Origin of the sequence: Paraburkholderia sp. USG1 (assembly GCF_031570135.1) — a bacterium.
GTDB classification, from domain to species: Bacteria; Pseudomonadota; Gammaproteobacteria; order Burkholderiales; family Burkholderiaceae; genus Paraburkholderia; species Paraburkholderia dioscoreae.
This window is the reverse complement of the sequence record NZ_JAMWXW010000045.1, coordinates 1-57671: the sequence shown is the minus strand read 5'-3', so window position 1 is coordinate 57671 and position 57671 is coordinate 1. Positions and strand designations below refer to the sequence as shown.

The window sequence follows — 57671 nt, the reverse complement described above, 5'->3', positions numbered from 1 at the left end:
AACGACGGCAAACTGGTGGCGTGGCAGGCCACGTCGGCAAGTCAGGCGATCGTGCCGGAATCCCTCGCGCGCTATTACGGCGTGCCGCGCATTCCAATCGACAAGACCACCTGCGAAGGCGCCTTCGATCAGCCGTACGAATGGCCCGCCGCGCGCGTGGCGCACAAGATTGTCGAGTTGCCGGTGCCGGTGGGCTTCTGGCGCTCGGTGGGTCATTCGCATCAGGCGTTTTTCACCGAGGGTTTCACCGATGAACTCGCGGTGGCCGCCGGCCAGGATCCGATTGCGTTTCGCGCCGCGCTGCTCGCGCAGCATCCGCGACATCTGGCGGTGTTAAGGCGCGTGGCGGCTTTGTCGGACTGGGGGCATTCGTTGACGCATGCCGCCGACGGCGCGCTGCGCGCGCGTGGCGTTGCGTTGCACGAGGCGTTCGGCAGTGTGGTCGCGCAGGTGGCGGAGGTGTCGATCGGGCCGGATAAGGGGATTCGCGTGCATCGGGTGGTCTGCGTGATCGATTGCGGCATGCCGGTCAATCCGAATCTGATCCGTCAGCAGATGGAAAGCGCGATCGTGTTCGGTCTCTCCACCGCGTTGCAGGACGAAATCACCCTCGTCAACGGTCAGGTGCAGCAAAAGAACTTTGTGGATTTCCCGGTCGTGCGGATCAACGATTGCCCGGTGATCGACACGGACATCATGCCGAGCCAGATGCATCCGCAGGGCGTGGGCGAGCCGGGCGTGCCGCCGGTTGCGCCGGCGGTGGCGAATGCCGTGTTCGCGTTGACGGGCCAGCGCTTGCGCTCACTGCCGTTGAAGCTTGCGTGAAGCGCAGCGAATCCGAAAACGCAGGAATGAAGAAACTAAAGGAGACGGGCGATGGGATCACTGAACATCAACGGCCGGGCGGTGGCGGTGCAGGCCGACCCCGACATGCCGCTTCTGTGGGTGCTGCGTTGCGAGCTTGGCATGACGGGCACCAAGTTCGGCTGCGGTTTGGGGATTTGTGGCGCGTGCCTGATTCATGTGGATGGCGAAGCGAACTTCGCGTGCCAGACGCTCATGTCGAGCCTGCACACGCAGAAGATCACGACCATTGAAGGCTTGCAGGGCCCTGAAGCACAGGCACTGAAGGCAGCGTGGATCGATCTCGACGTGGTGCAGTGCGGCTATTGCCAGAGCGCGCAACTCATGGCGGCTTGCGCGCTGCTCAAGCACAATCCCAGACCCACCGACGCGGACATCGACGCGGCAATGTGCCATATCGTGTGCCGTTGCGGCACGTATCCACGGGTCCGGGCGGCGATTCACCAGGCGGCGGCAAAGCGTCGGCCAGCATAGCGCTGCCGACCTTTCCGCGTTAACAGGAGGCCGCCGCGCGAGGGTTCAACCTGCCAGCATTTCCACCACGGCAACGACCGCTGTGAAAATGCCAATGCATCCGCCCAGCGCAGCCGCGCCTTTCATGAATTGCGACATACGTATCCCCGTAATGAATGGTCGATGGCACGAATTTAACTCGAATGAAAGGCAAAAGAAAGATAATAAAAATAATTCGTAAGCTTTTGGGCGAAACATTAGATCGTACGGATAGGGCACGAGCGCGTGCCCTTGCGGTGGCGGCCCCGCAAGTGGCCTGGTAAGCGAGCCTCGACCAGAAGCTCGCTTCAGACGCTCAAAATCAGAGGCCGCGTCAAGGCACTTTTGCGGAAGCCGCTGCGGGCGCCGGCGCCGCTTTGACCGGCACTGCGGCTGCGGGCGCCGCACTGCCGGACGCATTCTGCGGATCCATCTCCCACCCGCCGCCCAGCGCCAGGAACAGGTTGACCTGATCGATCGCCACCTGGCCTTCGGCGGCGGCCGCCTGAGATTTCGTCGAGGTGAGCGTGCGCGTCGCATCCAGATCCGAGATAAACGACTCACGCCCTGCGAGATACAGCCGATGCGTTTCATCCGCCGACGCGGCCGCCGACTTCACGGCGGCGCGCAAAGCGTCGGCGCGGGCGTAGTCCGACGCATAAGTTGCCAGACTGGTTTCGGTCTCGCGCAACGCGGTCAGCACCACGCCATCGAACTTCGCCAAGGCTACCTGGCTCGACGCCTGCGCCTCGCGCACCCGGCCGCGCGCGCCGTTCGCCGGGAAGGTCCAGCTGATCAGCGGACCGAAGCCCCAACGCGCCGTGGGCGAGGTGCCCAGGTCTTCGAGGATCCCGGTCAAGCCTGCCGAGGCGCCGATGCTCACCGTCGGATACAGCGCGCCGGTGGCCACGCCAATGCGCGCCGTGGACGCCGCCAGTTGACGCTCGGCTTCGCGCACATCCGGGCGGCGCTTGAGCAGCGCGGCGCCGTCGCCGATCGGAATCGGCTGGCGGATTTGCGGCAGCGTGTCGCACGCGAGCACGGCCGGCGGCAAGTCGGATGGCGCGCGGGCGAGCAGCGCGGCGAGCCGGTACTGGGCGATCTTGCGGCGTGCCGTATAGCGCGGAATATCCGCCGACAGCGTATCGACCTGGGTCTGCCCGCGCGTCACGTCGGGCTGATTGCCGCGCCCCGCGTCACGCAGGCGGCGCGAGACGTCCACGCGCTGCTTCTGCAGAGCGAGCGACTGTTGCGCGATTCTGAGCTCATCGGCTGCCGAACATTGCTCGACGTATGAGCGCACCACGTCCGCCACCACGGTGATCCGCGCGAGATCGGCCGCGGCCTGCACGGACTCGCTGTCTGCCTGCGCCGCTTCCACGCCGCGCCGCAGCTTGCCGAACAGATCGATTTCATACGAGACGCTGATGCCGATGTCACCTTCGTTGACGACCGGCAGTTTCTCGGTGAGCAGGTATTGCTCGGCGGATTCCTGCGCGCGTTCGATCAGCGCCGAAGTCTTGCCGGAGAAACCACCTTGCGCTTGCGCGACGCCGAGCGCTTCGCGCGAGCGCGCGAGGTTCGCCGCCGCGACGCGCAAGTCGGTGTTCGATTGCAGCGCCTCGTCGACGAGTCCGTTCAGCACCGGATCGTCGTACAGCTTCCACCATACGGGCGGCACGTTGCGGCCGGTCGTCAGGGCCGCGTCGGCGCCTTCGATCGGCGTATTGGCCAGCGGCGCGTTGACGAGCGCCTGTTGCGGCAGCGCATAGTTGGGACCGACGTTCATGCAGCCGTCGAGCGCGACAGCCAACGGCAATAGCGGCAGCAGCGGCAATAAGGGCAGGGCGCGCGACAGCTTCATTGCGAAGCGCCCGAGATGACCGTGGCCGAGGCCGGCTGCGCAGCAGAGGCGGCCGGAACCGTGGACGTAGCCAAGGTTGAAGCCGAAGCCGAAGCCGAAGCCCCCGACGCACCCACCGCGCCCGAGGCACCCGCATCCGGACGCTTCTTACCCGCCAGCGCAAGATCGCGCACCGACACCGTCGCGGTGCGTCCCGCGATCATGCGGAAATCGGCGGGCACTTCGTCGAGCGCCACACGCACGGGAATCCGTTGCGCGAGCCGCACCCAACTGAATGCCGGATTCACGTTCGGCAGCAGGTTCGTGCCCTGCGAGCGGTCGCGATCCTCGATACCGGCGACAATGCTCTGCACGTGTCCGCGCAACACGTCCGGCTCGCCCATCACCTTGATATCCACCGGTTGGCCGATGCCGATGCCGCGCAGCTTGGTCTCCTCGAAATAACCGTCCACGCGGAACGAATGCATGTCCACCACCGAGACCACCGCCCGCCCCGCCGCGACGAATTCGCCGGCGCGCGGCGCGCGGTCGTTCAGATAACCGTCCACCGGACTCACGATCGTGGCGCGTTGCAGATTCAGCTTCGCGGTATCGATCGCAACGTTTGCATCAGCAAGCGCGGCTTCGCCCTGTTCGACGCGCGAGCGGCTTTCTTCGGACACCTCTGCAGCGACCAGGTTGCCGAGCTTGCGGTTGCGCGCGTCTTCGCGACGTGCCTGATCGAGCGTGGCGCGGCGTTGTTGCGCGGTGGCCTGAGCCTGGCGCAGCGCGAGCGTATAGCGAGCCTGATCGATCACGAACAGCACCTGGCCCCGCCTGACCTGCTGGTTGTCCACCACTTCGACCGACGAGATCAGCCCCGAGATGTCTGGCGCGACCTGGATCACGTCGGCGCGCACGTGTCCGTCGCGAGTCCACGGGGCGAACATGTAGTAGTCGACCAGCTTCCACAGCACGAGAGCCGCGGCCACGACGACGATCAGGGTGAGCAGAATCTGCCCGACGGAGAACCAGGTTTTTTTCACGTTATTAGTCTGTGCGAAACGACAACGACAAGGCCCAGCACCAGCACATAGATGCCGAGATCGAAGATGGAGCGATGCCAGACGAAGCGGTAAAAGCCGACGCGCGCAAGCACCGTGCGGATCGCCAGGTTGATCAGATACGCGATCAACATCAGCACGAGCACGGCCGGCACGAACACGCCGAAGATATCGATTTCACCGATCATCGCGGAGAGTGGAAAGAGGTGGAGACGGCCGGAAACCGGCGGCGAACGGCGGGCATCAGGCGGCAGCCTCCGGCTCGGGCGGCGTCGGTATTATCAACGTGGCCGGAAACAGCGAAAGACGCAAGCCGACCAGCGCGTGCAGCGCGTCACGCAACTGGCGCGCCGACGTTTGCGAGGTCGCGCTCGGCGCGCCGGCGTTGGCGAGCCCCTGTGCCGTTACGCGCGCCACGGCGGCGTCGATCGACGACATCAGGCTGTCCGGCACCGGCTCGCGCTTGCGGCGCGCAACACAGTTTTCGTAGTATTGACGCACGTCGTCGAGCACGTGTTCGATCGCGGCCGGCGCTTCGCCACCCAGCTTGCGGGTCAGGCGGCGCAGATCGAGCGCGTTGAAGGCAATGCGCAGATCGCGAAAGCTCTCGATCGACGGATGGCGATGGTCGTCGGTAGCGGCGAGGCGCGGGATCAACTGCATCAGCCGGTCGACCATGCGCGCGGCGAGATTGCGCGGATCTTCGATCGGCCGTGTCGACGCCGTGAGCGCCACGTCGGCCCAGCTCGAACGCAACAGTCGGGCCGCCGCGAGTTCGGCGCCGAACGGCCGCGTCACGCGAGTCCACACGTACGCGTAGAGCAGCCCGGCGAGGCCCGCGAGATTGCTGTTCAGAAACACGAAAAAGTTGGCGTCGTAAGCGTCCTGGATGCTGATGAAGGTGGCCGTGTTCACGGCGACCAGCACGGTGGCCAGGTTGAACTGCGGGCGCGGAATCAGCGTGCCGACGAAGATGAACGGCGCGGCGAACATGACGACCAGCATGGGAAAGTCATGCACGTGCGGCAGCACGACGAACAGGTAGACGCCCGCCGCCACCACGCTGATCGCGGTCGCCACGAAGAAGCGGAACACGAACGGCGCGGGCTCGTCGAGCGCCGCGAAGAAACAGCATGCCACGGCCGCGAGCGTCACCGCGCTGGCACCGTCGTTCCAGCCCGAGCCGATCCACAGACTGCACGCGAGAACCACGGCGGCCGCGGCCGAACCGGTCGAGAACAGCATGATGCCGTGATCGTAGAAGCGCTCGGTGCCGCCCAGCCGCCAATGGCGAAAGCGCGGGCGCCACGAACCTTCTTCGCGCGTGATGATGATGCGCAGCGCGCGGCAGTCCTGCCAGACGTCGATCACCTGCTTCATCCGCCACAACGCGTTCGAAAGCAGCGCGCCGTCCCAACTGGCTAGCGCGGACGGCGGCGGCTGCAGCGCCGCGATGCGCTCGCGCAACGCGTCGGCCGTCGGGTCGGGATGATAGCCTTCGCTCACGGCGGGCATCGGCTCATTGAACCACTTGATGAGATCGGCGAGCAGGCTTTCCAGACCTTCAGGCCATGTCTGGCGGCTGCTGTTGTAGAGCGCGATCAGCGGATCGGCCAGCGCCGACATGATCGGCAGCAGCAACTGCATGCGCCCGCGCAACTCATGCGCGCGCGCCAGCACGTCGGGCCGCGTGTGATCGTAGGCAAGCTGGCTCAGCAGCAGTTCCAGACCGTTAATGGTGGCCGCGAGTCGCTGCCGGGCACCCGATACCGCCGAGCCGGCAATGCGGCCGGACAGCGTTTCCGTCGCATAGAACGCGGCGTCGCGAAACCATGCGTCGGTCCGCTCGATGATGGTGGGCGCAAGCCGGCTCGGAAACAGCACGCTGCCGACAATGCTCGCGCACACGATGCCAAGCGTGATCTCCTCGGTACGGCTGACCGCAAGATCGAACACGCCGGTTGGGTTGGTCACCGAAGGCAGCGCGATGATCGGCATCGTATAGCCGGCCAGCAGGAACACGTAGCTGCGCGCGGTGCGGTCGGACACCGCCAGATACAGCAGCGTACCGGTCCAGAGCGCCACGATCACGCTGAACAGATACGGCGATTCGACGAAGGGCGGCACCAGCAGCACCGCGGCCGAGGCGCCGAGCATGGTGCCGAGCGCACGATACAGCGCCTTGGAGCGGGTCGCGCCGACGAACGGATTCGACACGATGTAGACGGTCGCCATCGCCCAATACGGGCGCGGCAGTTCGAGCGCGAGACCGATGTAGAGCGCGATCATCGCCGCGGCAAAAGTCTTGACCGAGAACAGCCAGTCGCGAAGGGAAGGGTAGACCATAAACCGTTACGCCGGATCGCCGGTCTCGTGCGGCGCGGCGGGGTCCGCTTTGCCTTTGTTCGACTTGTTCTCTTTGGCTGCCTGGCGGAGTGGGCCGCCGCCCTGCGCCGGTTCGCCTGCGGCGCGTTGATTGGGTCGGCTACGTTCTTCGCCGTCTGGCTCGCTGTTCTGAGCGGCCGGTTCGGTGGCCTCCCCCGTGAAAGCGGCCAGCACGCGCAAGGTCGCTTCCAGATCGCTGCGCGAGACGTCTTTCAATGCCTGCGCGCGCAGCGTGACCAGTTCCTCTTCCATTTTTGCGGTGACGGCCCGGCCTTCTTCGGTGAGCACCACGGTTTTCGCACGCCGGTCTTCGGGATCCTCGTCGCGGCGCATCAGGCCCGCCGCGCACAATTGATCGAGCAGCCGCACGAGCGACGGCCCTTCGATTCCAATGTGATCGGCTAACGTGACCTGGCGCACGGCCGAGCCGAGCCGGCTGGCGGTCAGCAGCGGCGTGGCGCATGCCTCGGAGACATTGAAGGCGGCGAGCACGCCGTGGCTCGTGCGCCGCCATTTTCGGGCAGCGACGACCAGCGTGCTGCTGACGGTGCGGCGCAAGGTATCGAGATTCGGCATGGCCGCTATTGTATTTCCAAAAACTTCGTTAGCAACCTATTGAATTGAAGTTTTTGTGACGCCGGGGTTATCCGTCAAGCCGCGCTTACGCGGCGAGCCCAAGCCGTACCGTGCGCGCGAGGTCATCGAGCTGGAAAGGTTTGCGCAGAATCGTGCAGCGCTTCACCGCCAGCCCGGAAATATCCACGTCCGCATAACCCGTCGCGAGGATCACCGGTAGATCCTCGCGCAGTTTGCGCGCCTCGGCGATCACGTCGATTCCGTTCATGCCGGGCATGGCGAAGTCCACCATCAGCAGGTCCGGCTTGTCGTCCTGCAAGCGGTTCAGTCCGGCGCGTCCGTCGGCGGCCTCGGTCACGGTGTAGCCGAGCATTCTTAGCGACTCGACGAGCATGGCGCGCACCTCGCCGTCGTCTTCAACCACCAGCACCCGCTTTTCGCCGACCGCGTTCGCTTCCGCATTCGACGTCGCTTCGGCTTGCGGCGCCACGCGTTCGCGCAACGGTAGCCAGATCTCGACGGTGGTGCCCGCGCCTTCCTCGCTGAACAGACGCGCGGTGCCGCCGGCTTGCGTCGCGATGCCGTAGACCTGGCTCAAGCCGAGTCCCGTTCCCTTGCCGATCGGCTTGGTGGTGAAGAACGGATCGAACACGCGCGACACGACTTCGGGCGGCACACCCGAACCGGTATCGGCGACTTCGATCACCACATAGGGGCCGCCTTCGAGAGTCTGATCCGGCGCTTCGCGCTCTTTCACGCGAATGCCGAGCTGGCCGCCGGCCGGCATGGCGTCGCGCGCGTTGATGGCGAGATTGAGAATGGCCAGTTCGAGCTGATTGGCGTCGGCCTCGGTCCACAACTCGTCGCCGCCGAATTCGTTGGTGTAGCGAATGCCGGAACCGAGCGACACTGTGATGATGTCGCGCATGCCTTGCAGCAACGTCACCACGTCCACCGCTTTCAGATCGAGGTTGCTGTTGCGCGAGAAAGTAAGCAATTGTCCCGTCAGTTTCGCGCCGCGTTCGGTCGCGCGTTTGACGGTGGCGGCCATGCCGCGAAGGCGCTCGTCGCTGCTTACGCGAGCGATCAACTCCGCGTTGACCATGATGACGTTCAACAGATTGTTGAAGTCGTGCGCTATGCCGCCGGTGAGTTGCCCGAGCGCTTCCATTTTCTGCGATTGCACCAGCACGGCCTGCACTTTGGCGCGCTCGTGAATCTCCATCATCAGCCGGTTGTTGGCGGAAGCAAGTTCGTGGGTGCGCTCTGCAATGCGGCTCTCCAGCGAGTCGTTCAGTTGCACGAGCGCGTCCTGCGCCTGGATCCGCTCGGCAAGATGGCGGCGCGACTCGTATTGCCGCGCCCGTGCCCGTAGTGACGAAGCCACCGCGCGCCGCAGCGTTTCCGAATTCAGCGGACGTTCGAGCACGACCACGTTGCCGAGCCGTTCGAGCACTTCCAGCCCGCGCTCCGAGCGATGTCCGACGCGTGGGGCGGCAAGCAGCGTGAACGGGAAGTCGGACCATGCCGGCTGCTGCTCGAGCCAGTCGAACAGGCGCACCGCATGGCCGCCTGCCAGCGCTTCCTCGGCGATCAACGCGGCGCCGGCGCCCTCATCCAGCGCGGCGGTGAGCGCGTCGGCATCGCGGCATGCCACGCACATGCGGTCGTCTTTGCGCAGCACTTCTGCGATCACATCGGCGTCGCGGCCAAACGGCGCCAGGATAAGAACGCGTTGCTCCATGACCTCACTTCCCGGGCGTTTCGATGACGCGGTTCGTCGCCCCGAGCAGGGCAGTGCTGCCACGATAAGCCGGCAGTCCGGAGAGTACGCCTTCGAAGTCGCGCAGCGCGTCGCCCACTTCCACGCCGCCGCTGGCTAGACGGAACTGGCGGATCGAGCGTTCGTGGGCATTGGCGCGGCTCTTCACGGCGGTCACGGCGGTGAGCACTTCGCCGTGGTGTTCGAAATAGCGGAACAGCACGACCACGTCGCTCAGATAGCTGATGTCGATATCGTTCTGCACCTCGCCGATAATGCCGTGCTGCCCCAGCACGAGCATCGTGACGACGCCTTGCTGGTTGAGATAGCCGAGCAGCTCGTGCATTTGCAGCAGCAGATAGCGCTCGCCGGGCATGGCCTGGAGATAGGCGTTCAGGCTGTCGATCGCAACGTACCGGGCGCCCTTCTTTTCGACCGACCGGCGCACGTCGCTGGCGAACTCGCCCGGGGATATCTCCGCCGGATCGATCTGGCGCAGCGTCAGCAAACCGCTCTCGACGTGCGGCGCGAGATACATGCCGAGCGTCGCACAACGGATCGTCAGCGTGGTGAGGGTCTCGTCGAACACGTAGTAGACGCAACGCTCGCCGCGTTCGAGCGCCGCGATCAGGCATGACACCACCGTGGTGGTCTTGCCCACACCCGAGGGGCCGATCATCAGCGCGTTGGTGCCGGGGATCAGTCCGCCGCCGAGCAGCGCGTCGAGTCCCGCCGTGCCGGTGCTCACCACCTCGGCGTTGAAGTTGGTGTGATGCTCGGCCGCGACGAGGCGCGGATAGACGTGGATGCCGCCGGTGTCGAGCGTGAAGTCGTGGTAGCCCTCGCGGAACTTGATGCCGCGCATCTTGGCGACGCGTGCGCGGCGGCGGTTGCCGCCATAGTCGTGCACGAGGTTGTCGAGGCTGATCACGCCGTGCGCGATGCTGTGCAACTGCACGTCGCCGGGGTCGGACGAATTGTCGTCGAGCAGCAGCACGGTGCATTCGCGGGTGGCGAAATAACGCTTGAGCGCGAGAATCTGCCGGCGGTAGCGCAGCGGGTTCTGCGACAGCAGCCTCAATTCAGAGAGGCTGTCGAGCACGATGCGAGCGGGCTTGAGTTCCTCGACCTGCTGGATCACGTTGCGCACCGTCTCGCCGAGTTCAACTTCGGCCGGGTGCAAGACGGTCTGCTCGTATTGCGGGTCGAGGCCTTCGTCGGAAAGCAGCTCCAGAACCGTGAACCGGCTGATGTCCCAGCCATGACTTTCGGCTACCGCGATCAACTCTGAGCGGGTTTCGGACAGCGTGATATACAAGCCGCCCTGGCCTTCTTCGACACCCTTGAGTAAGAACTGCAAGGCCAGGGTAGTTTTACCTGTACCGGGCGCGCCTTCCACGAGGTACATGCGGTGCGGTGTGAGACCGCCTCCCAGGATGTCGTCGATTCCCTCGATTCCTGAGGACAGGCGGGCCGGTGTGTCGGCGTCGTGTCTGTTTGACATGGCGTGGTGGGGCGTTTGGCGTCAATGAAAAGCTGATGATTTTTCAGCCGGTACGAGGAGGGTGCAATTTGCGTGCCCGCGGGCGCCGACGCTACGTGCCGGCGCGCGCCGTCACGAGCTGGATAAAGCGCGTGGCCGCGCTGTTGTGCAACGCCGCGGGATAGGCCAGATGCAGCGGCGCGCTCAGTTTCGAGGGGTTGGCAAGCGTGCAGTACACGGTGCCCACCTGGTCATAGCGTTGCATGGAAGCGGGCACCAGCGTCACGCCGAGACCCGCCGCAACGAGGTTGATGCCCGACACCATGCGCGGCACTTCCCGTGCGATTCGCGGAACGAAGCCGGCCTGGCGGCACGCCGCGAGGATATCGGCATACATGCCGGGCGCGCCTGGACGGCGGACCAGAATGAAGTCTTCGTGCGCTAGCGCTTTGAGGGGCACTTGTGGCCGCTTCCTGCCTTTGAGCAAGGGATGGCCGACCGGCAACACCACGACCATCGGCTCGTCGAGCAGCAGCTCGAAGGCCACGCCTTCCCGCGCTTCAACCGGCTTGCGCAGAAACGCCGCCTGAATCTGGCCCGCGGCCAGGCGCTCGATGATCTCCGCCGCATTGAGTTCGGCAAGCTCAACGGCAACCTCGGGACACACCGCGCGAAACGCGCGGATCGCCTCGGTCGTGAACGGATGAAATGCAGCGGAGCTCGTCAGCCCGATCGAAATCGTGCCCAGTTCGCCGCGCGCAATTCGGCTCGCCTTTTCTACCGCCTGCTGCAGATCCTGCAGCAGGCGTTGCGCATCTTCCGCAAAGGCCTGCCCGGCCGGCGTCAGGGTGACGCCGCGCGGCATGCGCACGAAGAGCTCGAAGCCGATCTCTTCTTCCAGCATTCGAATCTGCTGTGAAAGCGGGGGCTGTTGCATGGCCAGCCGCTCAGCCGCTCGCGTGAACTGGCCTTCTTCGGCGACCGCCAGAAAGTAACGCAGATGGCGTAGCTCCATGATGTTTCGTCTCCTGGATGGGGTTCGAAGGTCGGTTCATTACCATATTCAATAAATATGGATTGTGCAGAAAACAGGTATTTTACATTTACCACGGCCGATCCTACGATCTCGTCCATCGCGCGGAAATGAACGCGAAATAAAACAAAACCCGACTCTGGTCGACAGGAGACGTCAGTGAAAAAACAATGCGCGGTGGCCGCTTTGGCCGTGGTGAGTTGCGCGGGCGCGCATGCTCAGGCATCGGTCACGTTATACGGTGTGATCGACACCAACCTCGAGTTTCTCAACCATGCTGGCGCTAGCGGCGGCTCGCTGGTTCGCGAGAATTCCGGCGGCTTGAGCAATTCGCGCTTCGGTTTTCGCGGCGCCGAAGATCTCGGCGGCGGCAATAAAGCGTTCTTCATTCTCGAAGCGGGCTTCAACGGCAACGACGGCACCAATGCGAGCGCCGGCGTGCTGTTCAATCGCACGGCGGCGGTGGGGCTTTCTAACGCGTACGGTGCGCTGTCGGCGGGCTTGCAGTACACGGCGATGTACGACACGCTGATCAAATACGACCCGATGGTGTTCGGCCAGCAATACACGTGGATGCCGACCACCGGTTCCGTGGATGGCTTTTCGTTCAAGGCGCGCGTGAACAACTCGGTGAAGTATGTAGGCCGCTTCGGTGGTTTGACAGCGACGGCGGATTACAGCTTCGGCGGCTCGGCGGATTCGTTTCAGAGCAGCGCCGCGTACGGCGGCGCGCTCGACTACGATACCGGCAGCTTCGCCACGGCCGTGGCCTACGACTACCGCAACGGCGCGATCAACTCGACAGGCATGTGGACCAAGTCGCGCAACTGGAGCGCCTCGGCGCGCGAGCAGCTCGGCAACGTCACGATCATGGGCGGCTATGAGCACTATTTGTACAACCCGACCAAGGGCAAGTCGGTGTCGTCGGCGTTGTGGTTCGGCGGTGTGCGTTATCTGATCGCGCCGGATTTCCGCGTGACGGCTGCCGCGTACTACCAGAGCAACAAGGCGGACAACGTGTCGAACTCGTTGATGGGCGTGCTGGGAGCGGACTATATTCTGTCGAAGCGGACCGATGTGTACGCAACCGTCGCGTATGCCGCGGCCACGCACTACGCCAACGACGAGTACACGCCCGTCGGCGTGACGAGCGATACCGCGTTCGGTCCGAACCAGACTGGCGTGACGCTCGGTATCCGGCATCGGTTCTGAGCATTCGGGTTCATTCGGGTTCTTCAACGACGGATTTGACGATGCGCCGCGTTCAGCACAGTACACGGTGATCAGGAGCAAGCTGCATGACTTTCAATCTTTCGCGACGTCTCGCCGTGCTGTGCGCAGCAACTGGCGCTGCACTGCTGATGACGCTCGCGCAACCTGCGCTCGCGGTCCACGCTTACGAGCCGCATCTGAAACCGGTGGCGACGGTTTCGGATACGCGCTTCACGCTCGACACGCCGCAAGGGCACGCGGAGTTTCCGCTTTATCTGTCGAAAGATTGGAACGTCGCGCAGCCGCAAGTAACGCGTGCGGTGATTGTGATTCACGGCAAACTGCGCAATGCGGACGTGTACTTTCGCACTGCGCAGAAGGCCCGCGATGCAGCCCACGCGGACCCCGACGCCACTTTGTTGATCGCGCCGCAGTTCCTCGCGACGCTCGACACGCGCGTGCATGACGAACCCGCCGATCTGCTGCGCTGGACCGGCGACGCGTGGATGGGCGGCGAAGCGGCGCAGTCGCCGCTGCCGATCAGTTCATACGAAGTGCTGGACGCGATCGTCGCGCGTCTTGCCGATCGCAAGCTGTTTCCGAATCTCCGGCACGTTGTGTTCGCCGGGCATTCGGGCGGCGGGCAAGTCGTGCAGCGCTACGCCGTGGCGGGGCGCAACATTGCCGCGCTGACTGACGAGGGCATCGACGTGCGTTACGTGGTGGCGAGTCCGTCCACCTATGCGTATTTCGATGCGCAACGGCCCAACGCGCAAGGCGTTGCCGCGCCGTTCGATGCCGCGCAATGTCCCGACTTCAATCAATGGAAATACGGCATGGACAACCGGCCGCCCTATCTCGGCGACCGCACGCCCGCGCAACTGGAGGCGACCTACGCGGCACGCCGGATCGACTACCTCGTGGGCGGCGCGGACGACGATCCGCAGCAGAACGCGCTCGACAAAACCTGCGCGGCCGAAGCGCAAGGGCCGCAACGCGTCGCGCGTGCCGAGGCGTACTACCGGTATATCCGGTCACGTCATCCGGATGGTCTGAAGCAGCGCTTTCATATCGTGCCGGGCGTGGGGCACAACGGCTCGCGCATGCTGACGTCGGTATGCGCGCTGGCGGCGATGTTCGACACTCAGGGATGCGAACAATGAGCGAAGCAATCTTGAATCAGCGTGATGGTGCGGCGTCAGGCGCCGTTGCGTCGAACGCATTGAGTCCGGCAATGGTACGGCGCGCGATCTTCGCCTCCGTGCTCGGCAATGGACTCGAGTGGTTCGACTTTCTGATCTATGGCTACTTCGCGAAGATCATCGCGCAAGTGTTCTTTCCAGGCGGCGGCGGTTTCGTGTCGATCATGCTGACGCTCGCCACGTTCGCGGTGGGTTTCATCGTACGGCCGATCGGCGGCATTCTGCTGGGCATTTACGCGGACCGGGCAGGGCGCCGCAAAGCGCTCTCGCTGCTGATCATTTCAATGGCGGCCAGCACGCTGCTGATGGGCCTCACGCCGGGTTATGCGAGCATCGGCATCGCGGCGCCGTTACTGGTGGTGCTCGCGCGCCTGCTGCAAGGGCTCTCCGTGGGCGGACAGTTCGCGACCGCCTCGGCGATGCTGGTCGAGTATGCGCCGCCGCACAAGAAGATGTTCTATGGCAGCTTCAACATGTCGGCGCAGGCGTTCGCGTTGCTGTTGTCGTCCGGGGTCGGCTATCTGCTGACCACGCAGCTCACGCATGAGCAACTGGTGGCGTGGGGCTGGCGTCTGCCGTTTCTGTTCGGCGCGTTGGCGGGGCCGTTCGGCTTCTATATCCGGCATCGCGTGGCCGAGTCGCCGGAGTTCGAGCGCCTGCTCGATCACAAGGACAAGCCGCCGCGCGTAACGATCCGCCAGTTCTTCCGCGATAACGGCGATGCGGCGATCTGCGCAATGGGCGTGATCATAATCGGCGCAGCGACCAATTATGTGTGGCACTCTTATCTGTCGGTCTATGTCGAACGGCAATTGCATCTGCCGCTTTCTACCGCGTTGCTCGGCGCATTCGTGTCAGGCGTGCTCAATCTGTTTCTGTTTCCGCTGTCGGGCAAGCTTGCCGATCGTTACGGCGCGTACAAACTGTTCTATCCGATCGTGATCGCGTGGATGGTCTGCGTGTACCCGCTCTATCACTTCGTCGTGACGAATCCGACGCCGGGGCATCTGTTCATCGCGCAGATGATCGCGACAGTGTTCCTCGCCGCAATGTCCGGTGCGCATCCCGGCATGCTCGCAACCTTGTTCCCGGTGCGCAGCCGCTCGGCGGGCGTGGCGCTGTCGTACAACATCGCAGTGACGCTGTTCGGCGGCATGGCGCCGCTCACCATTACCGGCTTGACCCGCGTGACCGGCAGCAGCCTCACGCCGGCGTTTTACCTGATTTTTGCCGGCTTCGTGTCGCTCGCGATGGTGTACTTCACGCGCGCCGGACGCATCTCGGGCGGCGCGGCGGCGAGGCCCGCCACTCATTGATCAACCACGAGCGTATTGCATGACCCAGCCTTTGATCACAGACGACGAACGCGCGCCGAATGAACGTCCGGTTGCGGTCGTCGCGAGCCGGCATCTGAGCGTTACGACGCGGGCCGGCAGCGGCACGGTGCCCGTATTTGCGAACGGCGACTGGCTAGCGCCGACGCGCGAAGTCCGCCGCGCCGTGATTCTGATTCACGGCCGACTGCGCAACGGCGATACTTATTTCGATCTCGCCGAGCTGTCGTGCGCGCTCGCCGGCTGCAGCGCGGCCGATACGCTGCTGATCGTGCCGCAGTTTCTCGCGACCGCGGACGTCGAGGCGCATGAGCTGCCGCCTTCCACGTTGCATTGGGACTGGACGAGCTGGATGGGCGGCGAAAACGCCGAAGGTCCCGCGCCGATCAGTTCGTTCGATGTGCTCGACGCGATTTTGCAAACGCTCGCTTCGCGTGAGCAGTTCGCGTCGCTTGCCGAGGTGGTGATCGCCGGGCACTCTGGCGGCGGCCAGGTCGTGCAGCGCTATGCGGTGGTGGCGCACAGCGAGGCGCCGCTTACGGCGCGTGGTGTTGCGGTGCGCTATGTGGTCGCGAATCCTTCGTCGTATGTGTACTTCGATGCGATGCGGCCCGTCGCGTCCGGCGAGTTCGCGGCGTTCGATCGGGCGATGTGCCCGTCGTTCAATCGCTGGAAGTATGGGCTCGAGGATTTGCCGGCTTACGCGAGCGACTCGGATAGCGCGGCTTGCGCTGCGGCGCTCGAAGCGCGCTATGCGCAGCGTGACGTTACGGTGCTGCTCGGCGGTGAAGATTGCGATCCGCAGCATCCGGCGCTCGATCGTTCTTGTGCCGCGCAAACCCAGGGGCATCACCGCCTCGGGCGCGGACTGGCTTATGCGCGCTATATGGCGGCGCGGCACCCGGAAGGATTGGCGACGCACCGGACGTTTGTGATCGATGGGGTCGGGCATGATGCCAAGGGGATTTTCTCGTCGACTCATGGGCTGGCTGCCTTGTTCGGCGCCGGACTGTGAAGCGGGTTGCGGAGTGGTTCATGGAGTGATGCACTCGGCGCACATAGGCACGAAGCGTGCTACTGCGCTTGATGCATGTTTGATGCTACCTGTGTGTCACTTCGAGGACCGCGCCGATATGAACAGAATCCGATTGGTCGCCACCGCCACCGCGCTTGCCGCCGCATCGCTAGGCGCCTTGCTCCCGTGCAGCGCCTATGCCGACGATGCGCCTAGCCCATGTACGTCGCTGAAACGGATCGTGGCGGCCGCACCGGGCGGTCTCGCCTCGTTGACGCCGGACGACGGCAAAGGCGTCGCGCAACCCTATGGCGACGACGCGCAATGTTCGGCAAGCCGCGGCAGCTATCAATGCACGTGGACGCCGCATCACGACGCCGGTTCGAACGCGGACGCGCTGCAAGCCGTAGCGGCTGACGTCGCGTCGTGTCTGCCCGACGCGACGCACGATCAGAATTCGCCGGGACGTCAGCATTTTTATCTGGGCGCGAAGGGCAAGCGCACCGACATTACGCTGACACCGACGGGTGCGAACAAGCTGCGTCTGGTGGTGTCGGGCAAGTGATGTGGGTCAGGTGATTTAAGTCAGGTGATTTGAGTCGCCGCGCAAGACCCGCTACTGCGACGCCGGCCACCATGTCCAGCCACGCGATGAGCACCGCAACTCGATCGTAGAAAGCGGCGCGATTTCAATGCGCGAAAACACCACGGGCGATGCGCCCAGCGCAGACACAATTGCTGCCCGCAGCACTGGCGCGTGGGTGACGGCGATCACGTTGCGCGTATGCTTCGATGCCGGATCCGCCGCGCGGTGTAGCGCATCGAGCCATTCTCCTACCCGCTTCACGAGGTTGCTGAACGACTCGCCGCCGTGCGGCGCGGCGTCCGGATCGCGCGCCCATGCCGCGAGGTCTTGCGGCGCTTCGACGGCGAGGTCGGCGAGCCGCCGTCCGTGCCATTTGCCGTAGTTCATATCCGCCAGTCCGACATCTACCGATGCGGCAAGGCCCAAGGCCGCTGCCGTAGCACGCGCGCAGACGGCAGGGCTGACGTAGGCTGCCGCGCCTTGTCCGAGCGCCGGCGTGGTGCGCGCCGCGTAGGCGTGGGCTTCGGCGAGGCCGCGGGCGTCGAGCGGGTCGTCGGCGGGAAAGCGGCCTGCGCGCTGGGCGGCGGTCGAGGCGTGGCTGATCATCAGCAGCCGTGTGTCCATTCTGTTCATTTCCTGTGAGGCTACGCCGGAGCTGGACGCCGGTTGGGCACGAAGCGCCCGCCCGGGGTTGCCGGGTACCGGAGTTTAGCGCGTAGAATAGCCGGACTGCGAAGCGCGGAAGCCGGTGAGAGCCCGGCGCGGTCGCGCCACTGTAATCGGCAGCCCAAGCCGAAAGCCAGACCTGAGCTTCGCATCATCCCTCTGCAATGACTATCGGGGCGCGTAACCCCAGGAGATGTCCATCATGACTGAAGCCGTTTTTAATTCCGCTTCTCAGCCTGCCTCCCAACCCGTTGCTCAACCCACGCCGATTCCGCTGCGCGAGTTGTTGCCGTGGCTCGTGTTCGGCGGTTTGCTGCTATTGCTTGCGCTTTACTTCGTGGGTGCGGAACAGGGCGCCACATCGCTGGTGCCGGGTATGTACGTGCATGAGTTCGTGCACGACGGCCGCCATCTGCTCGGCTTTCCTTGCCACTAACGGAGTCGAACATGGTCGGTAAATTGTTGGTACGCGGGATGCTCGCAGGCATCGCCGCGGGACTGCTCACGTTCGGCTTCGCCCGGGTGGTGGGCGAACCGCAAGTCAATCAGGCGATTTCATTCGAAGAAAAGGCCGATGCCGCGAAAGGCGAGGCGCCCGAACCGGAGCTGGTGAGCCGCGATACACAACGCGGACTCGGCTTGTTGACCGGTGTGGTGGTTTACGGCGCGGCATTTGGCGGGTTGTTCTCGCTGGTGTTCGCTTACGCGTATGGGCGGGTGGGGGCATTGAGCGCGCGCGCGTTGTCCGCGTGGCTGGCGCTCGGCGCGTTCATTGCGCTGGCGGTCGTTCCGAACCTGAAGTACCCGGCGAACCCGCCTTCGGTCGGCGACCCGGAGACGATCGGAATGCGCACAGGGCTGTTCTTCCTGATGATTGCGATCTCGCTCGCCGCGATGGTGTTTTCGCTCAAGGTCCGACGCCGTGCGGCCGCGAAACTCGGCGCGTGGAATGGCTCGATTGTGGCGGGGTTGGTCTTCGTTGTGATTATCGCCGCCGTGCAGTTGTCGATGCCGGCCCTCAACGAAGTGCCGGAGGCTTTTCCGGCGGTGCTGCTGTGGAAGTTCCGTGTGGCGGCGCTCGGCATGCAGGCGATCATGTGGACGACGATCGGACTGCTGTTCGGCGCGCTTGTCGAGCGGGGTGCGTTTATGCGGGTGAGCGGACGGGCGGCGGTCGAGTCAGCCTGACGGTGGGTGTGCGGAGCGCAGCCGGTTTGGGTGGCTGCGCTCTGAGGCCGGCGCTTTGCCCCTCGCTCTTCGCTTCTCGCGCAGTGGTCAAGAAGGTATGTGCATCAAGGAGTTGGGGTTGTTGTGGGGCGGTTATCCACAGGCTTCTGAACAAAAACTGTGGATAAAATTTTCCCGCAACGCAATACACCTACAAACATCTGTTCTGTTTAATTTCAACAGGTCAGATGTTTACATGTCGGACTCGGCGCTGGCTAGAATCCGACCGTGACATCTGTTTTGTGGGGAATATTGTGGGGGAAAATCGTTCGCAAACAATTCGCGAAGGGATGCTCCTGAAGCTCACCGCAGGCGATCATGGCCGCATCCTGAATGACGGCACACGTCTGCCCGGCAAGGTCTACGCCGGGGCGAAAGGTGTCAGTATCCATTTCCGCCGAAATCGCGGTGTCGGTGCAGGCTGTTGAACAGGCGCTTGTGCTGGATGGCAGTGGATTGGCCGTGGTCGAACTGCTGGATGAGGACGGCAATGTGGTCGATGACGTGAACGACTCGTTGTGGGGCATTGAGTCGGAGGCCGGCGACTATCTGAAGGAGACAGCGCAGGACATGGCCGAAGGGCTGGCACAAGGATTACAACGTGAGGCGCGCGAACGCATGTACTGGAACGCGCGGGACATGGTGACAGTGTGAACTCCCCATACATTCGTGAAATTGCCTGCTTGGCTTGCCGTCGAGACATGGCGTGCCAGTGGTGAGCGCACCGTGGCCCGGCTCTACGGTCTGGTCGAACATTATGCCGCGGCATATGGACGATCTTCAGACGTGTGTGTACTCAAAGACCAGGCACTGAAGTCGGTTCCGTCCTGGATGCTCCACGATGGTGAATCATGAGCGTACGACTTGAGGGGCGCAAGGTTCGCACTGAAAAGCTGATCGATTACTTCCGGGGCAACGCGGATGAGTTTGCGATGCTCAAGGGCGTGCTCTGTGTGTCGTACGTGATGGAAGGCCAGGACACGACGCGCTGGAAATACTTCTTCGATACGCTGCGCATCGCGGAAACGCCTGCGACGCTCACGCTTGAGGCGGTGCGGACAGGTATCGGGTGGGAACGGAAGGAAAAATCATAGGGTGTGATTTTCCTGACGTCGCGCAGTGAAACGTTTTGCATACACCCTTATCGTCGCAGCAAGTGACTTGACGATGCGAGGTGCATCAGTTTTAAGAATATAAATTAAATCTGTACTACTATCTGAATACCTACCTTCCGGGGTGACCTTCATGGCACTCCTCCTTTTCTCTTGCGTTCTATCGATCAGCAATGTCGTACCCGCATCTCCCGGTACGCTATTTCTTCTTGTCTGCTCCGCTGATTCTGACAGTTCCTGTTGTGCATTCCTACATCGTGCAGCCGTAAATCCGGGTCACATTTTGAGTGTGCGTAAGTAAGTCGCAAATTTAGGAATTGTCGGATTTTTCGTTTTTGGTGGTCCCTATACGGTGTGTGTGCATCAAACGTTTCAAACAATAAGCCAATAGGGATAAGAATGAAAAAATCCAGACTCCACGGTGGGACAGTCGGATTCGCGGGGCGCCTGCTGGCTGCCTTCTCGTTGCTAATATTCGCGTTCAGCGCTAACGCAGTCGACTGTTTTTCGCTGTATGCCCAGTCCGGCGCCACGCCGGGCTCCAAGACCTGCAAGCTCGACGTTACGAGCAACACGCCGGGCGGAATGGGCAACTACGCGTGTATCAATGACCTCGCCCTGATCGATCAGTGGTGCAATTCAACGGAAACCCCGCCAGACGATACCTGCCCCGTGGCAGACCCGGTGTTTCCCGCGAATGGGATTGTGACTTTCTCTGAAACTGACTTTGCAAGCGGTGACGCGTCGCCGCTTGTGTTTAGTCGTACCTACCTTTCGAAGCCGTTCGACAAAGCGCAGGTAGCGATGGGCGGGTACTGGGCAAGTAACTGGCAGCGACGGCTTGATCTGACCTCGGTCAATGCAGGCACGCCGAAAATCACCGCGTATCGGAGTAACGGCCAGCCTCTGATCTTCAAGTGGGTTAACGGCGGGTGGGCGGTGCCGGGTACGTCGGGTCTTTCTCTCATGAAAGCTGGCGACGGATACTTCTACCTGAAGGACGAACGGCTTGGCACGACCGAAACATACTCCGTCAGCACAGGTCTGTTTCACTCCGAGACAACACGCACGGGTATGTATCGTGAAGTTGAATACGTTGGACAACAGATAGATTCGATCGCGCAGTGGCCCGTTGATCGGATCGGGCAGGCGGCATCGCGGCTGACACTTAGTCTGACATATGACAGTAATGGTCGCGTTCTGAGTGTAGTGCCGCCTTCGGGCAACGCGACACATTATGCGTACGATGCGAAAGGCAATCTTGTTTCAGTAACCGCGCCGATTGGATACGTTCGTCAGTACCTTTATGAGGATGCCCGCTTCCCTAATGCGGTGACCGGGATAAAGGACGAATCCGGTTCACGGATTGCAACATGGACCTACGATTCCAGCGGACGCGCTATCTCGGTCACCCATCCCGACACGACACGTAACGTTTCGCTTAGTTATGGCACGAACACGACCACTGTTAGCAATATGTCCGGCAATAGCACGTATTCCTTTGATGTTGGAGATACGTCGCGTCCCGGCTCAATTGTTACGCCTGGTGGCGCGGTCTCACGTACATGGGACACATCAGGGAACCTGAAGCAGACCGTTACACCGGATGGGAGTACACAGTACACGTGGGACGGCGCCAACCGGCCGACAAAAGCAGTTGCGACAGTCTCTGGTAACAGGACGGTAACGACGATTGAGTATAACGACAGTACCTCCTTGCGTCCGCATCTGGTCGCCACGCCAGGCAAAATCCGTGCGTTTGTCTACGACCAGGCCGGCAACGTCACCGGCTACGCCGAGACAGAGACGACCGATCCGACGGGCGACCAGGGCATGCAGGCCGTTGGGACCGGTAATCAGTGGACAGTTGGTGCACGGTACGATCCGGCGAACCGTCTTCTATCGGCTGCGATCACCCGTAACGGCTCGAAGCGTGAAGACTGGACCTACACATACGACGTACGGGGCAATGCCGAGTCTGTGAAGGATGCCGTATCTGGCTGGTCGATGCGAACGCTTGCCCGCAATTCTGAGAATCGTGCAACGCAGATAGCTGGTAGTAGCGGTCAGGCGAGCATCGGATACGATGAGCGCGGTCGCGTAAAGTCCTTCCAGTATAACGAACCGGCAAGTTCGGTAAATGGTGGACTCGCCCGAGTACTGGCAGTCGATTATCGGTACGGTCCAGATGGTACGGTGTCCTCGCGCACGGCTCAGGTGTCAACGAATGGCGCCTGGTGGAAGCCGATCAGTGATGCTGAATTGGGTGTCTGGCTGACGAACTGGGAACTCGGGAACGACCCGGTTGCGCCACCCGCGAACCTGACAGGACTTCAGTCGGATGCTCCGGCATTCGTTCCTGACATGTGCGTCGAATGCTACATGGCCTGGAAGGCGTTGCCGACAGGTAAGCTATTCGGGGATGAACTGGGCGAACCACTACCGGCATGGCGTGAAACCACCGAGTTGATGGCGAGCGATCAGGCGCAGGTTCCTCATCCAGTGCTTGTGCCGGATCTGACGAGTTCTGCGAAGCGGTCAACGCTTTACAGTTCGCTTTTTGGTGCAGGGAGCGGGGATGGGGGAATGGTGAAGTGTGGTGGTCGAGAATCCCATGAGGCTGCGTGCCATGCACATTATGAAAATGATGTTGATGCATGCCGGCTATTGGCCGGGACAAGAGGGAAGCGAAACTTGGCCCTTTGCATGGAGAACGCTTTTGACAGATATCAGGAATGTAGGGGGTATTAATGCGTAAACGTCCACCATATTCAATGGTTGTCACCTACGTCGACGATCCACAACAATTGATCATGCAAATGGTCGAATCAGCCAGCGTGGCTCCACTTTTGGCGGAATGTATGGAAGTCCCCTTCTTCGTGGACGACCAAGAGTTCGAATTCGACGATGAATTAGCACGACAGCTCGGCGTTGCAATGCTCAACGTAATCGCAGAGGGACGCCCGGAGGTCAAAAGGCGTTTAAACGTCACGCAGCACCCCATTGACGAGCCACCAGAGGAGTGACTGGCCAAGGCGCCTGGCGCTGCGACCATCGCAATTCTGGTCGCAGCGCCGGGTAGCCCGCTAGTTCTACGAGCCAAATCAGCCTTTAGGCGGTCTTCTCTTCACGGCTCCCCCGCAGGAGTGGCAGCGTGATCCGGCAAAAAATCATGGAGGTGTGATTTATTACATTAAGGTTCCGGCCAGGCATTAGCATCTACGCCTTTATCACAGATGGGCTCTCCCGGCATCGGAAAGAACACCGGGGCGAGAAACCCGTGGAACTGGTTCTTCATCCCGACCACGAGCGCATGCTATGTGACGAACTGCACATGCGACATTCGGATGTCCGCTACAACGGGCGCGAATTCAATGGCATCCCGGTGCTTGAAGAGCCCTGCTGCCGGACCCCTTGGCTGCTCAATGAGGACGGCCAGCGTTGGGAGCTGTAGCCCTATCATCGCGCGTCGTGGGGGATGTTCCTGGCGTTCTCCATCGTGTGTGCGCCGCAGCGTACACAACCGCCCCGTCAGCTTTCTGCTTTAACAAGTGACTTGTAGAAACGGCACCCGAATTGCCGTTAGCTTGAGTGCTTTACAAAACACATGTCTAATATGTTGGCCCTTTTCCGTTGAGGGGAAAGGCAGTTTCCCCGCACCGCAGCGTGTGGGGAAACGTGGGGGACCGATGTTTGGCGGCCTGTGGGGAATGCTCAATTTCCCCTCACATGGCCCGCCTTATGGCGTGGGGTTGAGGGCTGTGGGGAGATACTTATCCACGGACTTGCGAACAATTTGTGTGGATAAATTGTCCCGCAACGCAACACACTCACAAACATCTGTTCTATTTAAGCTCAACGGGTTAGATGTTTACATGTTGGATTCGGTGCTGGCTGGAATTCGACTGTGACATCTATTGTGTGGGCAACACCGTGGGGGAAAATCGTTCGCAAACCATCAGCGAAGGGAAGCCCACCGCAGGCGATCATGGCCGTATCCTGAATGACGGCACCGGACTATTTGGCAAGGTGCACGCTGGGGCGAAAGGTGTCAGTGCCCACTTCCGCTGCTACCCGTGACTTGATGATGCGAAGCGTATCTGTTTATCAGGATCTAATTTCGCACTACTATCTGGGCGCCTTCCTTTTGCGGGCGGCACTTCCTTCCGGGGTGTCCTTCAAGGCACCCATCTTTTTCGCTTCCGTTCTGTCGATCTGCACTGTCGTACCCGCAGCTCCAGATTCGCTATTCCGCCTGCTCAATTCCATTGATATCTGACAGCTCCTGTTACGGGTTTCCCACTTTGTGCGTCATGTCCTGCACCGCATATTTCCGCAGCACAGTCGCCCGATAAGTGACGGATTCCGACATGGCGAGTATGGACCCGGAATTACCGGCGTATTACCAGGGCGAACTGCGCTACATGCAAGTGAAGCACGCGGGGCTGGAGCCGCATGAAAGCCTGTTGCGTCCAGTCGCCATGAAGTTCCACGGACACAGGCTGGTCCATGAATTCTTTGCGCTCCCGTCCAGATTCGGCTTCTTCACGATCACGGGGCTGGCTGCGGGGCTCAACGGGTTCTGGGCTAATGTTCCCGTTGCGACGAAGATGCTGGAATGTGCTGTTGCCCAAGGCTATGGCGACGCTGCGTATGAGTTGGCGTTTCTCTATGCTGATCCCGGAACGCCTGAAGCTAAGTTTCGCGCACTGAAACTGCTTCAGGAGGGTGCAAAGCTGGGTAGTGCAAAGTGTGCGGATAAATTGTCTGTTCAATTTAATGGCTTCGAATTGGCAAACGGTGGGAGTCTGGTCGGTCATGTCGATGAAGCCCGTGCAGATCGCTACAGCAAAGTCGGCGATATCCTCAAGTGGTACGAAGGCACCCTGAAGCTCCCCAACCTCGACAAGGTATTACCTCTTCCTCCGGCAGCATTGCCGAAATGGGACGGCGACGTGAAAACACTGATCGATGCCGCCAAGGCCGTTACTCCACCGCCACCAACATCTCCAGCACACCCTTCACAGTCCGAACCTCACGCGGCTCTGACGAAAGCCGGGTTGCTGCGACAACTCGCGGACCGACCCGAACCATTGCGCTGCAATGGTGGGCTCAAATGTCCGCAGTCTGGCATATGGGAGGCTCGCGTGGCCACAGCGCATCCGCTTGCCGCACTTTATAACCGATGGGACCGGCAAGCGTTCGTCGAGAAAGAGGCCAGCTTTCCCGATCCGCGACAGCAGCATCTGGACATATCGGCTCACGACGTTCGCTGGACCTGGCTGGGCAGTCCCAATCGGTTGCGCGTAGCGGATGTGTATGACATTGCATTGTAGGACTTGTTTTGTGTTTGTCGCGTCGCGAGAAAGAGTGGCACGTCAGGGTATCGCTGCCGCTCTCTATCGGGAGTTTTCCTGCCATCTGAAAAAGGAGAGGGAGAAGTTTTTTGCGACGTATCGGCACAGTTGGTAGAAAGGGATTGCCAATGAAATTAGAAAGATGCTTAAGCCACACTTGCATGAAATTTGCACGCGTTCGATATCTGTTCGGTTTGTGGCTTCTTTTCGTCGTGGCACAAACCGCCCTTGCCGAATCCCCAATTCGCCAGTTGATGACTGCCATGTCCAGTTCCGATTTGCCCCGTTATACGAAACTGCCGCTGTTTGCTCCACATCGGAAGGATTTCACGTGTGTGTATCAGGAACAGCATCTGCCGCCTGTCGATCCGCAGGCCGAACTGTGGTTCCAGCAGGCACTCGCATCGGAACTTGATCCCAACGTCTATTGGGAGGACAAGGACTGGAGAAAGATTTACCAGCTTTACTTGCAGGCTGCGGAACGTAACCACTGGAAAGCGATGCTCAACCTCGCCGCATTGATATTGAGCGGTTACCCGGTTCCCGTGAGGGACCCTGAGACGGCGATCCGCTGGGTGGAGAAAGCGATGCAACTTGGGGTGCCCGATGCCTGGGACACGATGGGTGTCTATCACATGAAGGGCATCGTCAAGGGCGGAGACGCTACGAGCGCGTACGCGTTTTTCCAGAAAGCGGCGGACATGGGTAGCCCGTCGGCTCAATCATTCCTGGGTGCGGCGCTTGACGCCGGTTGGGACAATCCGGGCAACGGGTTCTGGGCCAATGTTCCCGTTGCGACGAAGATGCTGGAATGTTCGCTGGCGCAAGGTTACGGTGATGCGGCGGATGAACTGGAATTTATTTATGCCGCAGACGGAACGCCGGAAGCCAAGCTTCGCGCGCTGAAGGTTCTACATGAAGGGGTAAAGCTCGGAAGTGAAAAATGCGCAAGCTTTCTTAGCACTCAGTTGGATGGCCTGGATCTGAGCAATGGCGGGAGTGTTACGGGTCATGTCGATAAAGCACGGGCTGAACGCTACGGGAAAATCAGCGACATCCTCGCGTGGTACGAAGGCACCCTGAAGCTCCCCAACCTCGACAAGGTATTACCTCTTCCTCCGGCAGCATTGCCGAAATGGGACGGCGACGTGCAAACACTGATCGACGCCGCCAAGGCCGTTACTCCACCGCCACCAACATCTCCAGCACACTCGCCACAGTCCGAACCTCACGCGGCTCTAACGAAAACCGGGCTACCGCCACAACCCGCGGCCCGCCCCCAACCAATGCGCTGCGACAGCGGGCGCAAATGCTCAGAGTCCGGCATACGGGAGGCGCGTGTGGCCATCAGGCATCCGCATGCCCCACTTCACAACCGCTTGGACCGGCATGCATTCGCTTGACGTAGCAGCGCAGCCCCAATCAGCTACGCGTACCGCGCTGCCCACAACACCGTATCGCACGACATATTCGCCCTTTCCCCGTCGAGATAAAGAATGACACGTCAGATTATCGTCACCGGTGACACATTGGCCCCCTTCGGTGGAGAAGTTATCGAAGGCTCAGAGATGGACAACATCGACGGTCGCAAGATTGCCCGCAAGAGCGACAGGGTGTATTGCGCAGAACACGGCGTGAATCCGATTGCCGAGGGAGACGACTCGACACTTGTCGACGACAGACCCGTAGCGCTCGAAGGGCATCGCGCATCGTGTGGCTGCACATTAGTGAGCCGGCAGCAAACATTATCGGTGGCGTGACGAAAACACGTACCCGTACTAACCAAAGGAAGGCAGCGCTTACACAGCAGAGCCGCCAGGCCACCTACGGCTCCAACCCGATCTCCCGCATCAAGAGTTTTTCCGGGCCGCTCACGCAGCCCCTTTTCCGACGAGGTGTGTTGGTGAAACGAGCGGCCCCCAATGTTGCAATGTCAGTCAACCTGCTCGATGACCTGGTGGCCACCCCGTGGCGACATGGTTTCATCGCGCTCATGCGCCGCATCAATGCGGACCCCGCCATCGCTCCGGTCGGCACCGCACTGCTGCCGTACGCGGAACCGTTCCGCATCGGCCAGAAGCCGAGTCTCGTCTTCGCGCCGAGTGAAGTTGCCGAAGCCAGGATCAAGGACAACAGGTTGCATATCCGGCTTCATAGCTTGGGGATGCTGGGTCCGAACGGGCCATTGCCAATTCACGTTACAGAGATCGCCCGCGAGCGCGAAGCGCTGCGAGGTGACACGACGCTGAGCAATTTCCTCGACGTCTTTCATCACCGCTCGCTCGCGCTCCTGTACCGCGCGTGGGCCTCGGCGCAGGCGGCCGCCAGCCTCGACCGGCCGGATCACGACCGCTTCTCGTTCTACGTCGGCTGTGTTTCCGGCACGTCGCCGCGACGCGACCGCACCGTGAGGTTGCCCTCGCATGCACGCCTCGCGTCGGGAGTGCATCTGGTGCACGAGGCCCGCAACCCGGACGCGCTCGCCATGACGGTTGCGCACCGCTTCGGCGTGCCCGCGCGCATCGACGAATGGTCGCTGCACTGGACCGTGCTGCCGCCGAAGCTTCAATGCAGGGCAGGGGAGGAGCGCATGTCCGCCATCCTGGGAGGCGGTGCGGTGCTGGGCGAGCAGGTGCCCGGCAAGATGCACCGTTTCTGCCTCGTGCTCGGACCGCTCGACATCGAGACATACCACCGCCTGACGCCACGCGGCGCGGATTTGCTGCGGCTTGTCGCGCTGGTACGGGCACACATGGGCCTGGAGTACGAGTGGCTGCTGGAACTGCAGATCAGGCCGCAAGATGCGACCTGTGCGAGCTTGGGTGACCACCAGCAGCTCGGCTGGTCGGGGTGGCTCGGGGAGTCGCCTGCGGGCGAGCCGGTCGTGGGCATGCGCTTCGAACCCGAACTGTACGTAAAGCAGCTTGTGCGGAACATGAAGCAGGTTCAACGATAAACATGAAGGCTCTCAATGAACCGTGCGCACAACTCGCGTCGCTGATTCCAGCATTTGAGGAAGAGCGCCTCGCTCCCGACCGCCTGGTATTGATCCCACCAGGGAGGAAAGCTAAGCAAAAAGAACTTCATCCGCATCGCCGATGATCTTCACGCCCGGCCACTGCGTCCCTACACACTCCGCCCCCTCAGCGCCCAATTAAACACGCGCCGCGCATCCGAAACCGGCTGCGTCAACCGGTCGAACAACTGCGCGACCGCGCCATCCAGTTGAGCGAGTGCCGGCGCCTTATGCACATCGATATCAGCGGCAATCGTCACAGAAGCACGCTCATCGGACCCGCCACCCGCAGCACGCGCCACGCCGTTATAGCGCGCAATCAATGAATCGAGCCGCGCCACGATCGACTCGATATGCGCCGCGCCGACCTCGGCCGCATTGAGCGCCGTCTCTTCGCGCAACCCGCCGCGCCGCGCGGAATCACTCAACACCCGCGCCCAATGCAGACAACACAGCAGCGAACCGGTCGCCAGCTCGACATCGGGATTCCACACCACCACACGCTGCGTCTGCAGCGGCCGCAGCGCGATGCGCAGATCGTGCCAACTGCGATCGAGCTTGCGCATCGCCGGAACCGCATCAGCCGCCAGCGCTCCCGATCCGGTGAGCCGCACCATTTCACGCAGCGCGCCCAATACCGAAGCCAGCCTCGTCTCGACATGCCGCGTCGCGGCAAGCGGCATCATGAGGATCGCGACCGCGAACGACACGACACAACCCACCAGCACTTCCTCAATTCGCAATTCGACCAGCGGTCCCATCGCGAACCCCAACTCGCCGTAGACCAACCCGACGAGTACGGTAATAAAAAACACCCCCGGCGCGTACGCGTTCAGAATGAAGTAAGCCCAGCCGAACACGCACAGCAGCATCGCGGCGACCAGCAGAACCGGCGAGTCCTGCAGCGGCGCAACCAGCGACACGCTGACGAGCGCGCCACCCAGCGTCCCCACGAGGCGCTGCGCGCCGCGATACACCGTATCGGCGCGCGACCGCGTGCCGAGGAACACGACGAATGTGGTAATGACCGCCCAGAACCAGCGCTCCGGCGAAAGCGAGTGACCGATCAGCATGGCGAGCAACGCAGCGGTCGTGGCGCGCGTGGCGGGGAGCCAGCAAAGCTTGCTGTGCAAATCGGCAAAGCGCTGCGATGCAGTCAGCGCGACCGCACCGCCGGCCGGAGCAAACGAAGCGCGGCGCGCGTCGTTATCTCGATGCGCCGTCTGCCTGAGCCGCGCAATCGCGTGACGCAATACGCGAGCGTTCGCCTCGACGCCGCCGTCCGCGTGCCCCGATGCAAACGCATACTGCCCGGCCGCCACTTCCACTTCGACGATCCGTTCACGAATCGTTTCGGCATCGGACGGATTGAGCAGCGCCAATTGTTCTTCGAGCGAGAGCGCGGCTTCGTTCAACGCGGAGAGATGCGCCGCCACCGCAGCGTGAAGTACGCGCGCAGCGCGCAGCGTCACCGTGTGAACCGCCAGGCGCAAGCTCTTCGCGGCCCGCATCGGCACGATCACGCGGCCCACCAGCGCGACCATCAACGGGCCGAACGCGGACAGCAGGAGCGACTGCACGAGATGCGTCGTCGAAGGATGCAGATACAGGCCGAGGTAAAAACACACCACGCCGAGCATCGCACAACCCAATGCACGCGGACCGCAAGCCTGACACAGCATGCCGACGAACATCACGACGAGGAAGCCGGCATCGCCGGCCAGCGGATACCGGCTCAGCACGCTCGCCGCAGCGAAGCACGCGCACGCACACAGATAGAGGCAGACGAGCGTACCGAACCACGCGGGCCGCCGCGCATCGCGCACGAACAGCGGCGCGACCATCGCAAAGAGGATGCCGGGGGCGGCGAGCGTGATGGGGTGATGCCGGGAGGCGGTCCACGCGATGCTGGCCACGCCGGTGAGCAGGCAGGCGAGCGCAACGCGCAGCGCGGTATGAAGACGTACGAGCCCCGGGTCCGCGGCAAGCAGGCGGTCGGCGACGCGCGAAAACGCGGCAGCAATCATGATCGATGATGTCCAGGCTAAATAGCCGCCACCGGCTTTTGGCCGATTGCGACAAGGCGGGCGCGCGGGCCCGCCAACTTCGTATCGCCGGACTGGGTCGCCATGCCGGGATCACCGGCCAGCAGCCCCGCCCGACGACGGGCGATAGCACCCGAACGGACACACCGGAACGCGCTGCAAAGGGTGGCGCAGCGCATCCGGCGGATTCGGGTTTTCCCGGATGATACCTGGTCAAAATTACGATTGTCGAGTTTTTGCGGCGGTGCAGCAGGGTTCGGCGCGCCCCGCGCCAAGCCAGGCTAGCCCGAAGCCGCGTCAGGTCGCGTCGTGGAAGATCACCCCGAGCGTATGCCGCTGGCCGGAGCGCAGGCGGCTCACGCCATGCCGCAAATTGACCCGGTACGGGCCGCGCGTCCCTTGTACCGGACGGTGATGGACGGCGAACACCACCGCGTCGCCCTTGCCGAGCGGCACCACTTCCGTGCGCGATTGCATTCGCGGACGCTGCTCCGTCATGACGAATTCGCCGCCGGTGAAGTCCGCGCCGGGCTCGGACAGCAGAATCGCGACCTGGAGCGGAAAGACGTGTTCGCCGTAGAGATCCTGATGCAGGCAGTTGTAGTCATCGATCGCGTATTGAAGCATGAGCGGCGTGGGGCGCGTCTGGCCGGCGGCGTGGCAGCGCTCGATAAATTCCGCATGCGTAGCCGGATAGCGGACGTCGATATCCATCACCTCGTTCCAGCGATTCGCCACGGGCGCGAGGCTCGGATAAAGCGTGGTACGCAACTCCGCAACCAACGGCGGCAGCGGATAGGCAAAGTACTTGTACTCGCCGCGGCCAAAACCATGCCGCGCCATCACGACGCGGCTGCGGAACAATGATTCGCGCGGATAGAGCGCGGTCAGCGCGTCGCATTCCCCGGCGCTGAGCAGGTTGTGCAGCATTGCGCTGCCATACGCGTTCAATCCTTGCTGGACATCGAACCAGTCGATCGCCCCGACCCGCTGCGCGAGCGAACCGTCCGCCTGCGCGGCACCGCCTTTGCTACCCGGCTTCCGGGTCGCACCGGCTCCGAACTCCAATTCCAGCGAGTGCGATTGTTGACCCTTCGCAATCGTATCCATAAACCCTCTCCATCACGCCATGAGCAGAACGATGATCGAGTGTAAGCACACGCGTTCCGTCACGCACTCCGACTCTTGCTCTTCAATTCTGCGCTGTTCGCAGTCGTTGCTCTGACAACGGGTGCATTATGTTCAGAACGATGCAGCCCCAGCGCAGGACGTCGCGTCAGCCACGCGGTCATCCGGCGGGCCTTAAGCAAATCCAAATGCCCGCTTAGGAAATGCGAACTTCGCGGGACGTGCTGCCTCGTTCATAGTAAGGCCCTATTAAGCTCAATGCGTATCTGGAGACTTTGCCCATGTCTGCTGCCCCGCAGAAACTCGACGACTGGCTCAACAAGCAGGCGGTAGCGAAAGACGACATCACGGCCTTTCCGCTGGCGGCGATGGCCGCCACGCTCGATCGCGAAGAAAACGGCGGCACGGTGCCGCCGCTCTGGCACTGGCTGTACTTTCTGCCCATAGCGCCAATGTCCGAAGTCGGCCCGGACGGCCATCCGAAGCGCGGCGGTTTTCTGCCGCCCGTTCCGCTGCCGCGCCGCATGTGGGCCGGCGGCCGGTTGACGTTCCACGCACCGCTGAAAGTGGGCGAGCGCGCCACGCGCACTTCGACCATCGCCAATATCGAGGACAAGACCGGCCGATCCGGCCGTCTCGTGTTCGTCACGGTGCAGCACACCATTGAAGCCGGCGGAGAGCTGAAGCTCGAAGAAGAACACGACATCGTCTATCGCGACGCGCCGCACGAGGGCGCGCGGCCGCCGCAGCCGCAACTCGCGCCGGAAGGCGAAGTGTGGCGCCGCACGATCGACCCCGACCCCGTCATGCTGTTCCGCTACTCGGCGCTGACCTTCAACGGCCACCGCATTCATTACGACTACCCATACGTCACGCAGGTGGAAGGCTATCCGGGTCTGGTCGTTCATGGTCCGTTGATTGCAACGCTGCTGGTCGATCTGGTGCGCCGCGAACAGCCGGACGCCACGCTGCAGAGTTTCGCCTTCAAGGCGGTGCGTCCGACATTCGCGGGCCAGGCGTTCACGGTGTGCGGCAAGCCTTCCGCCGACGGCAAGGTCATCGATCTGTGGGCCAAGGACCACGAGGGCTATCTGACCATGCGCGCCACGGCCGCGCTTGCCTGAACTCCAAGAGATTCGACCATGCAAACCACGCAACAGGATTCCTTCCAGGACATTCGCGAAGCCGTACGCGATCTGTGCCAGCAGTTTTCCGGCGAGTACTTCCGCAAGATCGACGAAGCACGCGGCTATCCGGAAGCATTCGTCGATGCGCTCACCAAGGCCGGCTGGCTGGCCGCGCTGATTCCGCAGGACTTCGGCGGTTCGGGGCTGGGACTGACGGAAGCGTCGGTCATCATGGAGGAAATCAATCGTGCGGGCGGCAACTCGGGCGCGTGCCACGGTCAGATGTACAACATGGGCACGCTGTTGCGTCACGGCTCCGAAGAGCAGAAGCAAAAGTATCTGCCGAAGATCGCATGCGGCGACTTGCGCCTGCAATCGATGGGCGTAACCGAGCCGTCCACCGGCACGGACACCACGAAGATCAAGACCACTGCCGAGCGGCGCGGCGACCGCTATGTGATCAACGGCCAGAAGGTGTGGATCTCGCGCGTACAGCATTCGGATCTGATGATTCTGCTCGCGCGCACCACGCCGCTTGCGGATGTGAAAAAGAAATCGGAAGGCATGTCGATCTTTATCGTCGATCTGCATGAAGCGATCGGCCACGGCATGACCGTGCAGCCGATTCTGAACATGGTCAATCACGAGACCAACGAACTGTTTTTCGACAACCTCGAAATCCCCGCCGAGAATCTGATCGGCGAAGAAGGGCAGGGCTTCAGATACATTCTCGACGGCTTGAATGCGGAGCGCACGCTGATCGCAGCCGAATGTATCGGCGACGGTTACTGGTTCGTCGACAAAGTGACTGAGTACGCGAAAGAGCGCATCGTATTCGGTCGCCCGATCGGCCAGAATCAGGGTGTGCAGTTTCCCATCGCGCGTTCGTTTATCAACGTCGAGGCGGCCAGCCTGATGCGATTCGAGGCGGCACGCCGTTTCGACGCGCATCAACCGTGCGGCGCGCAGGCGAACATGGCGAAGCTGCTCGCGGCCGACGCATCATGGGAAGCGGCCAACGCGTGTCTGCAATTCCACGGCGGTTTCGGCTTTGCCTGCGAGTACGACGTCGAGCGCAAATTCCGCGAGACGCGTCTTTACCAGGTCGCACCGATTTCCACCAATCTGATTCTTTCGTACGTGGCCGAGCATATTCTCGGGCTGCCGCGTTCGTTCTGACCTGCGGGCGGAAACACTCATGAGACCACTCGACGGTATCAAGGTCGTCACGCTCGAACACGCGATCGCCGCGCCGTTCTGTACGCGTCAACTCGCGGATCTCGGCGCGCGGGTGATCAAGATCGAGCGCCCTGGCGTCGGCGACTTCGCGCGCGGCTACGACGAGCGCGTGCATGGACTGTCGTCGCATTTCGTCTGGACCAATCGTTCGAAGGAAAGCCTCTCGCTCGATCTGAAGCAGCCTGCCGCAGCGGAGATTCTCGACGCCCTGGTCGCCGACGCGGACGTGCTGGTGCAGAACCTCGCTCCCGGCGCTGCGGATCGGCTTGGTCTCGGTTACGACACCTTGAGCAAGAAGTATCCAAGGCTGATCGTTTGCGATATTTCCGGCTATGGTGCCGACGGCCCGTACCGCGACAAGAAAGCCTACGACCTGCTGATCCAGAGCGAATCCGGTTTCCTGTCGATCACCGGTTCGCCGGGCCAGCCGGCCAAGGCCGGATGTTCGATTGCGGATATTGCGGCCGGCATGTACGCGTATTCCAACATTCTGAGCGCGCTGCTGTTGCGCGGGCGCACGGGGCACGGTTGCCGCATCGACGTGTCGATGCTGGAGAGCATGGTGGAGTGGATGGGTTATCCGCTCTATTACGCGATCGACGGTCAGGCGCCGCCCGCGCTCTCCGGCGCGGCGCACGCCACGATCTATCCGTACGGACCGTTCCCCGCCGGCGACGGCAAGACGGTGATGCTCGGTTTGCAAAACGAACGCGAATGGAAGCTCTTTTGCGAGCGCGTGTTGAAGCAGCCGGAACTCGCCATGGACGAGCGCTTTGCATCGAATTCGAAGCGCACGTTGGCGCGTGAAGCATTGCGCGAGGTGATCGTCGCGGCCTTCGCGAAGCTGAGCGCGGCGCAGGTTATCGAACGGCTCGATGACGCCGGCATCGCCAACGCACAGATGAATACGCTCGCCGATGTGTGGGCGCACCCGCAATTGAAGGCGCGCGAGCGCTGGCATGAAGTGGGCACGGCGGCGGGCGTGGTGCCGGCGTTGCTGCCGCCAGGCATGCCAGCGGATTTCGAGCCGCGCATGGATCCCGTCCCCGCGCTCGGAGAGCACACCGACGCCATCCTGCGCGAACTCGGCTACGACAGCGCGCGTATCGACGCGTTGCGTGCCGCCGGCGCGATCTGAAATTCCCCGTTCCAGCAGGCAAATAACGCCACGCCGGCGACCTGAACGAATACGACGCGACATCATCATGAACGATCATCCCAGTCTGACGCTTGCCACCTTCGCCGCTCAACTCGACTTCGACAGCATTCCGCCTGCGGTGGTCGAGCGCACCGTCAACCTTTATGTCGACTGGCTCGGCTCGGCGTTGGCCGGCAAAGGCGCGCGGCCGGTCGAAACCATTGCGCGGTTCGCGCGCCAGGCCGGCGGTGCGTCGAAGGACGGCGCCTGCGAAGTGTTGATCGACCGCAGCCGCACCACGCCGTATTTCGCGGCCATGATCAACGGCGCGGCGTCGCATTTCGCCGAACAGGACGACGTGCACAATGGCTCGGTGTTTCATCCCGCGACGGTCGTGTTTCCGGTGGCACTCGCGCTGGCGCAAGCCCGTCGCGCGTCGGGCCGCGACCTGATCGCGGCGGCGGTGGCGGGCTATGAAGTCGGCATCCGCATCGGCGAGTTTCTTGGGCGCTCGCACTACAAGGTGTTTCACACCACGGGCACGGCGGGCACGGTGGCGGCGGCTGCCACGGCGGGACGGCTGCTCGGTCTGTCGCCCACGCAGATGCTCGACGCGTTCGGCTCGGCGGGCACGCAGGCAAGCGGCTTGTGGGAGTTTCTGCGCGACGCCGCCGACTCGAAGCAACTGCACACGGCAATGGCCGCCGCCAACGGGCTGATGGCCGCGCAACTCGCCGCCGACGGCTTCAAGGGCGCGACGCATATTCTCGAAGGCGCGCAGGGCATGGCCGCGGGCATGTCGAGCGACGCCGATCCCGCGCGTCTCGTCGACCGCCTGGGCAGCCGGTGGGCGACGGCGGAGACGTCGTTCAAGTATCACGCGGCGTGCCGCCATACGCACCCCGCCGCCGACGCGTTGCTCGCCGCGGTGCAGGAGCACCGTCTCGCACCGCGCGACATAGCGAAAGTCGTGGCGCACGTGCATCAAGGCGCGCTCGACGTGCTCGGCGCGGTCGTCACGCCGCGCACCGTGCACCAGGCGAAGTTCAACATGGGCACGGTGCTGGGACTCGTCGCGTATCACGGCTATGCGGGCGTGATGGAATTCGAGCAGGGTTTCGACGCGGACGAGATCGCCGCTTTCCGCGCCAACGTCGAGATGGCGTTCGACGCTGAAGTGGACGCCGCCTATCCCGCGCGCTGGATCGGCAAGGTGACGGTCACCACCACCGACGGCCGCACGTTCGCGGGCCGCGTCGACGAACCGAAGGGCGACCCGGGCAATACGCTGTCACGCGATGAGATCGCCACCAAGCTGCATCGGCTGGCGGCGTTTTCGGGCGCGGCCACGGAAGGCGAGGCCGAGCGATTGCTCGGCAAAGCGTGGCGGATCGCGGAGCAATCGCAGGTCGGGTCAGTGTTCGAAGCACAGTCCGACGCGGAGTCCAACGCGGCGGCGGCCGCATGAGCGCCGCGCTGCCGCGCTCCTACCTGTTCGTGCCGGGCAATCGTCCTGAGCGCTTCGAAAAAGCGCACGCTGCCGGCGCCGACGCGGTGATTCTCGATCTCGAAGACGCCGTGCCGCCCGACGAAAAACCGGCGGCTCGCGCGGCGGTGCTGGCCGCTGTATCGGGCGATGCAACGGGGCCTACAGCGCGGCCCGCGTGGGTGCGCATCAACGGCGCGGACACCTCGTGGTTCAACGAAGATATCGCAGCGCTGGCCGGCCACGCCGGCGTCGCCGGCATCGTGCTGCCCAAAGCGGAGACGCGCGAGCAGATCGAAGCCGTGCTGGCGCTCGCACATTCCGCGTCGAGCGTGTTGCCGATCGTCGAAACCGCGCGCGGATTTGCGAACCTCGCGGTGTTGTGCGCCGCGAAGCGCGTGCAGCGTATTGTGTTCGGCACACTGGATTTTCAGATCGATCTCGGTATCGATGGCGACGGCGAGGAACTGCATCTGTTCCGCTCGCAGATCGTGCTGGCGTCGCGGCTTGCCGGGATCGGTGCGCCGGTGGACGGCGTGTCGACCACCATCACCGATACCGATGCCATCGAGGCCGAGGCGCGCCGCGGCCGGCGCTTCGGCTTCGGCGGCAAGCTGTGCATTCATCCCCGGCAGATCGATGCGGTGCATCGCGCTTACGCATGGAGCGAAGCGGACAAGGCATGGGCGCAACGCGTGCTGGCCGCGGTGGAAACGAGCCAGGGCGCGGCCGTGGCGGTGGACGGCAAGATGGTCGATATGCCGGTGATTCTGAAGGCGCGACGGATCGCGGCGGGCGCCTAACCGCACCTTCGTGCCGCACGGCTGCGTGCGCTTGCCTGTCGTCTGCCCCTCTTTTGTGCGCGAATCGGGTGAGAAGGCGTGACGACGCGGTGCCCGCAGCCAAAGAAAATTCAGCAGACGGCAGGCGTCGCCGCGTCGCTTTCGCATTCGGCCAGCAACGAGAGCAGCTTGTCCAGCGCGAACGGTTTCCTGAGAAAGCCTTTGACGGGAAAGGCGGGCGCCTCGCCGCTGCCGCTCGTCAGAATGACGGGTACGGACGCCAGTTCACTGCGGGCCTGCATCGATTCGATCAACTCGGCGCCGTCCATGTTGGGCATGCGCCAGTCACACACCACGGCGCTTACGCGCGTGCGCTGCAGTCGTTCAAAAGCTTCGGCGCCATCCGCCGCCGTGGCGACCGTGTAACCACGGCCGACCAGCACGGCGCGCAGCGCGGACAATGCCTCGGGTTGGTCGTCGACCAGTAATACGCGACTCATTTTGCTTATGCCTGAAATATCGGTTGCACCGGGCCTCGGGTGTTCATGGCCCAGTCGCGACAGGGGTGCGGGCAAAATCGCCACGCGGTCTCGTCCTGCCGGGTTGCAACTCAAGCAAGGGTCGTGCCTGATGATCCCGGCGCGTGCGATCGTGCATTGCCGCGAGTGAGGAAGCGCCATCTGATGCAGGGAGTCGCGGGCAAGACCGGCGGCTCTGCCGAAACCGTCTAGTGCTTCTTTCGTGCCCGGTTAAGATTGGCCTTTGTCTTGTGAGCGCCGACGGCGCTTCAACTCAGGCCTTCACCATGCATTTCGATTTCGTGGATTTGCGTTTACTGCTCAATATCGCCGATACGCAGAACCTCGCTCGCGCGGCGGAGCGTTCGCATCTGTCGGCGCCGGCGGCGAGCAACCGGGTCAAGAATCTCGAAGAACAATTGGGTTTCAAGCTGCTTTACCGCACCAGCCAGGGCGTGACGCTGACGCCCGCGGGCGAAGCCTTCGTGCATCACGCGCGGCTCGTGCTCGAACGGGTCGAGCATCTTGCCGGCGACATGCAGGAGTACGGCGAAGGCATCAAGGGACACGTGCGCATCTGGGCCAATACCACCGCGATCAGCGAGTTCATGCCGGCCGTGCTGAGCCATTTTCTGCGCGATCATCCGGACGTCAATATCGATCTGCGTGAAGTGCTGAGCGGCGAAATCGTCAAAGGCGTGGCGGATAGCGCGACGGATATCGGCATTGTGGCGGGCAATGTGCATGCGGAACATCTGGAAATGCTGCCGTATCGCGACGACCGACTCGTGCTGGTCACGTCGCGCGATCATCCGTTGGCGCGGCAGGCGTCGGTCGATTTCTCGCAGGTGCTTGCGGCCAATTTCGTGAGCTTGCCCACCTCCAGCGCGATCCACGCGTTCATCATGAGTGCCGCCGATGCGCTCGGCGCGCGTCTGAAACTGCGCATCCAGGTCGGCAATTTCGAAGCCGCCTGCCGGATGATCGAAGCGGGCGTGGGGATCGGCATCGTGCCGGAATCGGTTGCGCGGCGGCACAAGAAGACGATGCAGATCGCCACCGTCGGACTGAACGACCCCTGGGCCGAGCGCAAGCTCAAGATCTGCGTTCGCAGTCTCAAGGATCTGCCGCCGTTCGCGCGCGTGCTGGTGGACAGGTTGATGGCGAGCGTTTGAGTCCGGCGCGGTTGTCGGAATGCCGCGCATTCTCCCGGGGCGCTATTGATCCGGTCGGTCAGGAGGAGTAGGTCACGCGCTTTTTCCTGAGCCGCCAGAGTCAGCCGGCATTTCCAATAAGAAACGAACGCGCTGTAAGCGCCACGCGCCCACTGCTTGGTCCCAAGCTCGCGTGAACACCGCGAGCCATGCATTTGCCGCACACGTTGTTCAAGCTCAGTAAGCCTTCAGGCGTCTTTTACCAGCCGTTGCCGGGCAAATATCCTTGCCGCCATAAAAACCCGCGTGTATAGTTTCCGAACTTACTCTTGTTTCGCATCGGAAATAAAAGGGATTTTCATGGACGCTTCCACCATCCTCGCTGACCTGGGCATCGCCCACGCGGCGCAAGCCGGCGACATCGCGGTTCATTCGCCCATTACCGGCGAACTCATCGGCCGCGTGGCCAGCAACACCGTGGCGGAAGTCGACACGGCCCTCGCTCAGGCGAAAGAGGCGTACACCGCCTGGCGCAACGTTCCGGCGCCGCGCCGCGGCGAACTGGTGCGTCTGCTCGGCAACCGTCTGCGTGAGAAGAAGCAGGCGCTCGGCAGCATCATCACGCTCGAGACCGGCAAGATTCTTCAGGAAGGCATGGGCGAAGTGCAGGAAATGATCGACATCTGCGATTTCGCGGTCGGTCTGTCGCGCCAGTTGTATGGTCTGACGATCGCTTCCGAGCGTCCGGGGCATCGCATGGCGGAGACGTGGCATCCCGTGGGTACTTGCGTCGTGATCTCGGCATTCAATTTTCCGGCTGCGGTGTGGTCGTGGAATGCGGCGCTCGCGCTGGTCTGCGGCAATGCGGTGATCTGGAAGCCGTCGGAAAAGACGCCGCTTACCGCGCTCGCCGTCAATCAGATTCTCAGCGAGGCACTGCAAGAGTTCGGCGACGCGCCGGCCGGCCTCACTGCGTTGATCAACGGCGGCCGCGACGTGGGTGCGAAGCTGGTAGCCGACCCGCGCGCGTCGATTGTCAGCGCCACGGGCAGCACGGAAATGGGCCGCACGGTCGGCGTGGAAGTGGCGAAGCGCTTTGGCCGCTCGCTGCTGGAGCTCGGCGGCAACAACGCGGGCATCGTCACGCAAACGGCGGATCACGAGCTCGCCATGCGCGGCATTCTGTTTTCGGCGGTGGGTACGGCGGGGCAACGTTGCACGTCGCTGCGCCGTTTGTTCGTGCACGAGAGCGTGTACGACAAAACCATCGAACGTTTGAAGCAGCTGTACAGCAAGGTGCCGATCGGCAATCCGCTCGAAAAGGTTACGCTGATGGGGCCGCTGATCGACAAGCAATCGTATGGCCGCATGCAGGAAGCGCTGCAACAGGCTACCGCGGAAGGCGGCAAGGTGTTCGGCGGCGAGCGCGTCGAGGTGAAGGGATATGAAGGCGGCTATTACGTGCGTCCGGCGATTGTCGAAATGTCGTCGCAAACGTCGGTGGTGCTGAAGGAAACGTTCGCACCGATTCTGTACGTGCTGCGCTACACCGATTTCGCCGACGCCGTCGAAGCGAACAATGCGGCGGCGCACGGTCTGTCGTCGTGTGTATTCACAACCGATCTGCGCGAAGCGGAACGCTTCCTGTCCGATTCGGGCAGCGACTGCGGTATCGCGAACGTCAACATCGGGCCGAGCGGCGCGGAAATCGGCGGCGCGTTCGGCGGCGAGAAAGAAACCGGCGGCGGCCGCGAATCGGGTTCGGACGCGTGGAAAGCTTATATGCGCCGCGCTACCAACACGGTCAATTACTCGTCGGCACTCCCGCTCGCGCAGGGTATCGACTTCAATATCGGCTGATACCGTTCGCGTAGTCCGTTCGTTGAGTCCTGATATGCAGCGGTGCATTCACGCGCCGCTGCAGCTTTGCCAAACCTTCTTCAGCAATCCGTTTGCGCCGCCGGCGTCAAGAGCGGCCACGCTATTCGTGGGGTAAGACGTGAGTTCCAAAGTCGTGATCGTCGGCGGTGGGGTGATCGGCAGTTCCATCGCATATTTCTTGCGGCTGTCGGATCCGACAGTCAGCGTCACGGTGATCGAACGCGATCCGACTTATGCGCGTTCCTCGTCGGCATTATCGGCGGCCTCGATCCGTCAGCAATTCTCCACACCGCTGTCCATTCAGATGTCGCTGTTCGGCATCGAGTTTCTGCGCTCGATCGGCGACCGGCTGGAGGTCGACGGCGCCAAACCGTCGATCGATCTGCACGAAGGCGGCTACCTGTTCCTCGCGACGCCGGCTGGCGAGGCCACGCTGCGCGAGAACCACGCGCTGCAAAAAAGTCTCGGCGCCGATATCAGTCTGCTCGACAAAGCCGCGTTGCAAACGCGCTTTCCCTGGCTCAACACGGAAGACCTCGTGGCCGGCGCGTACGGTGAGAGCGGCGAAGGCTGGTTCGACGGCTACGGGCTCGTGCAGGCACTGCGCAAGAAGGCGCAGTCGCTCGGCGCGCGCTACGTCGCCGCCGACGTCACCGCACTGCAGCGCGACGGCAGACGCGTTACCCACGTACAGACCGCGAACGGCGAGACCTATGCCTGCGACGTGGTGGTCAATGCCGCCGGCGCGTGGTCGCGCAAAGTCGCTCAGATGATCGGCATCGACATTCCGGTGCATGCGCGGCGCCGCAGTATTTTCAATGTCACCTCGCCGGGGCAACTCGAACACTGTCCGTTGCTGATCGATCCGAGCGGCGTGTATTTCCGTCCCGAAGGCAAGTCGTTTATCTGCGGCACGTCGCCCTCGGCGGACAACGACCCCGACGATCTGCCGCTCGACGAAGTCGATCACGCGCTATTCGACGACGTGATCTGGCCGACGCTTGCGCACCGCGTGCCGCAATTCGAAGCGCTGCGTGTGCAGAATTGCTGGTCCGGCTACTACGAATACAACGTGCTCGACCAGAACGCGATCATCGGCTATCACCCGGATGTCGATAACTGCATTTTCGCCAACGGTTTTAGCGGACACGGATTGCAGCAAGGGCCCGCAACGGGCCGTGGCATCAGCGAACTGATTCTGCACGGCCGCTACACGACGCTCGATCTGGGCTCGTTGAGCTTCACGCGCGTGCTCGAAAACCGGCCGATCGTGGAGAAAAACGTGGTGTAGCCGCATGCGCCGGGGTGATGCGAAAAACGCAATACGTAGTGCGTAGATATCGTTTGCCGCTCACCCTGACCATGCCCACAATCGACGCCGATCCTCCATCCAGAGATAAGCGGCCCGTCACCATGTTCACGTTCAATCCCGCGTTCGCAGCGCCGACCGGTTCGCCGATCCGCGAGCTCTTCAAGTATCTGGCGCAACCCGGCATGATCTCGTTCGCCGGCGGCTATCCGGCGAGCGATCTGTTCGATCGCGACGGGCTCGACGCCGCGGCGGCACGGGCGTCGCAACACCCCACGCTGTGCCTGCAATACGGTCCCACCGACGGCCTCGTCGTCCTCAAGGAGCAACTCGCGCACTTGATGACACGCCGTGGCACGTCCTGCACGCCGCAGGAATTTCTCGTGACGACCGGCTCGCAGCAGGGCTTCGATCTGCTGCTGCGCGTGATGATTGCGCCCGGCGACGTGGTGCTGGTCGAGCAGCCCGCCTATCCCGCGACCTTGCAGGCGCTCAAGCTGCAGGAGGCCGACGTGGTTACGATTCCCGTCGATCAGAACGGCCTCGACGTCGACGCTCTCGCGGCACTGCTCGAATCGGGCACGCTACGCCGTGCGCCGAAGCTGCTGTACACCGTCCCCACCTTCGCCAATCCGACCGGCGCGACCTTGTCGCTCGACCGCCGCATCGCGTTGCTGAAACTGGCGGCGCGTTACCGCTTTCTGATCGTCGAAGACGATCCCTACGGCGATCTGCGCTTTAGTGGCGCAGCCTTGCCTTCACTGCTTGCCTTGAGCGGGCAGGTGCCGGGTTCACGCGACTGGGTCGTGCATTTCTCCAGTCTGTCGAAGATCGTCGCGCCGGGTTTGCGCGTGGGCTGGATGCTCGCTCACGCGGAGATCCTGCGCCGCTGCGTAATCGCCAAGCAGACGGTCGATCTGTGCAGCTCGCCGTGGACTCAGGCGATTGCCGCGGAGTACCTCGCGAGCGGCGCGCTGGAGCGTCATTTGCCGCGCATCGTCGACGCCTATGCCGTGAAATGCCGCACGCTGTGCGACGCGCTCGAAGCGCAACTGGCGGACCACATTGCGTTTCATCGTCCCGCCGGCGGTATGTTCGTGTGGGCACGATTGAAGGCCGGTCAGAACGCGTCCGATTATCTGCGTGGTTGTATCGAGAGCAATGTGATGTTCGTGCCGGGCGTGGCGTTTTATAAAGACAATATCGATCCGGCTGCACTGCGCCTGTCATTTGCCGCACCCGGCGTGGCCGATATCGAAACGGGCGTACAGAGAATGAAGCAGGCGCTCGAACATTTTTGACAGCGGCTAAGGCGATATTCGCATCGAGCCGGTACGCGCGATGCTGAAATAACCCGGCGAGCATACTCCGTGCAGCCGGGTTTTTTACATGTGTGTTTAATCACGCGGATTTAGCATAAGCTCTTCGGAAGAGTAATGCGATGCGAGGCCGCACGAGGCTGAAGGTATTATTCCCGAGGCATCGGGCGCAGCGCCGCGCGCGTCTACGGATAAGGCTGCACCTGCCCTTGCCGGTTTGACGAATCCAGTCACTGCGTCGAATGCGCGCGGTTCCTAATCTCTTAATCAGATGCAGGTCCGGTTTTTATCAAACTCCGAAGCGTGCCTGACTGTTAAATAGAAATTGCCGCTGGTTTCCGGCTAAAAATATCGGTTATCATCGCTGCCTTCGGAGACTGATCCCGCTGACTTTATTCGCCGGACATTCACGTTAATACCGTCGCATCGAACCAGAAGAAATCAGATGAAGATGTCGCGCAAAAAGATTGCAATCCTGGTCGTCGGTCTTCTGGTCGTGGCCGGTGTGATCATTCAGGCAGTATGGCGTCCATTTGCGCATCGCAAAGCAGCCGGGAACGGCGAAATCGTCCTCGATATTCATCACCCTGACGCGGTGATCGACAGCGAAGCGCTCTCGCGTTTGCCGCGCGACATCCTGAGTGTGCCGCTGCTGCGCGACGTGCTGACGCAAGACTTCGTCGACTATTACGAATCGGACAACACGCGGCTGTCGGCCGAGGGCGCGCTGCGGCGTCTCGCGTTCGAACATCAACTCGACTGGCGCGACGAACTGATCCGCCGTGTATTCGACGAACCCGCGCACGTGCTGCTGTGGCGCTCGCCCGACGGCCGCCTCGGCTACTGGGTGATGTCGATGCATCGCAACGGTTTCGCGAGGCTGCTGCAAGGCGTCGGCAACGTCGCCACGAGCGACGCGCAACTGAGCCAGGTGGCGAAGCTCTCCGGCGACGTGCCGGTCTATGCACTGAAACTCGCGGTCGGCCGCACGCTGCTGTTCGCCAGCAAAGACGATCGGCTGGTCGTGCTGTCCGCGCCCGGCGTGCTGCTTGACGAGAAGGGCGGACTGCTCAGCGAGCGGGCCGATGCGGTGTCCGGGATGTTGTCCTCCGGCCGCGACGATGCAGCGCGCGCCTATCAACTCGACGCGCCGGGCGAATCGCCGAAGGGCCACCGGCTAGTGGTGTCGGCCAACTACCTGTCGTTCGGTTATCAGGCGTTTTTCTCCGGCATCGACGCGCTGCGTTTCGATTTTTCGTCGACCGGCAATCCCGCAGGGGGGCGTGGCGAGGCGAACTGGCAGACCTCGGCGTTGATCGAGCCGGACAAGTTGCCGCAACAGTGGAACAGCGCCGATCTGTGGCGCGCGTTGCCGGCCAATCCGGCGGCCTGCACGAGCTTGCCGGCGGACTGGAACGAGGCCTCGGGCCTGTTGGGCAAGGTAGCCGGCGGCGCGGATAACGCTGCCGCGATTGGCGATCAGCTCACCGGTCCTGCGGCGGTGTGCTGGTATGCGAAGTCGACGCTGGTCGCGCCGGTATTCGTCGCGCGCTTGAAGAAGCAGGACGCGGCCGGTATCGTGGCGTTGAAGACCGCGCTCGGCAAGACCTTCGGCGATGTGATCGGCGCCTATGAAGCGAAGGCCGCTAAAACCGACGGCTCCGACTCTGCAGGCTATCGCCGCCTGCAGGTCACCACGCGTGAGCAGGGCGCGGATGTGACCGTGTGGCAGCGACCGGTTAGCGCGCGTTCGGGCACGGCATTGACGAGCAAGGCGTCGTTCGCGTCGCAGTTGTCGGCGGAGCGTTATTTCCCGGTCACGCTGGCACTTGCGCACGGCTATTTGATCTTTTCGCCGGACGGCCGCCTCGTCGACGACACGCTCGCGGTGCTGGACAAGCGGTATCCGGCGCTTGCCGATACGCTCGCGCCACAGCGTCTGCCGCGCACGATTCTGACGCTCACGCCTTCATCGGCCGCCGCGCTGATCGAACGTGAGGCGGGCGCGGCGTTGCCTGCGGATCAGGAGGCGGTGTTCCGCAACGCATCGCGTACGCATCTCGTGCCGAAGCTGCACGCGCTTGCTCACTACCCGCCGGTTTCGCTGACGCTGCCGCAGAACCTGCCGGGTTCGACAGGCTGGGTGCCGGTGGAGTGGTGGTTCGATCGCGCGAGGGCTGGTGCCGGTTCCGGTTCGACTGAAGGCGTTGCCGATACGCCCGCGGATCAGCCCGGCACCGGGGGCGACTGAGTGCGCCGCCTTCGCGCTCCTCGCGCGGCATTCGCGATGTGCGTGGCTGAGCGCGCGCCGCAAGGCACGGTCGCGGCGAGGCCAGCGCAGCCTACGCGTGTTGCGCAGTCCACGCATGCCGTGCAGTCAACGCATGCTGCGCAGTCAACGTATGCCGCGCAGTCCACGACTCTCGCAGTCCACGCCGCCACCCCCTCGCGCCGCGCATGGCTCGCACGCGCTGCCTGTGCATTCGCCGTGGCGAGTCTCGCGCCCTATGCGCACGCGCTCACCGGCACCACCGCATCACCCGACCCCGACGCGCTGTCACCGCAGCAATCGGCGGCATTTCGCGCGTGGTTCGTGCGTATCGTCGATCAGCAGATGCGGCGCGGACCGACGCCGCGCTGGACCCAACGCGACTGCGCGGGCCTCGTGCGCTTCGCGGTCGGCGAGACGCTCAGGCCGCACGACACCCGCTGGCTGCGCGCGAATGGCATGACCAGTCTCGCGGATACCAGCAGCATGCCGCCCGAGCTGCAACTGTCCGCAGCGCAGCGCGGAATCGCCAACCGCTGGACCCAACTCGACGGATCCACCGGCGCCTACGCGTCGGCGATTGCACTGATTCAACGCAATAGCCGTTTTGTTTCGAAGGACGTGAACCAGGCGCTGCCCGGCGACCTGCTGTTCTTCGACCAGGGCGACGACCAGCATCTGATGATCTGGCTGGATCGCTACATCGCTTATCACACAGGCACCGTCACGCCGACCGATACCGGTCTGCGCGCCGTCGCCGTTTCCGATCTGATGCAATGGAAAGATTCCCGCTGGCAGCCGCTCGACGGCAATCCGAATTTCGTCGGCGTGTTTCGTTTGGACTTTCTGACACCATGACCCGAATGATTTCCGTCACGCCGTGGAGCAACTGGTTGGGCAACGCGCGCCGTCGCGCGGCAGGCACGTTCGCGGCGCTGCTTACCGTCTTGCTCGCGGCGATGACGCTCGCCATTTCACCGGCTGCTTATGCGGACGACGACGTGGCGAGCGCCGCTGCCGCAGCCGATGCCAACATCGCCGGAAATCCAACGCTGCAGACAGCGCCATCGAGCAACTTCAGTTCGCAGAAGGTCGACGGACAGCCGTTCTTCCTGCTTTCGGACGCGAGCTTCGGCAGCGATCAACTGGCACAGGTGCGGCTCGAAGCGCCCGGCCGCGATTTCAAGGACGCGTTGCAGGCATATGGCGGCGCGGACATCGTCGTGTATCGCGTGCCCAGGCCGCTCGACTTTCTGAAGGCGCAGAAGAATCTGCATCGGCTGAATGTCGCGCCGAATTATCAGGGCGAAGGGCTCGCGAATACGCTCGCCTATCTGTGGGACCGGTGGTTTACCGAAGCGCGCCGCGCATGGCAGCGCGTGCTGTCGTTCGCGACCCGCAGCAAGGCGATCGAAGCGGCGCCGCAATTCAAGCTCGGCGAGCAGACCGGCAAGCAAACGCAATTCGAGCCGAACTCGCAATTCGCGCCGCTGAAAGGCTACGACATGGTCGCGCGTTTCCGCTATCCGCTCTGGGACGCAAAAGTGATCCAGCCGCCCAAGGGCGTGAATCTGGCGGGCAGCAGCAGTAACTTTATCGAAGCCAGTGCGGGCAACGTAATGATTCCGGTCGGCAAGCTGCCGCCGGGGCTGTATATCGTCGAGGCGGTGATCGGCAATTATCGCGCGCATACGCTGCTGTTCGTGTCGGACACGGTGGCGGTCGTCAAAGCCGCGTCGGGTGGCATGCTGGTATGGACTACGCGGCGCGATAACGGCAAGCCGGTTGCGAATACGGAAGTGAGCTGGACCGACGGCGTGGGCGTTCTGCAAAGCGGCGCGACCGGCGGCGATGGCGCGCTGGTGCTGCAACACGTGAGCCCCGAGCGCAGCTACGTGCTCGGCACCGATCCGCAAGGCGGCGTGTTCGTCTCCGAAAATTTCTATTATGACAGCGAGATCTACAACACGAAGATCTATGCGGTGACCGACCGGCCCATGTACCGGCCGGGCGATCCGGTGCATGTGAAGTTCATCGGCCGCACGTTCCAGAGCGCGACGCAATCGTCCGCGCCCGCCGAGGCCGATATCAAGCTCGACGTGCTCGATCCGAACGGCGCGCCGGTGGCGAGCAGCAAGGTGCATTTCGCGTCCGGCACAGGCGCGGATACCGCGTTCACGCTGCCGGCCGATGCCACCGCCGGCGGCTATACGCTGCGCTTCGACTACAACGGCGATGTATACGGCAGTGCATTTCGCGTCGCCGAATATGTGAAGCCGCACTTCGATGTGAATCTCTCGATGGATAAAGCCGACTACGCGACCGGCGAGGTGCTGAAGGGCAAGATCCAGTTGCGCTATCCGGACGGCAAGCCGGTGCGCGACAGCAAGATTTCGGTCACGCTGCGCGCGCAGAAAGTGACGATCGTCGACGGCGAATTGCGTTATGCGGGACTCTTTCCGGTCAAGCTCGACCAGCAGGAACTGAAGACGGATGGCGACGGCAACGCGAGCCTCACGCTGCCAGTTGCGAAGGAGCCGAGCCGCTATGCGTTGACGCTGTTCGCGCAGGACGGCGCCGCGTACAAGGTGCGCGTGACGCGTGAAGTGCTGATCGCGCGCGGCGCGACGCCGTATCGTTTGAACACGGCCAAGTCGTTCTCGCAACCGAAGGAAGTGGTGAGCTTCGATCTGCAGGCGCTAGGTGAGATTGATCCTGCCTCGCACGCGCCGTCGAAGTACGAATGGACGCGCCTCGAATCGCAAACGCATGGCGAAGGCGCGTTGAAGGCCGCGAGCGCGGGCGGCAAGCTGTCGTTTCCGGTGCAATTCGACGAACCGGGTTCGTACATGCTGTCGGTCAAAGACGATTCGGGCAACCTGCTCGCCGCCACCAGCCACTGGGTCGCGGGCGATGGTCTGAAGGCGATTCCGGGCAGCGTCGAGATCGTGTTCGATCGCGACAGATACAAAATCGGCGACACCGCCGAAGCGCTGATTACGTTCCCCATGCCGGTCGACGACGCGCTGCTCACACTCGAACGCGACAACGTCGAACGTCGCGCTCTGCTGACGGCTGGCGGCGACTGGTTGCAACTGCAACGGGTGGCGCCGTCGCAATGGAAGGCGCGGATCAAGGTGGGCGAAGACTTCGCGCCGAACATGACGTTCTCGGTGTTGTATGTGCACGCCGGCGAATACGTGTTCCAGAACGCGGGCATCGTGGTCGCTCAACCGCAGATCGAACTGAGCGTGAAGAGCGACAAGCCGGTGTACGGTCCGGGCGACACGGTCACGCTGAATTTAGACAGTACGCTGAACGGCAAGCCGGAAGCGGCGAATCTGACGGTGAGCGTGGTCGATGAAATGGTCTACGTGTTGCAGCCCGAAATCGCGCCGAATATAGTCGACTTCTTCTATCACCCGCGCCGCAACAACGTGCGGACTTCGTCGAGCCTGTCGTTCATCACGTACGACCTCGCGCGCTCGCCGCTGAAAGGCGCGCCGGGCGGCCCGCAACGCGCGAACTACAACGAGCGTGGCGTGAAGGTGCTCGAACGGCCACGCCGTGACGATCAGGACACGGCCGCGTGGGAAGCCAACCTGAAAACCGATGCGAACGGCCACGCCACCATGACCTTCAGGATGCCGGATTCGCTGGCGCGCTGGCGCATTACCGTACGCGCCGCGGCGCCGGATGGCATGGTGGGGCAACGTACTGCTTACGTGCGCTCGGACAAGGCGCTGTATCTGAAGTGGAGCGGGCCGTCGCATTTCCGTGTCAACGACCAGCCCGCCATCGACATGATCGCGTTCAATCAGACCGACGCGGACATGGATGCGCAGTGGGTGGTCGAAGGCGGCGGTCTTTCGTTGAATCAGAAGGTGACACTCAAGCGCGGCGCGAACTATCTGCGTCTGCCGAGCGGCGCGTTGAAAGATGGCGTGATCAACGCGACACTGCGCAGCGCGGCCAAAGATGTGGACCGTCTGCAGACCACAATTCATCTCGACGCGAGCGGCTGGCTCGATCTGCATCAGAACACGGTGTCGCTCGACGGTTCGAACAAGCCGCTCAATCTGCCGCAGGATGCGCAGGACGTCAGCGTGCGGTTCATCGGCAACGCACAGAGCCAGTTCCTGCGTGTCGCGGACGATCTGATCGCCTATCCGTACGGTTGCGCCGAGCAGACGTCGAGCCGCCTGATTCCGCTGGCGCTCGCGCATGATGCGATCGGACACGGCGACAATGCGAATTCGACGCAAGGCCTCGAAGCGCTGCTGCGCAATCAGCGGCAGCGTCTGGCCATGCTGGCAGGTGTCGGCGGCACGTTCGGCTGGTGGGGCGATACCACGGGCGGCAGCGCACTGATCACGGCCTACGCGTATTACGCGGACTGGCTCGCGAGCCGCAGCCTTGGCATCAGCCTGCCCGCCGACAACTGGCAGCATGCAATGGACGTCTATCGCGACGCCGGCGCGAAAGAGCCGCTGCTGCATCGTGCGCTGGCCTTGTGGCTGATGCAGCAGATGGGCCTGCCGGTTGCGACGCCGGTGTCGGGCGTTGCCGCGGACCTGATGAGCGACGCGGCGGCCACGGCCAACGTGCCCGCACGCAACGGCGCGTCTAGCGCATCGGACAGTATCGTGTTCGCACAAGCCGATTCGCCGCGCGGCAAGCAGATGGCGACGCTGCTGATCGCCAGCATGGCGCGCAGCACGAGTGCTCAATTACCCGATGGGTTCGATGCAGCGGCGAGCGCCGCGCGCGCGGCATTGAGCAACGATCCGGCGCCGCTCGTGCAAAGCCTGCTGGTCATGTCGGGCGGCGACGGCGGCGCGGCAGTCGATCCATCGGCCTTGCTCGCGAAGAGCAGCGCCGATTACCCGACGCTCGATCGCGCGCTCACGCTCCTGTGGTTACGCAAGGCGCTGGGCGGCGATGTAGCGGCCACGTCGTTGCCGTCGCTGCAAGGCGCGAACTGGACACGCGCAGCGACGCCGACCGGCACGCCGCTCTACAGGTGGACCGGCGCCACGCTGCCGGTCACGCTCGACGCCGGCGCCGCCCGCACCGACGTCAACGCGCTGGTCTCGTTCCGCAGTCATACGAGCGAGGACAGCCGCCTGAACATCAGCGTCGAGCGCCGTCTCTACAAGCTCGAACCGGTCGAGCTCGCGGTCGATCCGAAGAAAAAGGATGCCTCGGCCGAGAGCCGGTTGGGGCGCGCCGCGTTCACCGCGCGTCTGGTGAAGCAGGGCGATGCGATCGACAGCAACGCGCTCTACGTCGACGAAGTCAAACTCACGCCGCGCTCGGGCAACGCTTACCACTATGGCTTGCTCGACGTGCCGCTGCCGCCGGGCGGCGACGTCGAGGCGACGAGCTGGGGCGTGTCGATCGACGGTCTGCCGGGCGCGAAAGAGGGCGCCAGCGGTCCGCAGCCGTTCCAGCGCGTTGCGTCGTACGAGATGGGCGAACTGGCGTATCACCAGCCCGTGCCGTTGCTCGACCGGCCGGTCGCGCTGCGGCAACTGGTGCGCTTCGCGTTGCCGGGCACGTTCGCGTTGCCGCCCGCGCGCTACTTCCGCATGTATCAGCCGGACGCGAAGGCGTTCGAAGGCGGCAAGAGCGATCGCGTGACGACGTTGCGCATCCAGTAAGCGAGACGAGACCGCCATGTTCCGCGTCCTTCGGCCCTTGCGCGTACGTCTGGCAGCTACGCTGCGGATCGCGCTCGCCGTGGGCATGGTGTGCGGTTTTAACGGGGCGGGCGCTTATGCGGCGACTTCGTCTTCAGCCGCTTTAACCACGGCATCCGCGCCGCGGATGCTGCACTTTGCCTGGTTACGCGACGGCCAGAGTCAGCTTTGGCAAGCCGACGGCAGCGGCGCCGCGGTCGGCTTCTCGCCGCAGGCGGCGGGCGCTTTGCCGCGCACGCTTCAGACGCCGCTCGGCAGCGTGTGGAAACTGTTCGTCTACGGCTATCTGGTGGACCGCAACATCACTACGCCGGATTACGCCTGCAACGGCGGCGACCCGGACGAAGTGTATTGCTGCATGACTGGCGGTCACATCGATCGCGAACATGCGCTCGTGCAGTCGTGCGGACTCTTTTTCGAGCCCGCGCGCCTGCAACTCGATTCCGCCGACTGGCGCAAGTACTGGACGGCCGCACACGCGCCCGTCTGGCTGCGTGATCTGCGCGCCATGACCCCGGCGCACCGCGTGCCGGTAACCGAACTGCTCGCCGCCCTGCGGGCCATGCCCGCCCGGCCGCGTGAAGCGGCTGCCAGCACGCTCGTGTCGGTGCTGACCAGCGGACGCGGCGAAGGCACGGCGTCGCTCTACGGCAGTGTGCTGCGCGCCAAAACCTGGACGATGCCGGATCCGGCGCGACCAGGCGCGTCGGTCGGCGGCGCGGCGGGCTGGCTCGTCGACGGCACGCCGGTGTGGCTGGGCGGTTCGGGCGGCAGCGCGCGCGTGCTGGCGGCCGCCGCGCCGCGCCTCGCGCCGCTGCTCGCGCAAATCTCCGTGCCGGACGACGCCGCCTGCGTACTGGTCGATTTCTTCAGTCGCTATCCGATTCGCGAGGTGCTCGGCGACAAAGGACCGGCCGCCGCGCCAGAAGGGCCGTTGCGTGGTGATTTCCGGGTCGGCTTCGTGAATGGCAATTGGGCGCGCGTGACGAGCCGCGGCGAATTACGGCTCGATCGCGACGCGGCCGGCGCACCGCAAGTGGTCGGCCGTTTCGGCATGAACGACTACGTGGCGCGCGTGGTCGAGCGCGAAGGCGACACGAGCCAGCCGGAAGCGGCCAAGGCGTTGGCCGTCGCGGCGCGGACCTACGTCGTGCAGCATGGCAACCACGATCACGGCTGTTTTCGTATCGACGACAGCAGCAGCACGCAGCGCGTCCTGCCGCGCGCGCCCACCGCAGCCGCGCGCCATGCCGCCGACCTGACCGACGCGCTCGTGCTGACCGGCGTGCCTGTTCAGTATCACCACGACGAGGCCGCGTCGGGACAGATGAGCTGGCTGGCCGCGAAGGCTTCCGCTCAAACCGGCCTGACATTCGACGCCATTCTCGCGCGCACCTGGCCGCAAGCGACGCTGACGTCGTTTCAGAGTCCGCTATCGGGCGATTGCATCGCGGTGGCCGGAGCGCAGGCATGGCTGGAGCGCAACGCGCCGTTGTGGGCGCGGCGCATGGACGGCGCGGCGGGCTACGAAACGCCCGATCTGCCCGCCGTGTGCGCGGTGCGCGAAGGGCGTCCGTATGCGGATGCGCAGCGCAATCGCGTGTACGTGTACCGCTTGCAGACCGAAGAGGACCGTATTGCGTTGGCACATGAATATATCCACCTCGCGTTCCAGCATCATCCGCGTGGTCTCGACGAGACGTTCGTCGAGCGGACCGCGCGCACGCTGATTCGCACCGACAATCCGATCCAGTGAATATCTTTTCGCGCTTGCCTTGGTCGCTGTGGCGCTGGCCGTTTCGCGCGGGCCATGTTCGCGTTTGTGCAGCTGTGGGCGTCGGGTGCGGAGCGGCGGATTTTTTCGTGCAGGATCGGCGGCCTGATGCTCGTAAAGCGCGAGCGACTCTGACAGCGGGATGGGAGCAGTGAAGATGAAGGTCAAGTCCACGGGTTGGATGAAGGCGAGCTACAGATTCCTCGCAGTGGCCTGTTTGGCCTGCCTGCAGGCTGCGCCTGCGGCGTACGCGAGCGACATCGACTTCGCCGCGCCGTTGAACGGCTGGCGCAACACGAGCGGCGACAGCGAGCGTTATACGCAGGACGTGCACTACCCGGCGGTGTCGGTATCGACGCCGGAAGGGCACTCCAGATTCGCGCTGATCGAAGGGCAGATTCGCAACGCGCCGAAGAAGAAGGGCACCGCGGTGGGCACGCTGGTGGTCGACGGCACGCCGTTGCCGCAGCGCGTGGAAGAGGACGGCAAGTTCTCGCGGCCTTACGCGTTTCCTGCGGGCAGTAACGGCGTGGAACTGCGCGCGCCGGACGGCAGCCGCAAGCGCGTGCAGTTCTACGACGCCTACAGCGGCAAGACCCAGCCGAAGTTGCGCGTGCTGCTCGCGTGGGATACCGACGGCACCGATCTGGATTTGCACGTCGTGTCGCCTGACGGCGCGCATACATGGTACGGCGAGCGCGTTGCGCCGAACGGCGGCGCGCTCGACGTCGACGTGACGACCGGCTACGGACCGGAGATTTATTCGTCCGCGGCGCCGTTGAAGGGCACCTATCTGGTCTATGTGAACTACTACGGCAGCGGCAATAGCGGTGCCGATATGACCGTCGCCCAGGTGACCATCATCACGAACGAGAATACCCCGAACGAAAAGAGCGAAACGATTCGAGTGCCGATGCGCAAGGCGGGTGAATTGACGCTCGTGAAAACGTTTGTGCTGCCGTAATACGGTGGATGGGAGCGCGTAATGATCGTGCTCGTCGGCCTGCGCTTTCTCGCAAGCCGATCCGCACATGCCTGCGCGATGTGACGCAGTTTGCGCAGGGCCGTTTCCAGCCCCGCAGTCGATGTGCGGTGAGCCATGAGGCTCCCGACTCCTTGAGAGCGCAGAGGTGAAAGCCAATGCGTTCAAGGAGTTGCGTGAGTCATGCGCAGGTTGTCCACAGGCTTATGAACGGAATCTGTGGATAGATTGGTCTTGCGGGGCGCAAATGCGTCTCGCGCGCTGGGTGAACTTCAAAGATCGGAGTCCACTTCTCGCGCTTCCACCACATCACGCGTGACCAGCCAATACGGCGGACGGTTGTAGTACTCGTGCACGGTCGTGCCCCATTGCGTATCCGCCATGAAAGGCCAGTTATCCTTATCGAAGCCTGGCGCATTCTTGATCCGGTCGGCGCTTGCATCGAGCACGAAGCACCTGTCGTCCGTGTCGAGCGTGAGCGCGCTCCACGGTATGGCGTGCAGCGTGTTGCCCATGCCGAGAAAACCGCCGGTGGACAACACCGCGTAGGCGATCCGGCCGCCGCGTACGTCGAGCATGATGTCGGAGATTTTGCCGACGTGCTCGCCGTCAGACGACATCACCTTGTTTCCGTCGAGCGTGGATGCCGCCATGACGTCTGGTCCGGGACCGTCACCCATGCCGACTCCAACAATATTTGCGCCCTGCGCGCCGGCGGATGCCGGGACTTGGGGATCGAACGTAGTCATGATGTGCTCCTCGAAAAAGCATACAAAGGAGCGCGCAACGACTATGCCTGTTGCTTGCGGGACGGTGTGAGGGAGCGCATTTTGCCGGTTGCCGCCGCTGCCGGCCGCGCGTGCTATGCGGCTGGAGGGTGGCTGGCAGCGGGATCCACCCTCAGTAGGGTTGTTTCGCTGCTGGCTTGAGAGAGAAAAATGCGCTTGCCGTGTGTAGTAAAGCACGACAAGCGCATTTGCCGACTTAACGGTCGAGGAACGACTTCAGACGGTCTGCGCGGCTCGGATGCATCAGCTTGCGCATGGCCTTGCTCTCGATCTGACGAATCCGCTCACGCGTGACGTCGAACTGTTTGCCGACTTCTTCAAGCGTATGGTCCGACTTCGTGTTGATGCCGTAGCGCATGCGCAGCACCTTCGCTTCGCGCGGCGACAGCGAGTCGAGTGCGTCGTCGATGGCGGCGCGCAAGTCGGCCTGCATGGCCGCGTCGGCCGGCGAGGAAGCTGCCGAGTCTTCGATCATGTCGCCGAGCGTGGCATCGCCGTCGTCGCCGACCGGCGTTTCCATCGACACCGGTTGCTTGGCAATCTTCAGAATGCCGCGCACCTTCTCTTCCGAGAGTTCCATGCGTTCCGCGAGCACGGACGGATGCGCTTCCTGACCGGTCTGCTGCAGGATTTCGCGCGAAATGCGGTTCAGCTTGTTGATCGTTTCGATCATGTGCACCGGCACGCGGATCGTGCGAGCCTGATCCGCGAGCGAACGCGTCACGGCCTGGCGGACCCACCACGTGGCATACGTGGAAAACTTCCAGCCGCGACGGTATTCGAACTTGTCCACGGCCTTCATCAAGCCGATGTTGCCTTCCTGGATCAGGTCGAGGAACAGCATGCCGCGGTTCACGTACTTCTTCGCGATCGAGATCACGAGACGCAGATTCGCCTCGATCATCTCGCTCTTCGCCTTGCGCATCTTCGATTCGGCCGCGACCATCTGGCGGTTGATCTCTTTCAGATGCTTCAGCGGCAGCGAAACCGTGGCTTCGATTTCGATCAGCTTTTGCTGTTCGGACTGAATGGCCGGCAGATGGCGCTCCAGCGCCGCGCCGTAGGCGGACGCACCGCGCGCCGCACGTTCCGTCCAGCCGAGGTCGACTTCATGACCGGCGAACGACTCGATGAACTTCTCGCGCGGCATGCCGCTCTTCGAAACGACGATTTGCAGAATGTTGCGCTCGATCGCGCGAACTTGCGCGACCTGTTGCTGCACGTCGCCGCACAGGCGGTCGATGGTGCGTGCCGTGAAGCGGATCTTCGCGAGGTGCTGCTGGATCTCTTCGCGCGCGCGCTGATATGCCTTCGAGGTGACGTCGCCGCGCGTGTGCGAGGCGTTCATCTGGTCGGACAACATGCCGACTTGCGCGAAGATTTCGAGGCAGTCGCTGGTGAGCTGCTTCAGGCGTGCTTCGTCTGCTGCCGACGAGTCGGCCGGGCCGTCGTCGTCGTCGCTGTCTTCGTCGTCATCGCTGTCCGTATCCGCGTCGACGTCGGCCGATGCGTCCGCGCTTGCGCTGTCTTCTTCGGCGGCGATCGTGTCTTCATTGAGGCCGTCGACCAGTTCGTCGATGCGCAGCTCGCCGTCGGCAACCTGCTGAGCGCTCGCCAGAATCGCCGAGATCGCGAGCGGGCAAGCGGCGATCGCCTGCACCATTTCGTGCAGGCCGTCTTCGATGCGCTTGGCAATCGCGATTTCACCGGCGCGCGTCAGCAGTTCGGTCGCGCCCATTTCGCGCATGTACATGCGCACCGGGTCGGTCGTGCGGCCGAATTCGGAATCGACGGTCGACAGGGCGACTTCGGTTTCCTCGTCTGCCTGATCGTCCGACACCACGGCGGGGGCGTTCGAGTTGAGCAGCAGCGTTTCCGCATCTGGCGCCTGCTCGTAGACCTGCACGCCCATGTCGTTGAACGCGCTGACAATACTGTCGATCGCGGCCGTTTGCGCGAAGTTGTCGGGCAGATGGTCGTTGATCTGCGCGTGGGTGAGATAGCCCTGTTCCTTGCCCAACTGGATCAGCGCGCGCATCTGGCGCTGACGTTCTTCAGCTTGCTGCGGCGGCAGCTCTGCCGCCACGGGGATCGCTTTGCCGGCGCCCTTGCCCTTGGCCGTACGGCCCGAGGGAGCTTTGGCGGCGTAGCCGGCGGTTTCGTGTTGCGAATCTTCGCGATCAAAAGGGTTCACGTATTCTCCTCTAGAGGCTTCGCTATGAGACGCAAGACGCGACCGTCAGGCGTTTCTAGCATGGCTCAACATCACCTGAGTGACTCAACGCGGTTGTTTGGCTGTGCTCTGGGGAGCAAAAAAGATGAGCCCGCTCGAAGCGGGCCGATAGAAATGTGCGAAATTCGCGCGGCTCGCATTATATACGAGCTTGAGCTTTCGCGCTCATTGTGTGCACATCATTTCATCATGCGCGTTTGTTGCAGGTGCATCCCCAAGCCGCCGGCCGGCTGTAGAGCGGTTGCCGGATCCATGCATCAAGGTGCGTGCATATCGGCTGATTTCAAGCTTCTCACTATAGAGGAACTCAGTCGTCCTCACACGACGGATCATTTCTGCGTCGCTCTCGCTATATGTAGGGGGCGAGTGATTCTGGCGTCGATCGGCGTCGGGTTAAAAGAAAATTCACAAAAGGGGGTTGACGACGTGTCGCTCGCTCTCCATAATCTCGTTTCTCTGCTGCTGATGCAGCGACGCAGAACGAAGCGGTGCCGGGTGGTTGTGAGGTTGGCAATTGCGGTGGTGGCGGTTCGGTAGTGAATGCGTACCGATCTTTAAAAATTAACAG

46 protein-coding genes, 2 pseudogenes and 1 riboswitch (1 of these 49 running past the window's edge) are annotated in these 57671 nt (G+C 63.0%); of the genes and pseudogenes, 33 read left to right on the top strand and 15 right to left on the bottom strand.

The features are described from left to right. Positions 1-825, top strand: partial view of a xanthine dehydrogenase family protein molybdopterin-binding subunit gene (locus NE850_RS36425; protein ID WP_310700164.1) — the 3' end only. 1446 nt of this gene lie to the left of the window's left edge; 825 of the gene's 2271 nt are visible here — the last part of the coding sequence; its start codon lies beyond the left edge, outside the window; the stop codon is at positions 823-825. A 51-nt stretch (positions 826-876) separates the two neighbouring features. Next, the gene (locus NE850_RS36420; protein ID WP_007176110.1) at positions 877-1338 is read left to right on the top strand and encodes a (2Fe-2S)-binding protein; all 462 of its coding nucleotides are present in this window, start codon (positions 877-879) and stop codon (positions 1336-1338) included. Positions 1339-1690: 352 nt separating this feature from the next. Here the strand turns inward: NE850_RS36420 and NE850_RS36415 are convergent, their stop codons facing one another. The 8 genes from NE850_RS36415 to NE850_RS36380 form a co-directional block, all read right to left on the bottom strand. Then, positions 1691-3220 carry an efflux transporter outer membrane subunit gene (locus NE850_RS36415; protein WP_007176112.1) on the bottom strand — a complete coding sequence of 510 codons (1530 nt, stop codon included), beginning with the start codon at positions 3218-3220 and terminating at the stop codon, positions 1691-1693. After that, positions 3217-4245, bottom strand: coding sequence for an HlyD family secretion protein (locus tag NE850_RS36410; RefSeq protein ID WP_165187733.1), 1029 nt, complete (start codon positions 4243-4245; stop codon positions 3217-3219). Before NE850_RS36410 ends, NE850_RS36415 begins: the two co-directional genes overlap by 4 nt. Continuing rightward, a complete protein-coding gene (locus NE850_RS36405) occupies positions 4242-4451 on the bottom strand; it encodes a DUF1656 domain-containing protein (protein WP_007176114.1) in 210 nt (69 codons plus the stop codon). Before NE850_RS36405 ends, NE850_RS36410 begins: the two co-directional genes overlap by 4 nt. Before the next feature lie 55 nt (positions 4452-4506). Beyond that, the gene (locus NE850_RS36400) at positions 4507-6609 is read right to left on the bottom strand and encodes an FUSC family protein (protein WP_007176115.1); all 2103 of its coding nucleotides are present in this window, start codon (positions 6607-6609) and stop codon (positions 4507-4509) included. Positions 6610-6615: 6 nt separating this feature from the next. Beyond that, positions 6616-7224 carry a MarR family winged helix-turn-helix transcriptional regulator gene (locus NE850_RS36395; protein WP_007176116.1) on the bottom strand — a complete coding sequence of 203 codons (609 nt, stop codon included), beginning with the start codon at positions 7222-7224 and terminating at the stop codon, positions 6616-6618. Between the two features lie 85 nt (positions 7225-7309). Then, entirely contained in the window at positions 7310-8968 is a 1659-nt protein-coding gene (locus tag NE850_RS36390) for an ATP-binding protein (RefSeq protein ID WP_007176117.1), read from the bottom strand. A gap of 4 nt (positions 8969-8972) precedes the next feature. Further along, positions 8973-10490 (bottom strand): ATPase domain-containing protein, encoded by a 1518-nt coding sequence (locus tag NE850_RS36385; RefSeq protein WP_007176118.1) that lies wholly within the window; start codon positions 10488-10490, stop codon positions 8973-8975. Positions 10491-10581: 91 nt separating this feature from the next. Then, positions 10582-11484, bottom strand: coding sequence for a LysR family transcriptional regulator (locus NE850_RS36380; protein ID WP_007176119.1), 903 nt, complete (start codon positions 11482-11484; stop codon positions 10582-10584). A 177-nt stretch (positions 11485-11661) separates the two neighbouring features. On the opposite strand from NE850_RS36380, the gene NE850_RS36375 reads away from it, so the two are divergent. The 5 genes from NE850_RS36375 to NE850_RS36355 all read left to right on the top strand — a co-directional run bounded on the left by NE850_RS36375 (position 11662) and on the right by NE850_RS36355 (position 16830). Continuing rightward, positions 11662-12714 carry a porin gene (locus NE850_RS36375; RefSeq protein ID WP_007176120.1) on the top strand — a complete coding sequence of 351 codons (1053 nt, stop codon included), beginning with the start codon at positions 11662-11664 and terminating at the stop codon, positions 12712-12714. A gap of 86 nt (positions 12715-12800) precedes the next feature. Further along, positions 12801-13877, top strand: coding sequence for a hypothetical protein (locus tag NE850_RS36370; RefSeq protein ID WP_007176121.1), 1077 nt, complete (start codon positions 12801-12803; stop codon positions 13875-13877). Further along, positions 13874-15232, top strand: a complete 1359-nt coding sequence (locus NE850_RS36365; RefSeq protein ID WP_007176122.1) for an MFS transporter — start codon at positions 13874-13876, stop codon at positions 15230-15232. The genes NE850_RS36370 and NE850_RS36365 overlap by 4 nt, the downstream gene beginning before the upstream one ends. A 19-nt stretch (positions 15233-15251) precedes the next feature. Next, positions 15252-16265 (top strand): alpha/beta fold hydrolase, encoded by a 1014-nt coding sequence (locus NE850_RS36360; protein ID WP_310700163.1) that lies wholly within the window; start codon positions 15252-15254, stop codon positions 16263-16265. Positions 16266-16383: 118 nt separating this feature from the next. Further along, on the top strand, positions 16384-16830 hold the full coding sequence (locus NE850_RS36355) for a hypothetical protein (protein WP_165187735.1): 447 nt from the start codon (positions 16384-16386) through the stop codon (positions 16828-16830). A gap of 51 nt (positions 16831-16881) precedes the next feature. Here the strand turns inward: NE850_RS36355 and NE850_RS36350 are convergent, their stop codons facing one another. Continuing rightward, a complete protein-coding gene (locus NE850_RS36350; protein WP_165187737.1) occupies positions 16882-17475 on the bottom strand; it encodes a histidine phosphatase family protein in 594 nt (197 codons plus the stop codon). Positions 17476-17591: 116 nt separating this feature from the next. Continuing rightward, positions 17592-17656: riboswitch (cobalamin riboswitch) on the top strand. A 63-nt stretch (positions 17657-17719) separates the two neighbouring features. Here NE850_RS36350 and NE850_RS36345 point away from each other — a divergent pair. The 4 genes from NE850_RS36345 (at position 17720) to NE850_RS36330 (ending at position 19838) form a co-directional block, all read left to right on the top strand. Beyond that, positions 17720-17953, top strand: a complete 234-nt coding sequence (locus NE850_RS36345) for a CbtB-domain containing protein (RefSeq protein WP_007176126.1) — start codon at positions 17720-17722, stop codon at positions 17951-17953. 11 nt (positions 17954-17964) lie between these two features. Beyond that, positions 17965-18705 (top strand): CbtA family protein, encoded by a 741-nt coding sequence (locus NE850_RS36340; RefSeq protein ID WP_007176127.1) that lies wholly within the window; start codon positions 17965-17967, stop codon positions 18703-18705. Between the two features lie 417 nt (positions 18706-19122). Beyond that, positions 19123-19398: a hypothetical protein gene (locus NE850_RS36335; RefSeq protein WP_165187741.1), complete on the top strand. Its 276-nt coding sequence runs from the start codon at positions 19123-19125 to the stop codon at positions 19396-19398. Positions 19399-19595: 197 nt separating this feature from the next. Beyond that, entirely contained in the window at positions 19596-19838 is a 243-nt protein-coding gene (locus NE850_RS36330; protein WP_165187743.1) for a hypothetical protein, read from the top strand. Here the strand turns inward: NE850_RS36330 and NE850_RS36325 are convergent. Then, positions 19833-19991 carry a hypothetical protein gene (locus tag NE850_RS36325; protein WP_165187745.1) on the bottom strand — a complete coding sequence of 53 codons (159 nt, stop codon included), beginning with the start codon at positions 19989-19991 and terminating at the stop codon, positions 19833-19835. The genes NE850_RS36330 and NE850_RS36325 overlap by 6 nt on opposite strands. A gap of 264 nt (positions 19992-20255) precedes the next feature. Here NE850_RS36325 and NE850_RS36320 point away from each other — a divergent pair, with 264 nt between their 5' ends. The 8 genes and pseudogenes from NE850_RS36320 to tssG all read left to right on the top strand — a co-directional run bounded on the left by NE850_RS36320 (position 20256) and on the right by tssG (position 28169). Next, positions 20256-22607 (top strand): DUF6531 domain-containing protein, encoded by a 2352-nt coding sequence (locus NE850_RS36320; RefSeq protein WP_310700162.1) that lies wholly within the window; start codon positions 20256-20258, stop codon positions 22605-22607. Positions 22608-22630: 23 nt separating this feature from the next. Further along, positions 22631-22882 carry a hypothetical protein gene (locus NE850_RS36315; RefSeq protein ID WP_232064297.1) on the top strand — a complete coding sequence of 84 codons (252 nt, stop codon included), beginning with the start codon at positions 22631-22633 and terminating at the stop codon, positions 22880-22882. A 254-nt stretch (positions 22883-23136) separates the two neighbouring features. Beyond that, positions 23137-23310, top strand: coding sequence for a hypothetical protein (locus NE850_RS36310; protein ID WP_165187749.1), 174 nt, complete (start codon positions 23137-23139; stop codon positions 23308-23310). Positions 23311-24226: 916 nt separating this feature from the next. Next, positions 24227-24421, top strand: a pseudogene (locus NE850_RS39585) (type VI secretion system baseplate subunit TssF); the annotation flags it as partial. Between the two features lie 9 nt (positions 24422-24430). Continuing rightward, a pseudogene (locus NE850_RS36305) lies at positions 24431-25192 on the top strand (DUF6396 domain-containing protein); the annotation flags it as partial. A gap of 149 nt (positions 25193-25341) precedes the next feature. Beyond that, complete coding sequence (locus tag NE850_RS36300) at positions 25342-26616, top strand: DUF6396 domain-containing protein (RefSeq protein WP_310700160.1); 1275 nt, start codon at positions 25342-25344, stop codon at positions 26614-26616. Positions 26617-26709: 93 nt separating this feature from the next. Then, positions 26710-26973 (top strand): PAAR domain-containing protein, encoded by a 264-nt coding sequence (locus NE850_RS36295; RefSeq protein ID WP_011490773.1) that lies wholly within the window; start codon positions 26710-26712, stop codon positions 26971-26973. A gap of 170 nt (positions 26974-27143) precedes the next feature. Beyond that, entirely contained in the window at positions 27144-28169 is a 1026-nt protein-coding gene (gene tssG, locus NE850_RS36290) for a type VI secretion system baseplate subunit TssG (RefSeq protein WP_051058905.1), read from the top strand. 170 nt (positions 28170-28339) lie between these two features. Here the strand turns inward: tssG and NE850_RS36285 are convergent, their stop codons facing one another. Both NE850_RS36285 and NE850_RS36280 read right to left on the bottom strand, forming a co-directional pair. Next, a complete protein-coding gene (locus tag NE850_RS36285; protein ID WP_007176135.1) occupies positions 28340-30256 on the bottom strand; it encodes an FUSC family protein in 1917 nt (638 codons plus the stop codon). Positions 30257-30571: 315 nt separating this feature from the next. Further along, positions 30572-31384: a 2OG-Fe(II) oxygenase gene (locus NE850_RS36280; protein ID WP_197740266.1), complete on the bottom strand. Its 813-nt coding sequence runs from the start codon at positions 31382-31384 to the stop codon at positions 30572-30574. Positions 31385-31683: 299 nt separating this feature from the next. Between NE850_RS36280 and NE850_RS36275 the strand changes: the two genes are divergently transcribed. The 5 genes from NE850_RS36275 to NE850_RS36255 all read left to right on the top strand — a co-directional run bounded on the left by NE850_RS36275 (position 31684) and on the right by NE850_RS36255 (position 37195). Beyond that, positions 31684-32526 carry a MaoC family dehydratase N-terminal domain-containing protein gene (locus tag NE850_RS36275; protein ID WP_165187778.1) on the top strand — a complete coding sequence of 281 codons (843 nt, stop codon included), beginning with the start codon at positions 31684-31686 and terminating at the stop codon, positions 32524-32526. Between the two features lie 18 nt (positions 32527-32544). Beyond that, positions 32545-33708 carry an acyl-CoA dehydrogenase family protein gene (locus tag NE850_RS36270; RefSeq protein ID WP_007176138.1) on the top strand — a complete coding sequence of 388 codons (1164 nt, stop codon included), beginning with the start codon at positions 32545-32547 and terminating at the stop codon, positions 33706-33708. Positions 33709-33727: 19 nt separating this feature from the next. Then, positions 33728-34906, top strand: a complete 1179-nt coding sequence (locus tag NE850_RS36265; RefSeq protein WP_007176139.1) for a CaiB/BaiF CoA-transferase family protein — start codon at positions 33728-33730, stop codon at positions 34904-34906. A 67-nt stretch (positions 34907-34973) separates the two neighbouring features. Then, a complete protein-coding gene (locus tag NE850_RS36260; protein ID WP_007176140.1) occupies positions 34974-36374 on the top strand; it encodes an MmgE/PrpD family protein in 1401 nt (466 codons plus the stop codon). After that, positions 36371-37195 (top strand): CoA ester lyase, encoded by an 825-nt coding sequence (locus NE850_RS36255; protein ID WP_007176141.1) that lies wholly within the window; start codon positions 36371-36373, stop codon positions 37193-37195. Before NE850_RS36260 ends, NE850_RS36255 begins: the two co-directional genes overlap by 4 nt. 110 nt (positions 37196-37305) lie before the next feature. Here NE850_RS36255 and NE850_RS36250 read toward each other — a convergent pair whose 3' ends face one another. Continuing rightward, entirely contained in the window at positions 37306-37758 is a 453-nt protein-coding gene (locus NE850_RS36250; RefSeq protein ID WP_232292816.1) for a response regulator, read from the bottom strand. 221 nt (positions 37759-37979) lie between these two features. Between NE850_RS36250 and NE850_RS36245 the strand changes: the two genes are divergently transcribed. From NE850_RS36245 to NE850_RS36205, 9 genes are all read left to right on the top strand, one after another. Further along, positions 37980-38867, top strand: coding sequence for a LysR family transcriptional regulator (locus tag NE850_RS36245; protein ID WP_007176143.1), 888 nt, complete (start codon positions 37980-37982; stop codon positions 38865-38867). A 339-nt stretch (positions 38868-39206) separates the two neighbouring features. After that, complete coding sequence (locus NE850_RS36240; RefSeq protein ID WP_007176144.1) at positions 39207-40706, top strand: aldehyde dehydrogenase family protein; 1500 nt, start codon at positions 39207-39209, stop codon at positions 40704-40706. 139 nt (positions 40707-40845) lie between these two features. Further along, positions 40846-42018 (top strand): FAD-binding oxidoreductase, encoded by a 1173-nt coding sequence (locus NE850_RS36235; RefSeq protein ID WP_035516422.1) that lies wholly within the window; start codon positions 40846-40848, stop codon positions 42016-42018. 122 nt (positions 42019-42140) lie between these two features. Next, positions 42141-43337, top strand: coding sequence for a PLP-dependent aminotransferase family protein (locus NE850_RS36230; RefSeq protein WP_007176146.1), 1197 nt, complete (start codon positions 42141-42143; stop codon positions 43335-43337). A 463-nt stretch (positions 43338-43800) separates the two neighbouring features. Further along, complete coding sequence (locus NE850_RS36225; protein WP_007176147.1) at positions 43801-45606, top strand: DUF2138 domain-containing protein; 1806 nt, start codon at positions 43801-43803, stop codon at positions 45604-45606. A 36-nt stretch (positions 45607-45642) separates the two neighbouring features. Beyond that, the gene (locus NE850_RS36220) at positions 45643-46482 is read left to right on the top strand and encodes a DUF1175 domain-containing protein (protein WP_007176148.1); all 840 of its coding nucleotides are present in this window, start codon (positions 45643-45645) and stop codon (positions 46480-46482) included. Then, complete coding sequence (locus NE850_RS36215) at positions 46479-51287, top strand: alpha-2-macroglobulin (protein WP_310700159.1); 4809 nt, start codon at positions 46479-46481, stop codon at positions 51285-51287. The genes NE850_RS36220 and NE850_RS36215 overlap by 4 nt, the downstream gene beginning before the upstream one ends. Before the next feature lie 166 nt (positions 51288-51453). Beyond that, positions 51454-53082, top strand: coding sequence for a DUF2300 domain-containing protein (locus tag NE850_RS36210; protein ID WP_405044920.1), 1629 nt, complete (start codon positions 51454-51456; stop codon positions 53080-53082). A 175-nt stretch (positions 53083-53257) separates the two neighbouring features. Beyond that, positions 53258-54064: a DUF2135 domain-containing protein gene (locus NE850_RS36205; RefSeq protein WP_310700158.1), complete on the top strand. Its 807-nt coding sequence runs from the start codon at positions 53258-53260 to the stop codon at positions 54062-54064. A gap of 290 nt (positions 54065-54354) precedes the next feature. On the opposite strand, the gene NE850_RS36200 is transcribed toward NE850_RS36205, so the two are convergent. After that, positions 54355-54831 (bottom strand): PRC-barrel domain-containing protein, encoded by a 477-nt coding sequence (locus NE850_RS36200; protein ID WP_007176152.1) that lies wholly within the window; start codon positions 54829-54831, stop codon positions 54355-54357. 235 nt (positions 54832-55066) lie between these two features. Further along, complete coding sequence (gene rpoD / locus NE850_RS36195; protein ID WP_310700157.1) at positions 55067-57064, bottom strand: RNA polymerase sigma factor RpoD; 1998 nt, start codon at positions 57062-57064, stop codon at positions 55067-55069. Positions 57065-57671: the final 607 nt, after the last annotated feature.

Bases quoted from the DNA above. Each gene is read 5' to 3' on its own strand.
- NE850_RS36245 (WP_007176143.1), top strand. From the start codon at position 37,980: ATGCATTTCGATTTCGTGGATTTGCGTTTACTGCTCAATATCGCCGAT.
- NE850_RS36230 (WP_007176146.1), top strand. From the start codon at position 42,141: ATGTTCACGTTCAATCCCGCGTTCGCAGCGCCGACCGGTTCGCCGATC.
- NE850_RS36395 (WP_007176116.1), bottom strand. From the start codon at position 7,224: ATGCCGAATCTCGATACCTTGCGCCGCACCGTCAGCAGCACGCTGGTC.
- NE850_RS36210 (WP_405044920.1), top strand. From the start codon at position 51,454: ATGCTGCACTTTGCCTGGTTACGCGACGGCCAGAGTCAGCTTTGGCAA.
- NE850_RS36265 (WP_007176139.1), top strand. From the start codon at position 33,728: ATGAGACCACTCGACGGTATCAAGGTCGTCACGCTCGAACACGCGATC.
- NE850_RS36220 (WP_007176148.1), top strand. From the start codon at position 45,643: ATGTGCGTGGCTGAGCGCGCGCCGCAAGGCACGGTCGCGGCGAGGCCA.
- NE850_RS36320 (WP_310700162.1), top strand. From the start codon at position 20,256: ATGAAAAAATCCAGACTCCACGGTGGGACAGTCGGATTCGCGGGGCGC.
- NE850_RS36240 (WP_007176144.1), top strand. From the start codon at position 39,207: ATGGACGCTTCCACCATCCTCGCTGACCTGGGCATCGCCCACGCGGCG.
- NE850_RS36420 (WP_007176110.1), top strand. From the start codon at position 877: ATGGGATCACTGAACATCAACGGCCGGGCGGTGGCGGTGCAGGCCGAC.
- NE850_RS36400 (WP_007176115.1), bottom strand. From the start codon at position 6,609: ATGGTCTACCCTTCCCTTCGCGACTGGCTGTTCTCGGTCAAGACTTTT.
- NE850_RS36330 (WP_165187743.1), top strand. From the start codon at position 19,596: ATGAGCGTACGACTTGAGGGGCGCAAGGTTCGCACTGAAAAGCTGATC.
- NE850_RS36260 (WP_007176140.1), top strand. From the start codon at position 34,974: ATGAACGATCATCCCAGTCTGACGCTTGCCACCTTCGCCGCTCAACTC.
- NE850_RS36360 (WP_310700163.1), top strand. From the start codon at position 15,252: ATGACCCAGCCTTTGATCACAGACGACGAACGCGCGCCGAATGAACGT.
- NE850_RS36325 (WP_165187745.1), bottom strand. From the start codon at position 19,991: ATGAAGGTCACCCCGGAAGGTAGGTATTCAGATAGTAGTACAGATTTA.
- NE850_RS36365 (WP_007176122.1), top strand. From the start codon at position 13,874: ATGAGCGAAGCAATCTTGAATCAGCGTGATGGTGCGGCGTCAGGCGCC.
- NE850_RS36350 (WP_165187737.1), bottom strand. From the start codon at position 17,475: ATGGACACACGGCTGCTGATGATCAGCCACGCCTCGACCGCCGCCCAG.
- tssG (WP_051058905.1), top strand. From the start codon at position 27,144: ATGTCAGTCAACCTGCTCGATGACCTGGTGGCCACCCCGTGGCGACAT.
- NE850_RS36205 (WP_310700158.1), top strand. From the start codon at position 53,258: ATGAAGGTCAAGTCCACGGGTTGGATGAAGGCGAGCTACAGATTCCTC.
- NE850_RS36355 (WP_165187735.1), top strand. From the start codon at position 16,384: ATGAACAGAATCCGATTGGTCGCCACCGCCACCGCGCTTGCCGCCGCA.
- NE850_RS36285 (WP_007176135.1), bottom strand. From the start codon at position 30,256: ATGATTGCTGCCGCGTTTTCGCGCGTCGCCGACCGCCTGCTTGCCGCG.
- NE850_RS36200 (WP_007176152.1), bottom strand. From the start codon at position 54,831: ATGACTACGTTCGATCCCCAAGTCCCGGCATCCGCCGGCGCGCAGGGC.
- NE850_RS36415 (WP_007176112.1), bottom strand. From the start codon at position 3,220: ATGAAGCTGTCGCGCGCCCTGCCCTTATTGCCGCTGCTGCCGCTATTG.
- NE850_RS36315 (WP_232064297.1), top strand. From the start codon at position 22,631: ATGGTTGTCACCTACGTCGACGATCCACAACAATTGATCATGCAAATG.
- NE850_RS36225 (WP_007176147.1), top strand. From the start codon at position 43,801: ATGAAGATGTCGCGCAAAAAGATTGCAATCCTGGTCGTCGGTCTTCTG.
- NE850_RS36270 (WP_007176138.1), top strand. From the start codon at position 32,545: ATGCAAACCACGCAACAGGATTCCTTCCAGGACATTCGCGAAGCCGTA.
- NE850_RS36385 (WP_007176118.1), bottom strand. From the start codon at position 10,490: ATGTCAAACAGACACGACGCCGACACACCGGCCCGCCTGTCCTCAGGA.
- NE850_RS36345 (WP_007176126.1), top strand. From the start codon at position 17,720: ATGACTGAAGCCGTTTTTAATTCCGCTTCTCAGCCTGCCTCCCAACCC.
- NE850_RS36380 (WP_007176119.1), bottom strand. From the start codon at position 11,484: ATGGAGCTACGCCATCTGCGTTACTTTCTGGCGGTCGCCGAAGAAGGC.
- NE850_RS36340 (WP_007176127.1), top strand. From the start codon at position 17,965: ATGGTCGGTAAATTGTTGGTACGCGGGATGCTCGCAGGCATCGCCGCG.
- NE850_RS36255 (WP_007176141.1), top strand. From the start codon at position 36,371: ATGAGCGCCGCGCTGCCGCGCTCCTACCTGTTCGTGCCGGGCAATCGT.
- NE850_RS36405 (WP_007176114.1), bottom strand. From the start codon at position 4,451: ATGATCGGTGAAATCGATATCTTCGGCGTGTTCGTGCCGGCCGTGCTC.
- NE850_RS36215 (WP_310700159.1), top strand. From the start codon at position 46,479: ATGACCCGAATGATTTCCGTCACGCCGTGGAGCAACTGGTTGGGCAAC.
- NE850_RS36280 (WP_197740266.1), bottom strand. From the start codon at position 31,384: ATGGATACGATTGCGAAGGGTCAACAATCGCACTCGCTGGAATTGGAG.
- NE850_RS36370 (WP_007176121.1), top strand. From the start codon at position 12,801: ATGACTTTCAATCTTTCGCGACGTCTCGCCGTGCTGTGCGCAGCAACT.
- NE850_RS36295 (WP_011490773.1), top strand. From the start codon at position 26,710: ATGACACGTCAGATTATCGTCACCGGTGACACATTGGCCCCCTTCGGT.
- NE850_RS36275 (WP_165187778.1), top strand. From the start codon at position 31,684: ATGTCTGCTGCCCCGCAGAAACTCGACGACTGGCTCAACAAGCAGGCG.
- NE850_RS36300 (WP_310700160.1), top strand. From the start codon at position 25,342: ATGAAATTAGAAAGATGCTTAAGCCACACTTGCATGAAATTTGCACGC.
- NE850_RS36390 (WP_007176117.1), bottom strand. From the start codon at position 8,968: ATGGAGCAACGCGTTCTTATCCTGGCGCCGTTTGGCCGCGACGCCGAT.